Consider the following 42,624-nt stretch of genomic DNA (forward strand, 5'->3'; position numbering starts at 1 on the left):
CCGCTCCCCCACCCCCCCCGCCCGCTCCGCGCCGGGCGCGCCGCGTCTGCCGCACTGTGTGCCCCCCTCCCCCCGGCCGGCCCGCCCCCGGCCCCCCCCCGCCCCCCCCCCCCCCCCACCTGTGTTTCCGCCGGTCCATGCCTCCATGAGCTGCGCTGAGGGCTCGGGCAAGCGATGTGCACTCACTGCCGTTTGTGTGGGCTCATCCCTGCTGGGGCGGCACCAGGATCGACAACACGCACATCACAATGCCGCCGAGCAGCATGGCCAGTACGTCGAACCAGCGTCGGCGGACTTGGAGCAGGCCGGCCACCTTCGGTGGCAGCACCAGACGCAGCACCCCGGCGAACACCGCTGCAGCACCCATCAGGACCGCGCCGCGTCGCCAGTGCCCGGCACCTGCCACCACGATGCCTGCGGTGAAGATCACCAGACAGCTCAGCAGTGGCCATTCCCTCCACAACGGGCCGAGTTCGTGCCTCGCCTGCCCCGTCACAGCCGATACCGGTTCCGGGTGTCCGATCACAGGTGTGACTGCCGGTTCGGCCGGAGGCTCAGCAGAACTCCCCGGCACGGCATCACGCGGCGGCTCGATGTGGTCGAACAGGCCGTCGCGATCATTCGGCGCTGTCACTGCACCTGGTTGACGTTCTGCTCGGCCCTGTCCACCACATTGGCCAGCAGCATGGCGCGGGTCATCGGGCCCACTCCGCCGGGATTGGGTGTGACATAACTGGCGACATCCCAGACGTCCGCCGAAAAATCACCGACCGGCTTACCGTCAACCCTTGTCACACCGACATCGACGACCACTGCGCCGGGCTTGATCATGTCCGCCGTGATGAGACCCGGATGACCGGCCGCACCGATGACGACATCCGCACTGCGCGTCTTCTCGGCGAGATCGCGGGTTCCGGTGTGACACTGGGTGACCGTTGCATTGACATCGCGTCCCGACAGCAGCAGGGCCAGCGGGCGGCCCACGGTGATACCGCGGCCGACGACGCAGACATCTGCGCCCTCCAAGGAAATGTCATTTCGCCGCAGCAGCTCCACGATGCCGCGTGGGGTGCACGGCATCGGCCCTGGCTGGCCCAGCACGAGCCGGCCGAGGCTGTCGGAGGTGATGCCGTCTGCATCCTTGTCGGGGTCGATCAGCTCCAGCACCCAATGCGAGTCGATCTGCGGGGGCAGCGGAAGTTGCACGATGTATCCGGTGCACAACGCCGAGTCGTTGAAAACCCGGATGGATCGCTCAACCTGGGTGGGGGTGGCATCGGCGGGCAGATCGACGCGGAACGATTCGATGCCCACCTGCTCGCAGTCCCGGTGCTTGCCGTTGACATAGATGTGGGAGGCAGGATCGTCCCCGACCAGGATCGTGCCCAGGCCGGGCACGATCCCCTTGTCCCTGAGAGCCTCGACGCGTGTCTTGAGCTCTGCCTTGATCTGGGCCGCGGCGGCCTTGCCGTCCAGTTTCCCTGCGGTCATTGATTGCTCCTCAGCGCCGATCAGTGGAAGAAGTGCCGGTTGCCGGTGAAGTACAGCGCGACGCCGGCCTTCTTGGCGGCCTCGATGGTCTGCTCGTCGCGGATCGATCCGCCCGGTTCGACGATGGCACGAATGCCCGCATCCAGCAGCAGCTGCGGCCCGTCGGAGAAGGGGAAGAAGGCATCCGATGCGGCGACCGAACCCTTGGCACGGGCGCCAGCCCTCTCGATGGCCAGCTTGCAGGAGTCGACGCGGTTGACCTGGCCCATGCCCACGCCCACCGAGGCGCCGTCATGGGCGAGCAGAATGGCATTGGACTTGACTGAACGGCAGGCCTTCCAGGCGAACAGCAGATCGGCGATGGTGGCCTCGTCGGCAGCTTCACCGGCCATCAAGGCCCAGTTCGACGGATCATCGCCGGGCGCGTCGAGCTTGTCGGGCTCGGTGACCAGCAGGCCCCCGGAGATCTCGCGCCACTGGGAGGGCTCGAAGCGGTAGTCCTCGGCCACCAGGATGCGCAGATTCTTCTTGTGCTGCAGCAGTTCGAGGGCAGCAGGCTCGAAGCCGGGAGCGACGATCACCTCGGTGAAGATCGGCTTGACCTGTTCGGCCATCGCCAGGGTGACCGTGCGGTTGGCTGCGATGACGCCGCCGTAGGCCGACAGCGAATCACAGGCATGTGCCTTGCGGTGCGCCTCGGCGATGTCGGAGCCGATTGCGATGCCGCAGGGGTTGGCGTGCTTGATGATCGCCACGGCCGGCTCGTCGTAGTCGTAGGCCGCCCGGCGTGCCGCATCGGTGTCGGTGTAGTTGTTGTAGCTCATGGCCTTGCCATTGAGCAGCTCGGCGCCGACCAGGCCTGGGGCGCTTCCCTCGGCGGCGTAGACGGCAGCAGCCTGGTGGGAGTTCTCGCCGTAGCGCAGGTCGCTCACCTTGCGGGCGGCCAGCCCGACGAACTCGGGCATGCCCTCGTCGGTGGTCTGGGCTGCCAGCCAGCCGGCCACTGCGGCGTCGTAGGCGGCGGTGTGGGCAAAGGCCTTGGCAGCCAGGGTGCGGCGCTGGTCGAGCGTGAAACCGCCACGCCCCAGCGCGTCGTACAGTTCCCCGTACTGGTCCGCGCTGGTGATGATCGCCACCGAGGGATGATTCTTCGCAGCGGCACGCACCATGGACGGTCCGCCGATGTCGATCTGCTCGATGCACTCGTCGAAGCCGGCGCCCGAGGCGACGGTCTGGGTGAAGGGGTAGAGGTTGGAGACCACCAGGTCGAAGGGCTTGATGCCCAGTTCGTCGAGCTGATTGCGGTGGCTCTCCAGGCGGCGGTCGGCGAGCAGCCCTGCGTGCACGGCCGGGTGCAGGGTCTTGACGCGGCCGTCGAGGCACTCCGGGAATCCGGTGATCTGCTCCACCGGGGTGACCGGCACACCAGAGTCAGCGAGTTTCTTCGCTGTGGAACCGGTGGAGACGATTTCCACCCCGGCGTCCGCGAGCATGCGCCCCAGTTTTTCCAGTCCGGTCTTGTCGTACACGCTGACCAGGGCGCGCTTGATGGGATTGCGGGTGGAATCAGTCATCTGTTGCCTTTCCGTCGCTGCTTTGTGCATTTCCGGCTGCCAATGAATTGACGGTGCGCACGAGCATGTCGCGCTCTGTCACCTTGATGCGTTCGTGCAGACTCGCCTCGTCGTCACCGGGTTCGACGGGTACTGAGTGCTGGGTGATGATGGTTCCGGAATCGACGCCGTCGTCGACCCAGAAGATGGTGGCGCCGGTGCTCGTGACGCCTGCCGCCAGGGCGTCCCGGACGGCATGGGCGCCGGGGAAGGCTGGCAGCAGCGCCGGGTGGGAGTTGACGATTCGGCCCCGGAAGCGGTTCATGAATGGCTCACCGAACAGTTTCATGAACCCCGCCAGCACGATGAGATCGGGCTCGTAGGCGGCGACGGCGTCTGCGAATTCCTCGTCCCAGGCCAGCCGCTCGGCAGAGCCGCGACGCAGCAGGGTCGGCATGGGCACCGCGAAGGCGGGTACGCCGGCATCACGGGCCCGCGCCATGCCCGGGCAATCAGGAATCTCCGAACCGACAGCGACCACATCGGCGTCCAGCCGCCCGTCCCGCTCGGCATCGAGCAGGGCTTGGAGCAGGGTGCCCGCGCCGGACACGAGGACGACCACGCGGAATGTCACACAGCACAGCTTAGCCATGCCGAGGTTCAGTCCTCCGGGCGCGCTGGCGCGGATTCGTCATCGGAACCCATGTCGGGGTGCGACAGGACGGAGGTGAGATAGCCACCGATCATTGCGCCGGCGCCCAGAACGCAGGGCGCGAGGACGACCAGGTGCGGCATCGACGCACCGAGCCCGGCAAGCTGCTGTTCACCGAATCCTCCCTTGGCGAGCAATTCGGCGAAGCAGACCAGGACGGCGGTGAGGAGACCCACCACCAGGCCCAGCAGCGCTGCGCTGTCATGCCCGACCGTTCCGGGCGGAAGCCGGCGAGCCACTGCGTCACGCCGTGCCCTCACGGCCACCGCACCGCCCAACGCGCCAGCCACCGCAGCGGCGAGGAACCAAACCAATCCCAGGGCCGAGCTGTGCGCACCGGTGGGCAGTGCGCCGAGCATCGGAATGGCAGGCAGCTGGCCGGGATGGCTCGCAGTAGGGCTGAACAGTGTGCCGGCACCGGCGGTGAATCCGGCTCCGAGCAGCCAGGACATGGTCCACAGCACCTCATTGGGGATCCACATCACCTGCAGCAGGGCAAGCATGATGCCACCGAATCCGCCGGGGGCCAGCTGCTGGTGGATGCCGATGACATCACGCTGGTGAGTCAGCAGTGACCCGCCGAGGACCACAGCAGCGACGATGACGAGGGCCGCCGCGGCGGCGAGGACACCTGCCAGCACGCCCGACATCCAGCCGCCCTGGCTCAGCCCGGTGGCCCGCCAGTGGAGCGTCCGCCCTGCCGAGAGAAGACTGACGACTCCCCCGACCAGCAAACCACCCAGGATCGCTGGGCCGGTGCTCTGCGGATGCCCGAGCAGATTGGTGCACAGGCCGAGGATCACCAGATAGGGGATCGCAAACCACGCCGCCAGGCGCAGCGCGAAGGCACCGGAACTGCCCGCGAGAGCCCCACTGTCCTCATTGCTGCGGACCCCTGTGCTGGTGGCCCCACGGCTCAGGACCGCTTTCCGGGCGATGGCCGACACAGCAGAGGCAACCATGACGACGATGACTGCGCTGAGCCCCAGTGGCACCAGGCTGACTCTCACGCCGTCGAGGGACGCAGGGACGCCATTGGCCAGCAGCCAGAACTGCGTCGAGACCTCCAGTACCTGCTGGTAGCTGGTCCCGGCGTCATCGCCGAGCCAGACCAGCGAGCAGAAGGCGAGCACGATGAGCCAGCCGGCGGCAGCGACCACGACGGCAGCGAGCACGCTCGCCATCCGCCATGGCAGCGCCACGAGTCCTTGCGGCCCGCGGCCCTTGGGGTCTGGCGCGTCATCCTCGCCAGTGGCTGTGCCAGTTTCGTGCGCGCTCATCGCCATCTCCCGCCAGACCATCGCGGCCACGATACCTGTCCAGCCAGGGTCCACCGGGCCAGCGACCCGCCCCACTCGGCTTCAGTGCTGACTCGTTCGGGGTTCAGCCCGCGCGGACCAGTTCGCGCATCAGCCGGGCCGTCTCGCTGGGCGTGCGCCCAACCGTGACCCCGGCTTCCTCCAGGGCAGCCTTCTTCGCTTCGGCAGTGCCCGAACTGCCCGAGACGATGGCACCCGCGTGGCCCATGGTGCGTCCCTCGGGTGCAGTGAACCCGGCCACATAGCCGACCACCGGCTTGGTGACATGGTCAGCGATGAATGCCGCAGCACGCTCCTCCGCGTCGCCGCCGATCTCGCCGATCATCACGATCGCCTCGGTCTCGGGATCCTCCTCGAAAGCGGCCAGTGCGTCGATGTGGGTGGTGCCGATCACCGGATCACCGCCGATGCCGACGGCGGTACTCATGCCCAGATCGCCGACCTCCTTCATGAGCTGGTAGGTCAGGGTTCCCGATTTCGAGACCAGGCCGATGTGCCCGCGCCGCGCGATGCCCCCGGGGATGATCCCGGCATTGGCGATGCCGGGAGAGATGATGCCCGGGCAGTTCGGCCCGATCAATCGCACGCCGGCGTCCAGTGCGGCCTCCACGAAGCGCGAGCTGTCCTGCACCGGGACGCGCTCGGTGACGCACACGATCAGCCCGATGCCCGCCCCGACTGCTTCCATCACGGCGTCCGCAGTGCGCGCAGGGGGCACGAAGATGGCCGAGACATTGGCGCCGGTGGCATCGACGGCCTCGTGCACGGTGTCGAATACCGGTAGTTGCCTGCCGTGCGCCTCGATCGTCGAGCCGCCCTTGCCCGGAGTCACCCCGCCGAGCAGCGGCGAATCTCCGGCGACCATTCGGCGGGTGTGCTTGCTGCCCTCGGCACCGGTGATGCCCTGGACGATGATCCTGGAGCCCTCGTTCAGCCAGATCGCCATCTCAGGACCTCCCCGCATCGGCTGCAGCCGTGTCCGTCACCGCGAGTTCGGCCACCCGCCGCGCCGCCTCGTCCATCGTGTCGACGAGTGTGATCGCCGGATCTGCGAAATCCCGCAGGATTTCCCGGCCCTCTTCGACGCTGTTGCCGTCCAGGCGCACCACCACGGGGACTGGCAGCCCGCCGACCATGCCGACGGCCTGCACGATGCCATTGGCCACCTCGTCGCAGGCGGTGATCCCGCCGAAGACGTTGACGAAGATCGAGCGCACATTCGGATCGGCCAGAACGGTCTCCAGAGCCGCGGCCATCACCTCGGCCGAGGCCCCGCCCCCGATGTCCAGGAAATCCGCCGGTTTCGGGCCGCCCGGTAGATCCGCCCCCGCTGCGGCAACCACGTCGAGGGTGCTCATCACCAGCCCCGCGCCGTTGCCGATGATCCCCACCTCACCATCCAGGCGCACATAGTTCAGCCCGCGCGCCTTCGCCTGCAGCTCCAGCGGATCCTCGCCCGAGGTGTCGACGAACTGCTTGTGATCGTGGTGCCGGAAGAACGCGTTGTCGTCGAGGCTGACCTTGGCGTCGGCGGCCAGCACCTGGCCAGCACCGGTGAGGACCAGTGGATTCACCTCGACAAGGGTGGCGTCCTCGGAGACGAAGACCTCACCCAGACTCACCAGTATCTCGGCGATGCTGTCGCGCAAGGACGGATCGAAACCTGCGGCTACGACGATCTCACGGGCCTTCGCCCGGCTGATGCCCTGTGCCGGGCTCACCGCCACCCGCGCGAGCTCCGAGGGGTGCTCGCGGGCGAGGGTCTCGATGTCCATGCCGCCTTGCACCGAGCACAGCGCGAGCCAGCGCCGCTCCGCGCGGTCGATGAGCAATGAGAAGTAGTACTCGGCGGCGATGTCGACACCCTCGACCACCAGCACGGAGTGCACGACGTGGCCCTTGATGTCCATGCCGAGGATGCGCTCGGCGGCCTGCTGGGCTTCATCGCCGCCATGGCACACCTCGACCCCCCCGGCCTTGCCGCGGCCACCGGTTTTCACCTGGGCCTTGACGACGATGACGGGCATGCCGAGCTGTCGGGCGGCTTGACGAGCCTGCAACGGAGTGCGAGCCAGACGGCCCCGCGGCACCGGCACCCCGTGCGCGACCAGCAGTTCCCGTGCCTGGAATTCGTAGAGGTCCACTGCGCCTCTCCTGGGTTCGCGGCCATCAGTGGCCGGCGGGTGAAAGGTGCCGTTCGTCCTTGACCGAGCACCAGTCGGGAGCCCGGACGGGCCCCACTCCGACAATAGCCACGCCAGCGCGCCCACCCCAGACTTCGGCGGGAAAACCATGATTCACAGGCCGGGATGCCGAGAAATCAGGGGTCATTCACTCAGAGCTTCTCCAGGGGCGCGAAGCGCAGCGCGAGGCGTTTCACTCCGCCCGATCCGAAATCGATGTCTGCCTGCGCAGTGTCACCGGCACCCTTGGTGGCCACCACCGTACCCAGTCCGAAGGTGGAGTGCAGCACCCTGTCGCCGGGATCCAGGGAGGCGATCCTGCGCCCACCCGGCAGAGCGCCACGACCCGAGCCGAAGATCGGCCCGTCGGACTCCGCCGCGCGCCGCGCGCTGGTCCACCGCTCCGAGGCGGTGGACGCCCAGCCGGCGATCTGGCTGCCGGTGCGCTTCCAGTCGATCAGTTCCCCGGGGATCTCGTCCAGGAAGCGGCTCGGCGGGTTTGCCTGCGGCTTGCCCCACACCGAGCGCACCATCGTCCTGGTGAGATACAGCCTGGTGCGTGCCCGGGTGATCCCCACATAGGCCAGCCGGCGCTCCTCGGCGAGTTCTGCGGTGTCGGCGAGCGCCCGCATGTGCGGGAAGATGCCGTCCTCCATGCCGGTGAGGAAGACATTGTCGAACTCGAGTCCCTTGGCCGTGTGCAAGGTCATGAGCGTCACCACGCCGGGCGAATCCGGGTCGGCGTCAGGAATCTGATCGGCATCGGCAACCAGCGCGATCCTCTCCAGGAAGGCGCCCAGCGAATCATCCGCATCGATCATGCCGCCGATCAGCTCGTCGGCCAGCTCACCCGGGTCGCTGGCACCCTCTCCATCGGGCCGCAGTCCGGCGGAGAGATCCACGCTGTGCGCCTGGGAGACGAACTCCTGGGCCACGGCGAGGAATTCCACCAGATTCTCCACGCGCGTCTCGTCCTGGGGATCGGTGGAGGCTTTCAGCTCGTCGATCAGCCCGGAGTCCTTGAGCACGGCCGCCAGCACGTCGTCGGCCGGCGCGCCGGATCCGGCCAGTGCGCGAAGCCCGCGCATCAGTGAGCCGAAGGCCTCCACCTGGTGACGCGATCGGGTGGCCATGCCGGGCACCTCCGCGACCCGATCGATCGCCTGCGCGAAGGGAATCCGCTCGTTGGCGGCGAAGACCTCCAGGGCGGCTTCGGCGCGTGCTCCGATCCCTCGCTTGGGCACATTGAGCACGCGCCGCACCGAGACGTCGTCGGCGGGATTGGCGACCGCCCGCAGATAACCCAGCGCATCGCGGATCTCGCGACGCTCGTAGAAGCGCACGCCACCCACCACGCGGTAGGGCAATCCCAGCCGGATGAAGACCTCCTCCAGCGGGCGGGACTGGGCATTGGTGCGATAGAACACGGCGACATCGCGGTATTCGCCGATGCCCTTGTCATGCATCTGGTCGATCTGCTCGGCCACCCAGCGGGCCTCGTCCTGCTCGGAGTCCGCCGTGTAACCGACGATCTTCCTGCCGTCGCCGGAGTCGCTCCACAGCTTCTTGGCGGGGCGATCGGAATTGTTCTTGATGACGGCATTGGCCGCCGAGAGGATGGTCTGCGTGGAGCGGTAGTTCTGCTCCAGCAGAATCGTGCTGGCTCCCGGGAAGTCCTCGTCGAAATCGAGGATGTTGCGCACATCGGCGCCGCGGAAGGCGTAGATGGATTGGTCGGAGTCGCCCACCACCATCAGCTCCGGCGGGGAGATCTGGTAGCCGTTGTCGGGGCCGGGGTTCGGGCCGCACAACTCGCGGATGAGCATGTATTGGGCATGGTTGGTGTCCTGGTACTCGTCGACGAGCACATGGCGGAAACGCCGCCGGTACTCCTCGCGGATCTCCGGATGGGTCTGCAGCAGCCCGACGGTGACCATGATGAGGTCGTCGAAGTCGACGGCATTGGCCGCCACCAGCCGTCGCTGGTACTCCTCGTAGGCCCCGGCATACAGCTCGTCGTTGCCGGTGGAGGCACGTTCCTCGGTCATCGCGGGGGTGAGCAGCTCGTCCTTGGCATTGCTCACCCAGTTGACGACGGCTCGCGGCGGGAAACGCTTGACGTCGAGGTTCTGGTCGCGCAGCACCAGGCCCATCAGGCGCTTGGTGTCGGTGTCGTCGTAGATCGTGAAGCTGCGCCGCAGCCCGATCTCCGGCGCCTCGGCGAGTTCGGAGCGAAGTATCCGTACGCAGGCGGAATGGAAGGTGGACACCCACATCGCACGAGCCGCGCGACCGACCAGCGCACCGACCCGGCTGCGCATCTCAGCGGCGGCCTTGTTCGTGAAGGTGATGGCGAGGATCGAGCCCGGCGCGGCGCTGCGCCGCCCGATCAACCAGGCGATGCGGTGGGTGAGCACCCGCGTCTTGCCCGAGCCGGCACCGGCCACCACCAGCACCGGCGCACCCTCATGCAGCACCGCCTCGCACTGGGGCGGATTGAGCCCCTCCAGCAACGGATCAATGCCCTCGGCGACAGCACCCACCGGGGTCGCACCGATACCGGGTGCGGCGAGGTGGTCGAGTTGTCTGCCGAACTCGGCGAAGGGATTGGTGCTGGTGGGCTCAGTCATGGCCTCTCAAGACTAGGCGCGATGCCGCTGCAGACCGATAAGGTGACCCCATGCCATTGCGGGAACAGGCGCCTCGCGTCGTGAGAAATATCGTATTGGGCTTGTTCGGGGCGCAGTGCGCCGCAGCCGGAGCCCTGATCGCAGCCGACGCGGTGCGCAAGCGACGAGCCAATGAGCCCAGCTTCCCCATCCACGACACCATGGAAGTCGACGCCGGTCGCAACAAGGTGGCCGTCTATGGCTATGGCGAGAAGCTCTATGCAGACATGCTGAAGTCGATCGACAGTGCCCAGCGCACCATCCACTTCGAGTCATTCATCTGGAAGGCCGACGAGGTCGGGCACAAATTCAAGGACGCGCTCATCGCGGCGGCGGACCGTGGAGTCGATGTCTACATCGTCTATGACGTGTTCGCGAACCTCGTGGTGGATCCGTTCTTCTTCCGGATGCCGCCGAACATTCATGTCAAGAAGCACCCGCTCGTGCAGTCCGTGGCGTTCTGGCGCCCACGCAATATGGGACGCGATCACCGCAAGCTTCTCGTCGTGGACCACGAGGTGGCCTATGTGGGTGGCTACAACATCGGCGATGACTACGCCAAATACTGGCGCGACACACACGCCCGCGTCATCGGGCCGTCCGTGCGCGAATTGGAGAATGCCTTCGTCGCGTACTGGAATCTGCGGCCTGCGCACATGCTGCCGATCCAGGCCTCGCCGATGCGCACCTACAAGGGCGAGCTGCCGACGGTCGCCGGCCGGGCGTGGAACGGCAACATCACCGTGCAGCGCAATACGCCGCGGCTGGCCGTGTTCCCGATTCGCAACATGTACCTCGAGGCGATCGACCGGGCTGAGAAGAACATCTGGCTCACCACTGCCTACCTCATCCCGGACGAGGATTTTCGCACCGCGCTGGGCCGCGCCGCCGCCCGGGGGGTGGATGTGCGCATCCTCGTCCCGGCCAAGTCGAATCATGTCATCTCCGACTGGTTGTCCCGAACCTTCTACGACGGGATGCTGCGCGACGGTATCCGGTTATTCCTGTTCGAGAACGCCATGATCCATGCGAAGACTGCGACCATCGACGGCGAGTGGTCGACGATCGGCACCGCCAACCTTGATCGGCTCAGCCTGCTGGGCAACTACGAGGTGAACGCCGAGATCCGCAGCCCCGAAGTGGCCGAGGCCCTCGAGCAGCTCTTCCTCACCGATCTGTCGAACTCCCACGAAATGGACCTGCAGCACTGGTTGCAGCGCTCCTTGGTGGCGAAAGCCACCGAATGCCTGCTGGCGCCCTGGCGACCCTTCTTCTGACAGCCGGCCCTCTCAGGCCGGCGATGGTCCCAACTCCGGGCAGTGCGGCTGGCTAGACGAGTTTGCGGTCGGTGGCCCACTTGGTGAGTTCGTGGCGGTTGGACAGCTGGAGTTTGCGCAAGACGCTCGACACATGCGTCTCGACGGTTTTGATCGAGATGAACAATTCCCGGGCAACCTCCTTGTAGGTGTAACCGCGAGCGATGAGCTTCATCACTTCCCGCTCACGCTGGCTCAGCCGGTCCAGATCCTCGTCCACGCTCTCCACCGAGATCGAACCGCTGAACGCATCCAGCACGAAACCGGCCAGTCTGGGGCTGAACACCGCGTCGCCGGTGGCCACCTGGTCGATGGCCTCGACGAGATCCGAGGTGCTGATCGATTTGGTGACGTAGCCGCGTGCACCGGCGCGGATGACGCCGATGACATCGTCAGCGGCATCGGAGACCGACAGCGCGAGGAATGTGACATCGGGCAGTGTCTTGTGAACCTGGGTGACCACCTCAGCGCCACCGCCGCCCGGCAGGTGCACGTCAAGCAGCACCACATCAGGAGTCGTCTCGGTGATCACGGCGACCGAACTGGCGACATCCTCGCCCTCGCCCACCACATCCACCTGATCGGGCGCCGCAGCCATCAATTCGTGCTGCACCCCTGCACGGAAGATCGCATGGTCGTCGACGAGCACGATTCGCCAGGGACGCGTCCGCTCGCCCGTCTCGGCGCCGGCCTGGTCATCAGGAACGCTGTTCATCGTGACATCTCCAATCTCACCTCGGTGCCCTCGCCGGGGGCGGTTCGGATCCGGACGCTGCCACCGTGGCGCTCCATGCGCTCGATGATTGATCTTTGCACACCCATTCTGTCGACTCCGATTCCCTCGATGTCGAAGCCCCGGCCGCGATCCCGGACGAAGACCTCGACAGACTCGACGTCAACCTCGGCATAGACATCGACCTTCGCAGCACCGGAATGCTTGGCCGCATTGATCATGGCCTCCTTGGCGGCGTTGATGGTGGCCTCCAGACCGGGCGTCATGGCGGCATCGCCGACGCAGACCACTTCCACCGGCACACCCCTGGCATCCTCCACCTCTGCACCGGCGGACACCAGCGCGGCGTGGAAGGCCTTTGGCCCAGGCTGGTCGCCGTAGAGCCAGGACCGCAATTCCCGCTCCTGTCGGCGGGCCAGCTGCGCGACCATCTTCGGGTCGTCGGCCTGACGCTGGATGAGCGCCAGGGTCTGCAGCACCGAATCGTGCAGGTGCGCCGCCATGTCGGCCCTTGCGTCGGCGAGCAGCTTCTCCTCCCTGGCCTGGTTGAGATTTGTGCGCATCTGGTTGATCCACGGCGCCGCCACGATGACGAAGCCCACCAGGGTGAGCGCCGCAACGGCCATCACGGAGGGGAGATTCGGCCCACTCACCTGGGAATAGACCGCCAACCACAGGGCGGCTCCCACCAGCAGCATTCCCAGGCCCATGCGCAGCAGGTAGGCCCAGCGCGCGCTGCTCACCAGCGGTGCGAGCCAGCGAGGCAGGTCGGTCTTCTCGTCGTCGGCGTCCCCGGCCTGCCGCCAGACCAGCGCGACGCCCACCACCGCCAGCACTATCGGCCAGAAGAAGCTGTTGCCGGGCCCGAAAACGATGGCTCGGCCGAGCAGGAGCAGGCCGGCGCACAGCACAACCGCCGCCACCGTCAGACCCACAGGGGTTCCACCGCTCCTGACCTTGGGAGCACGACGCATTCCGGCGCGCCGGGCTGCGGCCAGGCCCGGGGATTCGGGTCGGGGAGACTGTTCGGGAAGCAGCATCCACAGCGCCGCGTAGAGGACCACCCCGAGATAATCGATCAGGGACAACGCGACCACGCACATCCGCACCACCCACACCGGCCAGCCGAAATGCTGTGCGATACCCGTGCACACGCCACCCAACCAGTGGCCCTCGCGGCGTCTCACCAGACCCGAACGCCCCGACGAGCGGTGCTTGTCACGCCTGGCACCCGACTCTGCCGAGTCACCCTCGAGGCCCTCATCACGCCGAATCGGCGAGGGTGCCTTCGAGACACCTGGCTCCAGCGCCGGGGCGGCAGGCAGATTCAGCGCTGCTTTGCCGCGGAACCGCCACCAGCGCGGCCTCTTGTGGTCTCGATGCACTCCTCCAGACTCGCACAGCCGGCAAGCTCACCGTGGCGGCCCACAGCACCGCGAGCTGAGAACCCCAAGTGAGGGGGAAGAACCGGGGTCGATCAGCGAATATCCGGCCCGGGCGAAGGCCAGACTGGAACCGTGCCTTCGGCCGCTCCGCGTCGAAGACCGATACAGCACGACCACAGGACCGGCCGGAACATCGCCGGCGAGAATCACGAAATGCAGAAGGGGAATCACCATGAGCGAGAAGAAACTCGTGAGGAGCAGGGACCACCGCATGATTGCCGGTGTCGCCGGAGGCATCGGTGAGTACCTGGGGGTCGACCCCAACATCGTGCGTCTGGTGTTCATCATCCTGGCGCTGATCACTTTCGGCACTGCCGTGGTGCTCTACCTCGCCGGGTGGCTGCTGCTGCCCGACCAGGACGATGGCTCCCGGGGTTTCGACTCGCTCATGCATGCGTTCAGGAACTTCAAGCGTGGCGGCAACGGTTCCGAGGACACCTTCGACCCCTACTCCGAGAAGTGAATGCTGACTTCCAGTGGTGCATCTGAATCTGCGCCCAGTTGCACCACTGGAAGGATGCCATGGCCCGAGTCGATGGACGCGCTTCGATGTGAGCGCCCTTGCTCATTGCTGCGCCTCAACAGGTGTGCGGTGGATTCCACGGAATAATATCGTTGATCGCCATCATTTCCCTGTTAGCGCAATTCCCTGTTTGCGCAATCAAGAATTCCTCGAGAACACAGTCTTCCACTGGTTCCATCGCATTGATGGCTCCATGCTTGACTTCATGTTCCCGTGAACAGGCAGATCGCATTGACGATCTGCGGGAACACGGCCATGACGACGATGGCGCGCACCACCTGCATGATGATGACGTCGGTGTTGTCCACACCGAGGTCCTCGATGATCAGCGCCATGTCGGAGGCACCAGCGGGGGATGCGATGAGCATGCCCTCCTTGCGCCCGTAGCCCAGGAGCCTGCTCTCCAGCCTCCCGGTGGCGAAGCAGTTGACGGTGTAACCCACCACCACAATGACGATGGGGACGACGAGCCGGCCCATGGACCTCAACCCGCTCACGGTCAGCAGCGTGCCCAGGTAGCTGCCGGCCACGATCTGACAGGCCTTCTTCACCCCTTTGGGCAGGTATGCGAAATCGAAGCAGAGCTTGAGGACCAACGCCGCGACGATGGCGGATGAGAACGTGAAGCCCGGTACACCGGTGGCCTTGCCGAGCAGACCAGCCGCGGTGGCCGCGACAACGGTCACGGAAAGCGCCTGCCACGACTTCTGCGTCGACCTGACACGCTGCTCCTCGCCCGTGTGCTGGTCCCCGCGGGCATCGGCGAAGCCTCGCGTCGTCCGTGACCTGTCGAAGGTCGCGATCATCAGCGGGAACAGGCCGATGCCCAGGACCTGGCGCACCAGTTGAAGCACTGCCACCACTGGTGCATCGGCGCCCATGTCCGCGGCGACGATCGGTGTGTCGTTGATGCCCCCGGGCACCACGGACATCAGCGAGGTCACCAGGTCGAGCGGAGTCGCGGCCCAGATGGCGAACCCGAGAGCGATGAACAGCACGAGGAACGAGACGAGCATGAGCCCAACGGCACCGCCGATGGTTCGCAGGCGCACGACATCGCTGCGTTCCATCGAACAGCCCACGAACGCGCCCGCGATGACCTGCACGGCCGTACCCGTGTCATGCGGGACCCATGCCCAGCCCAGGACGACATTGAGGCACGAAACCCCTGCGAAGGCACCGATCATGAAGGCGGCCGGTACCTTGAGTCGCCTGAACAGAAAGCCGCAGCCGGTGCCGACGGCCAGGGTCAGCACGAGTTTCGCTGCCAGTTCCATCTGGTGTGTCGCAGTTCCCTTCGGGGCGGAGTGGACGGAGGGATTCTATGGCCCACAATGGGTCAGGTGGAACGTGCTGTGATGGAATGGGCCGGTCTCCTACCGTTTCACACCAATTCATCACACGTCATCGGATCGACGGGAAGTTGACGGGGAGATGCGCATGCGCAACGACGACGGGCTCAGCGTGGATGAGGTGGCCGAGATCCTGCAGGTCAGCCGCAACACCGTGTACGCCCTGAAGAACAAGGGCACGCTGAACTCATACACGGTGGGTCGAAAACTCCGCTTCACCTATGCCGACGTGCAGGCCTACATTTCGTCGTCGAAGAAGGTGCACGTCCCCGAGACGACCTCGCCGTCGAACCGGGGCATGGACCGGTTCGTCATCTGCGGGCAGGACATCATCCTCGACGTGCTGTCCAACTACGTGGCACAGGCGGGCATCGATTCCCTGCGCGCCTACATCGGCAGCTACGACGCGCTCACCGCGCTGTACAAGGACTCCGTGCAGGTGGCCAGCGCCCATCTGTGGGACAGCGCATCGGATGAGTACAACGTGCCCTATGTGAAGCGGCTGCTGCCGGCGGTGCCGACCGTGGTCATCAACCTCACCTACCGCAACCAGGGCCTCTACGTGGCGAGGGGCAATCCCAAGCACCTCCAAGCATGGAGCGACCTGCTCAATCCGGGTGTGACCATGGTGAACAGGGAGAAGGGCGCCGGCTCGCGCGTCCTGCTCGACGAACACCTGGAACTCCTCGGGGCGGACCCGCATGAGATCAAGGGTTACGCGACGGAGGTCCAGTCGCACATCGCCGTCGCGAGTGCAGTGGCTCGCGGGAGGGCCGATGTCGCCGTCGGCAGTGAGAAGATCGCCCGTCAGGTCGAGGGCGTCGACTTCGTGCCACTCCAGCGCGAAAGGTACGACCTGGTCGTCAAGCAGGAGAACTTCGACACACGCCCGGTGCAGGTCATGATGGGAATCCTGGAGTCGGGCCTGCTCCGCGAGGAGTTCGCGGGGCTCGGCGGCTACGACACGAGCGAGATGGGCAGGATCGTGGCCATCGGCTAGCGGGGCCTCATCGCTGCTGCATCACTCCCACTCGATGGTCGCCGGCGGTTTGGATGTGATGTCGAGCACCACGCGGTTGATCTGACGGCACTCGTTGGTGATCCGGGTGCTGATCTTCTCCAGCACCTCATAGGGCAGCCTCGACCAGTCGGCGGTCATGGCGTCCTCGGAGCTCACCGGCCGCAGCACGATCGGCGAACCGTAGGTGCGTCCGTCACCCTGCACACCCACCGAGTTCACACCGGCCAGCAGCACCACCGGCATCTGCCAGACCTGGCGGTCCAGCCCGGCCGCGGTGAGTTCCTCGCGTGCGATGGCGTCGGCGTCGCGCAGCAGCGCCAGGCGCTCGGCTGTGACCTCGCCGATGATGCGGATGCCGAGCCCCGGGCCCGGGAAGGGCTGGCGCCAGACCATCGAGTCGGGCAGGCCGAGCTCGGTGCCGACGGCCCGCACCTCGTCCTTGAACAGGGTGCGCAGCGGCTCGATGAGGGTGAACTTCAGGTCCTCGGGCAGGCCGCCGACATTGTGGTGGCTCTTGATGGTGGCCGCGCCGTCGCCGCCGCCGGATTCCACCACGTCCGGGTAGAGAGTGCCCTGCACGAGGAAGTCGATGCCCTTGTCACCGGCGATCTGACGGGCGGCGTCCTCGAAGGATCGGATGAACTCGCGCCCGATGATCTTTCGCTTCTGCTCCGGCTCGGTGACACCCTCGAGGGCCCCGATGAAACGCTCGGATTCCTCGGCAACCACGAGGTCAACCCCGGTGACGTCGACGAAGTCGTGCTTGACCTGATCGGCCTCACCGGCTCGCAGCAGGCCGTGGTCGACGAAGACGCAGGTGAGCTGGTCGCCGATGGCGCGCTGCACCAGAGCCGCCGCGACTGCGGAGTCCACGCCGCCGGACAGCGCGCACAGCACCCTGCGGTCACCGACCTCGGCGCGGATCGCTGCGATCTGGTCGTCGACGATCGAGGAACTCGTCCAGTCGCCCTTGCAGCCGGCGATGTCGAACAGGAAGTGCTCAAGCACCTGCTGGCCGTGCTGGGTGTGCACCACCTCCGGATGCCACTGCACGCCGGCCAGTTTGTGGCCGGTGTCCTCGAAGGCGGCCACCGGCGCCCCGACGCTGCGTGCCAGCGTGGTGAAGCCCGCGGGTGCGAGCGTCACGGCGTCTCCGTGGCTCATCCACACCGACTCGGTGCCGTCCAGTCCGTCCAGCAGGACCCCGGTGCGCTCGACGACCACGCTGGTGCGCCCGAATTCTGATTCCCCGGTGCGCTCCGCGGTGCCACCGAGCGCCACAGCCATGGCCTGGAAGCCGTAGCAGATACCGAAGACCGGGATACCGACGTCGAACAGAGCCGGGTCGACCTGCGGGGCATTCTCGGCGTACACCGAGGCTGGGCCCCCGGACAGGATCACCGCGGTGGGCCGCTTGGCGGCCATCTCGCTCACCGGCATGGTGTGCGGGACGATCTCGGAATAGACATGTGCTTCGCGGACGCGCCGGGCGATGAGCTGCGCGTACTGCGCACCGTAGTCGACAACCAGCACAAGATCGTGGCTTGTGGGCATGGGGCGAGTCTATTGCTCCTGGCGCCCCGGCCCGCATCACGCCAGAGCCGTCGCGGGCCGGAGGTGGGAGGCCAGTTGCTGGTATCGCTTGTCGGTGCGGCACAATCTCGCTTTGATGAACAGGTGACAATCTCGATGCGGCATGTTCTGGCCAGACTGGACGAGGACCTCAAGGCGGCCAAGCGTGAGGACCCCGCGGCCCGCTCCAGCTTCGAGATCATGGTCTGTTACTCGGGACTGCACGCCATCTGGGCCTACCGGCTGGCCCACAGGATGTGGAATCGCTCGCTGGTGCTGCGTTTCCCCGCCCGTGTGCTCAGCCAGTTCGCGCGCTTCATGACCGGCATCGAGATTCATCCCGGTGCGACCATCGGGCGGCGCTTCTTCATCGACCATGGCATGGGCGTGGTGATCGGCGAGACGGCCGTCGTCGGCGATGACGTGCTGATGTACCACCAGGTCACCCTCGGCGGCCGGGCCCGCGGCCACTTCAAGCGTCACCCCACCATCGGCAACAGGGTACTGATTGGCGCCGGGGCCAAGGTCATCGGCGACATCGTCATCGGAGCAGACGCCAAGATCGGCGCGAATGCGCTTGTCGTGAAGGATGTCGCGCCGGGCGCGGTGGTCATCGGGGTGCCCTCCGAGGTGCGCCCGGGCGACGTGGTCGCCTGAGCCGGGGAACCCCGGCCTATTTTTTCTCCGCAATTTCCGTGTGGTGGCGGACCACTTCGGAGACGATGAAGGCCAGCAGCTTCTGGGCGAACTCGGGGTCGAGGTGAGAGTCTTCGGCCAATGTGCGCAGCCTTGCGATCTGTACCTGTTCACGGGCCGGATCCGATGGCGGCAGCCCGAGTTCGGCCTTCAACTCCCCCACCCGCTGGGTGATCTTGAAACGTTCGGCCATGATGTGGATCACAGCGGCATCGAGATTGTCGATGGAGTTGCGCAGGGTGTTCAGCTCGGGAGGAATGTTCTCCTCGGCGCCCCCGGCCTGCGAGTCATCGGTCATCATGGGCCCGCTCAGCGGATGACCAGCTCGATGCGCTGGAATTCCTTGATGTCCTGGTACCCCGAGGAGGCCATCGAGCGGCGCAGCGCGCCGACCAGATTCATCGTGCCATCGGTCACGGAGCTCGGCCCGACCACGACCTCCTCCAGGGTGCCGACCGACTCGTAGCGCACCCGGCGTCCGCGCGGCAGGGTCTCGTGCCAGGCCTCGGCGCCCCAGTGCCAGCCCTTGCCGGGAGCTTCGACAGCGCGGGCCAGCGGACCGCCGATCATGGCGGCGTCGGCACCGCAGGCGATGGCCTTGGCGATGTGACCCGACTGGCCCATCGCACCGTCGGCAATGATGTGCACATAACGGCCTCCGGACTCGTCCAGGTAGTCGCGGCGAGCCTCTGCAACATCGGCGATGGCCGAAGCCATCGGCACTTCGATGCCCAGCACCTGCCGGGTGGTCGAGGAGGCGGCGCCACCGAAGCCGACGAGCACGCCTGCGGCTCCGGTGCGCATCAGGTGCAGCGCCGTCTGGTAGCTGGCGCAGCCGCCGACGATGACCGGCACATCGAGGTCGTAGATGAATTTCTTGAGGTTGAGCGGCTCACCGGAGCGGGCCACGTGCTCGGCGGAGACCGCGGTACCCCGGATCACGAAGAAGTCGACGCCGGCAGCCTCGACGACCTTGGAGAATTCCTGGGTGCGCTGCGGGGAGAGAGCTCCGGCCACCGGCACGCCCGCATCGCGGATCTGCTTGAGGCGTGCAGTGATGAGTTCGGTCTTGATCGGCTCGGAGTAGATCTTCTGCATCCGCCGGGTGGCCTCGACGGCGTCGGGGACGGTGGCGAGTTCGTCGTACAGCGGGGAGGGATCCTCGTAGCGGGTCCACAGGCCCTCGAGGTTCAGCACACCCAGACCGCCGAGCTTGCCGAAGGCGATCGCGGTGTCCGGGCTCATCACCGAGTCCATCGGAGCAGCCATCAGCGGGAAGTCGAATTCGACGGCATCGATCTTCCAGGAGAGGTTGACCAGCTCCGGGTCACGCGTCCGCCGCGACGGGACGATGGCAACATCGTCGAGAGAGAAGGCCTTCGGAGCGCGCTTGCTGCGTCCGATGTCGTACATGGAAGTCTCCGATCAGCATCCGGGCGCACCCCGGCGCGGTTGTTCAGTCTAGTGACTGGTGATGGGCGGGCGACACCATCCCTTGAACCGGTGGGGTACGCGAGTCCCTCCCCCGATGCCGGTTCCCGCCAGTTCTGGTCGCCTACGGCACGGCCGGTGCAGTGGTGCACCAGGGCGATCCGTGCAGAATCCGGCGCGCGACGAGCCTCACGAACGATTCGGTCGTCCCATGGCGCTCGAGCGATGGATTCCGGACGGTGTGGAGCCAGGCGCTGCCACCGACCGGATCAGGCGATGCTGCTCAGTCGTTGTGCCCGGCGTAGTTGGGTGCCTCCACCGTCATCTGGATGTCGTGCGGGTGGCTCTCGCGCAGCCCGGCGGAGGTGATCCGCACGAACCGGCCATTGCGCTGCAGCTCGTCGATGGTGCGCGCCCCGGAATAGAACATCGCCTGGTGCAGGCCACCCGCCAGCTGGTAGACCACCGCGCCGAGCGGGCCACGGTAGGGCACCTGGCCCTCCACCCCCTCGGGAACGATCTTGTCGTTGGAGGCAACATCTGCCTGGAAATAGCGGTCCTTGGAGTAGCTCATGGTGCGTCCGCGGGTGGCCATCGCACCCAGCGAGCCCATGCCGCGGTACTGCTTGAACTGCTTGCCGTTGATGAAGACCAGCTCGCCCGGGCTCTCATCGCAGCCGGCGAGCAGCGAGCCGAGCATCACGGTGTCCGCCCCTGCCACCAGCGCCTTTGCGATATCGCCGGAGTACTGCAGCCCGCCGTCACCGACCACTGGCACCCCGAACGGGCGGCAGGCCCGGGCAGCCTCGTGGATGGCGGTCACCTGCGGCACGCCCACCCCGGCAACCACCCGGGTGGTGCAGATGGAACCAGGACCGACACCCACCTTCACGCCGTCGGCGCCCGCCTCGCACAACGCCTTGGCCGCCTCGTGGGTAGCCACATTTCCCCCCATGATGTCCACCTCCGCGGCGCGCGGCTCGGCCTTGAGTCGACGGATGAAGTCCATCTCGGCCTTGGAGTGGCCGTGCGCGGTGTCGACCACGATCACGTCGACACCCTCTTCCACCAGGGACATCGCGCGCTCCCAGGCATCTCCGAAGACACCGACGCCGGCCCCGACCCGCAGCCGGCCGTCGGGATCCTTGGACGCCAGCGGGAACTTGTCGGACTTGACGAAGTCCTTCAGCGTGATGAGGCCGGTGAGCTTGCCCTGGTTGTCGACCAGCGGCAGTTTCTCGATCTTGTGGGTGGCCAGCAGCTGGAGGGCGTCCTCGCGCTTGATGCCGACCGGTGCGGTGACGAGCGGCATCTTCGTCATCACCTCACGCACCAGCCGGGTGGGATCGTTCTCGAAGCGCATGTCGCGGTTGGTGATGATACCGACCAGCAGGCCGTCGGCGTCCACCACCGGGATGCCGGAGATGTGGAAGTTGCCGCACAGCTCGTCGGCGTCGGCGATGGTCTCGTCGGGGCCGATGGTGATGGGCTCGACGACCATGCCGGCCTCGGAGCGCTTCACCCGGTCGACCATCCTGGCCTGATCGGCGATCGACAGGTTGCGGTGGATGATGCCCAGCCCGCCCTCGCGCGCCATCGCGATGGCCAGCCTGGACTCGGTGACGGTGTCCATGGCAGCCGACAGCAGCGGCAGCCGGATCTTGATGCGCCTGGTCACCCGCGCGGTGGTGTCCACCTCGGAGGGGATGACATCTGATTCGCGGGGTTGGAGCAGCACATCATCGAAGGTCAGACCCAACGTGGCGAAGGGTTCGGGCACGCCTGCCGGAGACAATCCTGCATTGTTGAGATCCGACGTTTCGCCCATCTGCGAGCCCTTCCGACCAAGTGAGTGACAGTGCCGACATCCTACCCACCCGAGCGATGTGCCTGCCGACCCAGAAACGACTGTGGGCCCCGCCGAAGCGGAGCCCACAGTGTGTGATGCAACTCAGGTGACCGAGCGACGGCCCGAGAGTGGAACCGTGTTGCTAGTGAGCCTGGCTCACTTGGCAGCGTCGTCCTCGTCGTCGTCCGGCTTGTTCACCACGAGGGTCTCGGTGGTGAGCAGCAGGCTGGCGATGGAGGCGGCATTGGCCAGGGCGGAACGAGTCACCTTCACCGGGTCGATGACGCCGGCGTCGATGAGATTCCCGTACTTGCCGGTGGTCACGTTGTAGCCCTCGTTGTCACCGAGCTCGGTGATCTTGGAGACGATGACGTAACCCTGCTCGCCACCGTTCTCGGCGATCCAGCGAGCCGGCTCCACGATGGCCTTCTTGACGATCTGCACGCCGACCTTCTCGTCGCCGGACAGGCCGAGATCATCCAGACCAGAGCCTGCGTGCACGAGCGCAGCGCCACCACCGGCGACGATGCCCTCTTCGATCGCGGCGCGCGTGGCGGACACGGCGTCCTCGATGCGGTGCTTCTTCTCGTTCAGCTCCACCTCGGTGGCAGCGCCGACCTTGATCACGCAGACGCCACCGGCGAGCTTCGCGACCCGCTCGTTGAGCTTCTCGCGGTCCCACTCGGAGTCGGAGTTCTCGATCTCGGCGTGCAGCTGCTTGACGCGAGCCTGCACATCCTCGGCCTTGCCGGAACCCTCGACGATCGTCGTGCTGTCCTTGGAGACGACGACACGGCGAGCCCTGCCGAGCACCTCGAGGCCGACATCGCTGAGCTTGAGCCCGACGGTGTCGGTGACGACCTGGCCACCGGTGAGGATCGCGATGTCCTCCATGATCGCCTTGCGGCGGTCACCGAAGGCAGGGGCCTTGACGGCGGCGGAGGTGAAGGTGCCACGGATCTTGTTCACCACGAGGGTGGACAGTGCTTCACCGTCGACGTCCTCGGCGATGATCACCAGCTGACCCTTGGCGGCGATGACCTTCTCCAGCAGAGGGAGCAGGTCGTTCATGGCGGAGATCTTGCCGTCGTGGACGAGGATGTAAGGATCCTCGAGCACCGCCTCCATGCGATCCTGGTCGGTCACGAAGTAGGGGGAGATGTAGCCCTTGTCGAACTGCATGCCCTCGGTGAACTCGAGCTCGGTGCCGAAGGTCTGGGACTCCTCGACGGTGATGACGCCGTCCTTGCCCACCTTGTCGAAGGCATCGGCGATCGTCTTGCCGATCTGCTCGTCACGCGAGCTGATGGTGGCGACATTCGCCATGTCGTCGGTGGTCTGCACCTCACGGGCCACCTTGTGCAGCGACGTGGTGATGGCAGCCACGGCCTTGTCAATGCCGCGCTTGAGACCGATCGGGTTGGTGCCGGAGGCCACTGCACGCAGGCCCTCGTGAACCAGAGCCTGGGCGAGCACAGTGGCGGTGGTGGTGCCGTCGCCGGCCACATCATTGGTCTTGGTGGCGACTTCCTTGGCCAGTTGTGCGCCGAGGTTCTCATAGGGATCGGTGAGCTCGACCTCCTTGGCGACGGTGACGCCGTCGTTGGTGATGGTCGGAGCGCCGTAGCTCTTGTCGAGGACGACGTAGCGGCCCTTGGGCCCCAGCGTCACCTTGACAGTGTTGGCGAGGGTGTCGACGCCGGCCTCGAGGGACCGCCGGGCTGCCTCGTCGAACTGAAGCTGCTTAGCCATATATCTCTACCCGCCCTTGTTACTTCTCGACAACCGCGAGGATGTCGCGGGCATTCAGCAGCAGGTAGTCCTCGCCGTTGTACTTGACCTCGGTGCCGCCGTACTTGGAGAAGATGACGACGTCATCGACCTTGACGTCCATGGGGACGCGAACGCCCTTGTCATCGACGCGACCGGGGCCGGCAGCGATGACCTTGCCCTCCTGCGGCTTCTCCTTGGCGGTCTCGGGGATCACCAGGCCCGAAGCAGTGGTGGTCTCGGCTTCCAGAGGCAGAACGAGGACCCTGTCCTCGAGCGGCTTGATCGTGGTGGCCACGTCAAACCCCTTTCTTCACTAGTCAAGCGCCGGTTGTACGGCGCACTGTCAGTCTGTCGACCAGCGGGACGTCGTCGCGGTGCCATCCCCTGGACTGGCACTCTCCAGTGGGGAGCGCCAGCAGTTACGCTATACCCCTGTTAGCACTCGATCAAGCCGAGTGCCAGTCAGCTTCGAGTGATGCGGCTGGCCACCAGGGCACGGGTGCCATCGGGGGTTGGAGTGAGGATGAAAGTGGCGGCGTCCGGACCCCTGGGACGAAGGGTCTTGCGCAGCACGGCGGGGTCGATGTCGACCGCGCGCTTCTTGATCTCCAGCCGGCCGATGTGGTGTTCGGCGACCCAGCGGCGCAGCACCCTGGGGCTCGGATCGAGGACGTCGAGGATCTCGAAAGTGCTTGCCCATGGCGTGTCGATGAGCTCCTGGGAGCAGTAGTAGGCCACCTTCGGGTCCAGCCGCCACAGGCCCGGGCCGATCGCGGCAACAGCTCCTGCCCGGCTGAGGGCCGGGTCGGGTTCGTGGAGATAGCGGCCGGGAGGGCCGACAGGCAGCCTGTCGGTGGTCGGGTCGGCGTCGGCGCGGAGGCCTTGGGGTAGCAGCACTGCGCTGCGTCTGCCCTGTCTGCCAGGCAGTGCCCACAGTCCGCATTCGACGAGATCACCATGCTCGCTCACCCAGATGGCATCGGCCGATGCGGGGAGCAGCCCGCCGGGGATGCCCGGGCCCAGCTTGGCGCACAGCGGGTGACGCTCGTCGAGGAGCCCGGCGAGGAAGTCCCACGAAGGGCTGAGGTCCTCGATCCGCCAGCTGCGGCCGCGGGCGGTGCGACGTGCCGGGTCGAGGAAGACACATGTCGTGTCGTCGGCATCGCGCAACAGCTCCGGTGCGAGCTCGACGGCATCGCCGCAGATCACCTCGGCAGTGGGCAGATTGTGCGCAGCCAGGCACGCGGTGGCCGGGTCGATCTCCACCGCTGTGACCGCGAGGCCTGCGTCGAGGAAGGCCAGTGCATCGGCACCGATGCCACAGCCGAGGTCGACCACCCGTGTCATGCCCGCTTTGGCGAACAGCCCGGCGCGCCATCGGGCCACGGTGGCTCGGGTCGCCTGCTCGAGGCCATCTCGGGTCCACAGCAGTTCACCGGTGCGCTCGCCCAGCTTGGTGCGGCCCTTTCGCTGGAGTTCCACCTGCGTGAGGGCGGCCGCAGCAACTTCTGGCGGAAACTGGTTTCGCATCGCCTGGGCGGCACGCATCGAGTCGGGGTCGTGCAGGCCAGCGGCCAGCGCAATGGCCTGCCTGCCCTGCTCGGTGGTCAGCGCCTGCGCGATCTCCAGCTGCACACCCCCACGCTATGTCCTGGTCTCGTGTCCTGGCCTCTGCGGGCCAGTCATCACGCTTCGCAGGCGGAACCGGCGTCACAGCGATCACAGGGCTGGCCTGGTTGCAGCGGTGGGACGTGCCCACGCTCTGCGGCTGAAAAGCCCCTCACGCTGCTGCAGCATTTCCGCACAGCACGGCGGTGATCCGCCCTGTTCCCCGGTTCGACAGTTCGGGGCGCCCACGGGAAGGGGCCGAACCGGGTGTCCGTATTTCGAACACTCGTCTGGTTCTGGGCCGGAAATCACAGAGGTCCTCGCCCGGGGGTGAATTGTGCATTCCGGGCCGCTTGACAAGTGTGGTTCATGCTGCCCTGGCTGTGAATTCGGTTGTCGCCTCAGTGGGATCGTGCATCCCACTGAGGCAGGAAGCCATGCGCCGGTGGCGATGTGGCCTGCTCCTGTTCCTGTCAGCGGGTGAAGCCCTGGCGCTGGTTCTGCGAGTGGCCCGAGGCGACGATCTGCTTGCCGAACGGGAAGACGCTGACCGGGATCATCTTGATACTCACCACGGCATTGGCGACACCGATGATCGTGATGCTCTGGACAATGGCCACGACGACGTGCATCACGGCGAGCAGCCAGCCCACCACGATGAACCAGATGACATTCATCAGCGTCGAGCCGGTGCCTGCGCCGGGCTTGCGCGTCACCGTCCTGCCGAAGGGCCACACGACATAGCGGGCCATCCGGAAGGATGCGATCCCAGCGGGAATGGTGATGATGAGCAGGCAGGCGATGATCCCGGCGAGTACATAGGCGAGGGCGAGTTCGATGCCGCCGAAGACGAGCCACAGCACATTGAGGATGGTTGACAGGGGTTTGGGCATGGTGAGTGCTTCCTTTCCTGGGGTTCTGCCTCTTGCTGATGAGCCTATGGCCGGAAGTGGAACCACATCGCTGATGGACGTCACTCGTGACGTGTACACGCACCAACTTTGCCGTCCATCGCGACATTGCGCTGTTTCCCGCCCGGTAAGCTGGGGCATCGTGTCTCAGGTCTTGAACCCCCCGGCCGACCCTCGTTCCGGGGATCGCCGCGGGATCGTCTCGTTCGTACGGCGAAGCCCGCGGATGAACGCCTCGCAGCACCACGCCATGGATACCCTGGCCGGGCACTATCTGCTCGAGGTACCTCGCGATGAACTGACCACCTCGGTGCGGCGCGGTTGCCACCTCGATCTCGAGCAGGCATTCGGACGCAGGGCGCCGTTGGCCATCGAGATCGGCTCCGGGGTGGGCGACTCCCTGACGGCCATGTCAGTGGTGCGTCCCGAATTCAACGTGCTGGCCTTCGAGGTCTACGCCCCGGCGATCGCGTCCACCATGGGCAAGCTCGACCGAGCCGGTGCGCGCAACGTCCGGCTGATCTCCGCAGACGGCGCCGAGGGGCTGCGCGAGCTGATCGCACCCGGTACCCTCGCGGAGCTGTGGACCTTCTTCCCAGACCCGTGGCCGAAGAAGCGGCACCACAAGCGCCGCCTGGTGCAGCCTGAATTCGCCGCACTGGTGGCGTCCCGGCTTGTCGAGGGCGGGGCCTGGCGGATGGCCACCGACTGGGCGAGCTATGCCGAGCAGATGCACCGGGTGTGCGATGGGACGCCTGGTCTGGTCAACGCCTACGCAGACCATCCGGGCGGTTGGGCGCCGAGGCCTGATCGTCCGGTCACACGCTTCGAACGACGCGGCCTGGATGCCGGGCGCACCGTGCGTGATCTGGTCTATCGCAGGGCAGCCAGCCGATGAGCGGCCCGACCACATGCACCGGAACGGGGATCCGCCGTCTGCGCCTCGACATCGGCTATGACGGCACCGACTTCCATGGCTGGGCCATCCAACCGGGGATGCGCACGGTGGAAGGCGTCATCACCGAGTGGATGAACCGGATTCTGCCGGGCGCGGGCGGCACGCGGTTGATCGTGGCCGGACGCACGGACGCCGGGGTGCATGCGCGGGGGCAGGTGGCCCATGTGGATCTGCCGTGCACGATCGACCCTGGTGAGCTGTCTGCGCGACTGGCCAAGGTGCTTCCGCCCGACATCGTGGTATCACGGGTGAGTCGTGCGCCGGAGGGCTTCGACGCGCGCTTCGCCGCAGTCTGGCGGCGCTATGTCTACCGGCTGTGGGACGCCGCCTCACTGCCGGACCCGCTGCTGCGGCGCGAGGTGGTCACGGTTCCGGGCGCTCTCGACATCGAACGGATGGTCCGGGCCGGCCAGGAACTGCTCGGGCTGCACAATTTTGTGGCCTTCGCCAAGCGCCGCGAGCACGCCACCACGGTGCGCACCCTGCTCGAGTGCCACGTCCGGCGCAACACCGACCGGGCGGGCACCATCGAGCTGACCGTGCGGGCGGATGCCTTCTGCCGCTCCATGGTGCGCTCCCTGGCCGGTGCTCTGGTGGCGATCGGACTGAGCCGGCAACGACCGGAGTGGATCGGCCAGCTGCTCAGCCGAACCCGACGCGACGGGGCCATCACCGTGATGCCGGCTGCCGGGCTGTGCCTGGAGGAGGTCGGCTATCCCCCAGACGGCCAGCTGGCCCTGCGCGCATCCCAATCCCGAGCAACCCGCACCCTGGACCGCGTGGCGGAAGCCACAACACTCCCCATGGAAGTCCTCGACCAGACAGGCCAGTCATGAGCCACTACTTCATCACCCCTCAGGGCCCAGCCGAACTGCATCCGGTGCGCACCAGACTGTGGGGACGAGAGGTCGAGCTGGATTCCGCGCCCGGGGTGTTCAGCCAGCATCGCCTCGACCTGGGCACCTCGGTATTGCTACGCACGGTTGACCCGCCCCAGGATCGCCCCTGCCGTCTGCTCGACCTCGGCTGCGGTTTCGGACCGATCGCGGTAGGCCTGGCGCTTGCCTGTCCCCAGGCCACCGTGGATGCCGTGGACGTCAACCTGCGTGCCGTCGAGCTCACCGCGCACAACGCCGAGAAACTCGGACTGACCGGGCGGCTGCACGCCATGACGCCCGAGCAGTCCGACCCGGACGCGCGCTATGACGAGATCTGGTCCAACCCGCCGATCCGGGTCGGCAAGCAGGCCCTCCACGAGCTGCTGGAACTGTGGCTCGCCAGACTCGCTCCCGACGGCGCTGCACACCTGGTGGCGGGCAAGAACCTCGGCGCCGATTCACTGCTCAGCTGGTTGACCGAGCAGGGCTGGGACGCCACCCGCGTCGGCTCTGCCAAGGGTTTCCGGGTGCTGCGGGTGCGGCGTGGCACGGCCGCAGAAAGCAACTGAGAAGCCAGAACGCTGCAGGAATGTCGCCACAGCATCCCTTACCAGCCTGAAGAAGTGCTGAGTCTTCACCAACAATCAGCGGATTGCCTCGTCGGGGATGGCGTCAACGCCGTTCCGGATGGTGCGATTGGCATGCCTGGCCGCACCGGCCGGCCAGGGGCAGGAAGGGATGCGGACGATGACGCACATCTCAACCCTGCGGTTCGCAGTATCCGGACTCCCCCTCGCAGTCCTGGTCGCAACAGCTGCGGTGCTTCCGGCTGCCGCCTCCGCCGAGACGACCCCGGGATACCCAGTCGGCGTATTCGGTGCGACGCTGGGCACCGGTCGGATCGGGGACCAGGCCTCGCAGAATCCCGATGCGACCGGTCCCGTGATGCACGCATCGATCACTGGCAGCTATGACCGGGCGGCAACCCGCACCGCGACCCTCGACGCGACCCGCGCAACCCGGCAGGCCGCCTACGACGAGGACATCCCGGTCCAGGTGAACGGCGCTCCCCCGCAGGGTGTCAAGGAGTACCTGGCCTCCGTCGGCCGATCGGAGTCCAGCTATGTGAACATCGTGTGGTCCGACTCGATGGAGGCGATCGCACAGCAGCGTGCGGCAGAAGCATCGGTATTCACCACGCACCTGCGGCCGGACTGGTCATTCGCCCTTCCGTCGAACCCGGACGATCCGGGCGGGGTGCAGGCTCCCAGCGGGCGGAGATCGAACGGGGAGGTGCTGGGCTTCGGCCACTCCGACCCCGCTGCAACCATCACGCAGGGGTACAACGCGGAGAAACCGGCTTATCTGGCGGCCAACGGAGAGTTCAACCAGGCTGACGGGCACTACTACCTCATCGTGACCCCGGAGAACAGCTCCGTCGGCATGGCACGCATCACCTTGTCGGACGGCTACGCGGTGGATGTCGGAGAGCTCGGCGACGACACCTCCGACCCGTCGGACGGGACGGGTCCATCCGGCACCGTGGCGGTTCCGTTCTTGGCGGCACCCGGCCTCATCACCGTCGATTCGGCAACGCTACCGGTTCCGCATCTGCAGTCAGGTTCAGGTGAACGGATGCAGGTGCTGTGGGTCTCTGACAGCCAGTTCCGCAAGGAGACGTTCACCGTGGATCCGGCGGATGTGGCAGCTGACGGGACGTTCACTTCGTCCGACCCTGGCGTGGCGAGGGTTTCACCCGACGGCACCGTCACCGGGATGCGTCCGGGAACGGCAACCATCACCTACACGGAGAGGGGTGACCACTCGGGAACTCCGGTCTCCGGTCAGAGCTCCGGTTCGGCACTGGTGACGGTACTGGGCCATCCGGTAGTCGTGCCACCGTTGGTGGAAGAGCCGACATGCACTGTGCACGACACCGTCATGGACTGGCTGGCGCGACACGGCATCTTCGCGGGGCCGGGCACGGCTCACGAAATCAAGCACTGCCGATCCTCGGGGAACATGCACCGTGCCGCCATGGAGACCTTGCTCCGCCGGCTCATGCACCTCGGCTGAAAGGGCCGGTTGGGGCCGGTACCGGGTGCCACTGAGGATAAGCTGTGACGCACACGATCGCCCCGGGGGAATCCGGTGAGAAGCCGGAACTGACCCGCAACCGTGATCCGTCAACAGACGGGAGTCGGAATGCCCAGGGCTGATGGTGACTGCTCCGCTAACCGTCGAGGCCGCGGTGGGAGCGACGTTCCTGCCCGGGGCGCTGCAACCCGACGCCTCGTGAAAGGAAGAACGATGAAGACCGCCCCCAGGATTGCCGCCGCCGCTCTCGGGCTGTGTGCAGCCGTGAGCCTCGTCGGATGTGCGTCGTCGAATTCAGCAAGCTCAACGTCCAGCCCCTCGTCGACTGCAAGTGCCCTGTCGCAGAGCCAGTGCACGGATGCAGGCAAGGTGTGGCTGGTGGTCTCCACCGATACCAGCAAGGTGCTGGCCAATGAATGCGTCGACAATCCGGCCACGGGCACCGCAGCACTCCAAGCTGCCAACCTGAACATCACCCGGGACCCGAAGGGGCAGTTCATCTGCACCATCGGCGACTATCCCGAAACCTGCCCGACGACCTACGACAAGTTCTGGCACTACTACCACGCCACCCCCGGTGGTACCTGGCAGTTCTACCAGGTCGGCTCGGACAGCTCCAAGCCTGAGGCCGGTTCCGTCGAGGGTTGGTGCTACGGCTCGGACTGCACACCCCAGGGCGCACAGGGCATCTCGGCTCCGGCCAGCAGCGCCGCCAGTGACTCGTCCAGTGAGAGCGCCTCGGCGAGCGCATCCCAGACCGCCTCCGCCGCCGCCTGAACAATCCCAACTGTGAGCAGACTCCTCGCCCGCCCGACCAACCCGGTCGTTGCGGCGCCTCCGGTGATCACCGCCACACGCAGGGCGACCCATCCCTGGGCGTGGTGGTGCTGGGCCATCGGCGCCGCAGCGGCGGTGAGTCTCACCCACAATCTCGCCCTCATCGTGCTGGTCTGTGCGGCAGTCACCGTCGTCGTCGTCAGTCGCCGCAGCGACGCACCATGGGCCCGGGCAATGGGCCTCTACCTGTGGTTGGCGGGCATCATCGTGCTCACCCGGCTGGCCTTCCAGATCACCATCGGCGGGATCCGCTACGGCACAGTGTTGTTCACACTGCCCCGGATTGCGCTTCCGGCGTGGGCCGCCGGCATCCAGATCGGCGGACCTGTGACCTTGGAAGGCATTGTGTTCACCCTTTCGGATGCCGGGCGACTGGCCGCCATGATCATCTGCCTCGGCTCCGCGAATGCACTGGCCAACCCCAAGCGGGCGCTGCGTTCGGTGCCCTCGGCCCTCTATGAGGTCTCCACAGCGCTGGTCATCGCGATGTCGGTGGCCCCCCAGCTCATCGAGTCCGCACAACGGGTGCGCCGGGCGCGCCGACTGCGCGGCGCCGGGGCGAAGGGCTTCCGCGCAGCGTGCGCCCTCATCGTCCCGGTCCTGCAGGACGCGGTGGAACGTTCGATGAGCCTGGCAGCGGGCATGGAGTCGCGCGGCTACGGCTCGACCCGCAACCATGCCCGCGTCGGACGGGGAGCGGGGCTGGCGATGCTCGCCTCGCTCGCGCTGCTCGGTTTCGGAACCTTCGCGCTGTTGTCCTTGTCCGACGGTGCGCCGCTGGCGCTGACCAGTCTTTCCGCAGGGCTGGTCGCCGCGGTGGCGGCGCTGCGCATCTCGGGGCGCCAACTGGCCGTCACCAGATATCGTCCAGAACCCTGGCAGGCCCGCGAGCACGTCACGGCTCTCGCCGGCCTGGGAACACTGATGGCGACAATCGCGCTCACCAGGACAGCGCCCTCGGTGGCGACGCCGACGAACAGCCCGGTGGGCTGGCCGCCACTGCACCCACTCATGCTCGTCATCGTGGCGCTGGTCCTGGTGCCGATCGCCGTCACGACGACTCCACCGGCGGGTGAGGCATGATCACCTTCGACCACGTGAGCTACTCCTACGGCGTCAGCGCGCCGAAGGTCCTCGACGACGTCAGCTTCCACGTGCAGGACGGCGACCTGTGTCTGCTCGTCGGACGCACCGGTACCGGCAAGTCAACGCTGCTCAATGCCATCAACGGCCTGGTTCCCTGGTTCGCGGGCGGGCGTCTGACCGGCACGGTGACGGTCGACGGGCATTCCACCCGCACCCACCGGCCCCGGGACCTGGCGAGCGTGGTGGGCAGCGTCGGTCAGAACCCGCTCGCCAGTTTCGTCACCGACCGGGTCGAGGACGAGATTGCCTACGGCATGGAACAGCTCGGTCTGGCACCCGCAACCATGCGCAAACGAGTCGAGGAGACCCTCGACCTGATGGGTATCGCCGACCTGCGCCGCCGGCCTCTGCTCGACCTGTCCGGCGGCCAGCAACAGCGCGTCGCCATCGCGGCAGTGCTCGCCGCCCAGCCGCGGATCCTGGTACTCGACGAGCCCACCAGCGCGCTGGACCCGACGGCCGCCCAGGACGTGCTCGCCTCGATCACGACGCTGGTCCACGAGGTCGGGTTGACTGTCGTGCTTGCCGAGCACCGGCTGGAAAGGGTGATGGAATTCGCCGACACCGTCGCCTGGCTGCCCGGCGACGGCTCGGTCCACCTCGGACCGGCGGACAAGGTGCTGGCCAGGACCGATGTCCGTCCACCACTGGTGAGCCTGGCGCAGGCCCTGGGCTGGCCCAGTGTGCCGCTCACGGTTCGCGATGCCCGCCGGCGCGTCAAACAGCTGGGGATCCATGTCACCGATCCGCCGGTCAGGTGCACGTCGGCGGGCGAGACCGTGCTCAGCGTCGAGGATCTCGGTGTGCGCTACGGGGAACTCGTGGCGGTCAACGGGTTGAGCGCACGTTTCCGGGCCGGGGAGATCACCGCCGTCATGGGACGCAACGGCGCAGGGAAGAGCTCCTTGCTGTGGGCCATGCAGGGCGCGGTGGAGAGTTCCGGGGGCGTCGAGGTGCACGGTGAGGACCCCCGAACAGCGAGCGCGACGAAGGCCCGGCGACTGGTCACCCTCGTCCCCCAGACCGCAGCCGATCTGCTCTACCTGCCCACTGGCGCCGCCGAGTGCGAACAGGCTGACAAGGAGAGCGAGCAGCCACCGGGCACCACACTGGCACTGCTGCGAGAGCTCGATGTCGAGCTCCCGCTGCAACACGACCCGCACGATCTGTCCGAAGGTCAACGACTGGCTCTCGTGCTGGCGATCCAACTCGCCAGCCGTCCGCAGGTGATCCTGCTCGACGAACCGACAAGGGGCCTCGACTACGCGACCAAGGCTCGTCTGGCGAGCACGGTGCAGGAACTGGCAGCCAACGGAACCTGCGTCATCATTTCGACCCATGATGTCGAGTTCGCCGCCGCAAGCACCGAACGGACTGTCGTCATGGCCGACGGCGAGATCATCGCCGACGGCCCCACGCGAACCACGTGCACCAGCTCACCGAGCTTCTCCCCCCAGCTCGCCAAGGTCTTCTGGCCCCACCCGATCCTCACCGTGTCCGACGCACTGGCCGGGAGCAACAGATCATGAGCACAGCCCTGAGGGCCCCGACGATCACCTCACCGTCCACCGAGTCGGAACTGAGCCGGCCGCTGCCCGAGATCCGCCCCCGGCTGTCCGGTCGAGCCGCAGTCATGTTGGCACTTGCCTCGGTCACCGGGGCGGTCGCCTTCCTCTGGCCACTGTTCCTGCGTCCGGGTGCCCTGCTCGGATCCGACTCCTCGGGGCGCACTGCGACGCCCTTCGTCATGGCTGCGATCATGGCGGTCGTCCTCGCACTGCTGATCAGCGAGTTGTCGAACAACGACCTGGACGTGAAGGCGCTCGCCATGCTCGGGGTGCTCACCGCAATCGGGGCGGTTGTACGTCCGCTCAGCGCGGGCACCGCCGGCATCGAGACCGTCTTCTTCCTCATGATCCTCGCCGGGCGGGTGTTCGGACCGAGCTTCGGCTTCATGCTGGGCACTCTCACGATGTTCGCATCTGCACTGATGACGGGGGGCGTGGGCACCTGGCTGCCCTACCAGATGCTCGCCGCCGGGTTCGTCGGACTCCTCCCGGGCCTGCTGCCACGACGTCACCCCCGGCCTGGCTCGCCGGGAGAGATCGTGATGCTCGGCGGCTACGGATTCCTTTCCGCCTTCCTCTACGGCTATCTGATGGACTTCGCCTTCTGGCCGTTCGCCGCCGGACTGGGAAATGGCACTCAGGGCGGGTTCGACCCGCAGGCCACGCCCTGGCACAACATCCACACATTCCTCGTGGTCAACACGGTGACATCGATGGGTTGGAATCTGGGGAGGGCCATTACCAATGTCGTACTCATCGCGATACTGGGTCATCCCCTGTTGCGCATCTTGCGCCGCACGGCGCGCCAGGGCAGCTTCACGCTGAATCCCGCCCTGCCGAAGGGGGAATAACTACCGCGCCGGGCCCGGTTGTACGCGATGACCGGCGCAGCGGGGCCTTTCCGCAAGCATCACCCCCGTGGTCACGAAGGTCAGACACAACAACACATCACATACGGAACGAGGAGACATGGCTGTTTACACTCTGCCGGATTTGCCTTACGACTACTCCGCCCTCGAGCCCTTCATCTCGGGCGAGATCATGCAGCTGCACCATGACAAGCACCACAAGACCTATGTGGACGGTGCGAACACCGCCCTGGACAAGCTCGCTGAGGCCCGTGACAAGGGTGACTTCGGGGTCATCAACAAGCTTGAGAAGGACCTGGCCTTCAATCTCGCAGGCCATGTGAATCACTCGGTGTTCTGGAAGAACATGGGGCCCAAGGGCAGTGTTCCCGAGGCACCGACCGGTGAGCTGGCCGACGCCGTCAAGGAATTCTTCGGCAGCTTCGACTCCCTCAAGGCGCAGTTCGGCGCCGCAGCCCTCGGTATCCAGGGCTCCGGTTGGGCCTCGCTGGCATGGGACCCGCTGGGCAAGCAGCTGATCACCCTGCAGTTCTTCGACCACCAGAACAATCTGCCGGCCGGCGCCGTGCCGCTGCTGCAGCTGGACATGTGGGAGCACGCCTTCTACCTGCAGTACAAGAACGTCAAGGCTGACTACGTGAAGAACTGGTGGAATGTCGTCAACTGGGCCGACGTCGCTGAGCGCTTCGCCACTGCCAAGGCCGCCTGACCGCCACACGCTGAACTCTTTCGATGCCCCCGCGCCGAGCGCGGGGGCATCGTTGCGTCGTGGGCAGGCAAGGCGTGCGGAAAGCATCACGCGATTCCTCACGGACCCCACCTGGGCCTCAGGCCATCGAGGGACGGATTTCGCACGGTCTCGACGCCATGCACCCCGACTGATTCAGCGCAGTCGTCGCCCTTCTCCAATTCCTGAGAGCAAGACCCTCTTCTCTTTGCCTTCTCTTTGCAGATTCTCAGCAATGCCTTAAGCTTGGGTTCACCCTCGGTACATTCCCCGTGCCATCAGTGACGAACGAATCTGCGGGAGCACCACGTGAAGAAATCTCTCACCACTGCGCTGGCTGTTGGTGTCGGCATCCTCAGCCTGACTGCAGGTGGTGTGGGTTATGCCGCTGCTGACACGAATGTGAACCTCAGTGTCGACGGCCAGCAGCGCCAGGTGCACCATCTCAGCGGCACCGTCGGGGATGTGCTGAGAGCCCAGAACATCCAACTCAGCGAGCACGACCAGGTGACCCCGAGTATCAGCACCGCCTTGCGCGACGACCAGAATGTCGAGGTCAAGTACGGCCGCCTGGTCACCATCACCGTCAACGGCACCGTCCATACGCTGTGGACAACCTCCCCGTCATTGACCGCTGTGCTGGCCCAGCTCGGCCTCAATCCCGACAAGACGCAGCTGTCCGTGCCGAAGGACACCGCTGTTCCCCGCGGCGGCATCACACTCTCGGCCGACACGGCCAAGCAGGTCACGGTGCAGGTCGACGGCAAGACGATCGTCATCGACACCACCGCGGCAACTCTGAAGGACATGCTTGCACAGCACGGCATCACCATGGGCCCCCAGGACGCTGCGAGTACCGACCTCGACGCCGCCCCCGCCGACAACTCCACGATCAGCATCTCGCGAGTCAATGCTCAGCAGCAGACGACCACCGAGGACATCCCCTTCCAGGTGAAGAAGACCAACGACGACACCCTGGCCAAGGGCACCACGAAGGTGAAGACCCAGGGTGTGAACGGCAAGAAGACGGTCACATGGTCTGTCACCGCCGTGGACGGCAAGGAGCGGAGTCGCGAGCGCGTGTCCGAGTCCGTGACCACTCAGCCGGTTGACGAGGTCGACCTGGTGGGCACGAAGGACACCAGCACGGCCAGCACTTCGAGCACTTCGAGCAATTCCAGCAGCTCAAGCAGTTCCAGTTCCGCCAGCGCATCTGCATCGCAGTCGGAATCCTCCAGTGACGGTCTCAACACCGCCAATTCCGAAATGTGGGATCGCATCGCCCAGTGCGAGTCCTCTGGCAACTGGAGCATCTCCACCGGCAACGGCTACTCCGGCGGCCTCCAGTTCGACTCCGGCACCTGGCTCAGCGCTGGGGGCGGGAAGTACGCCCCCACGGCCAGCCAGGCCACACGCGAACAGCAGATCACGGTAGCCAACACCATCTACGCATCCCGCGGGCTGTCGCCCTGGGGCTGCGCCGGTGCCGCCTGAGGCAGATCGACCACCTCACGGCGCCGACCCGGCTCGTCAGCCCCGCAGACCCGCCAGCTCGGCCACTTCGGCGTGAATCGCAATCATCGCGTCGACTGTTGCCTGCCAGGTGTACCCCTCGGCTCGGTGCCGAGCTGCACGCCTTTGGCCGTCCCCCAGCCGTGAGGCCAGGCGCATCACCGCATCGGCCAGGCTTGCCGGATCGGGGGGACCCGCCTCACCGCTCCCGACATCGACCAGCTCGTGGGCGCCACCCTCGTCGGCGGTGACCACCGGGGTTCCGCAGGCCAGCGCCTCCAGAACGGCCAGCCCGAAGGTCTCGGTGGGGCAGACCGAAAGGGAGATGTCGCAGCTGGCGATACGACCGGCCAGTTCTGCCCTGTCGGCAACGAAGCCATGAAAGTACACCGGCGCATCCTGCACCAGCTCGCGCAGTTCACCCTCGTCGGGGCCTCCCCCGAAGACATGCAGTTCCACCGGGACCCCTCGCCGGTGCAGTTCCACGGCGGTCGCCACTGCCAGGTCGGGGCTCTTCTCATGGGAGAGGCGTCCCACCAGGCATAGCCGAAGGGGCCGCCCGGTGACGGGAATGCCGCCCGGGACCCGGCCCGCCCCGGGGCAGAAGGTCTCCAGATCGACGCCGAGCGGCACCCGCCGCAGAGATGCCTCGGTGTTGGCGAACTCGCCGGCTGAATAGCGCGAGGTCACCACGACCCGGTCGAAGAGTTTGGCGAGATGACGGTCGAGCACCCCCACCATCGGGCTTATGTCCACCCGATGGCGCATCCAGCCGGCCACCATGTCGTCGAGCCGCTCATGGCTGAACAGCACCGAGCCCACCCCGGTGCGCGCGGCCCATCGCGCAGCTGAAGCCAGGGTCATCTTGTCCGAACACTCGATGCTGGTGGGAGCGAATTCTTCCAGCGCCCTCTGCGCCTGCCACGGGCGGGCGACCATCCGGTAGGCACTCGACACCCTCGGCGAGCGAATGGTGACGATCAGACCTTGACCGGTCTCCTGGCAGCTGTCCTCCGGCCCGGGGATGACCAGCATCCGCTCGTGCCCGGCAGCGACATATCCCTCACCCATCGCCTCAATGGCGACGCGCATGCCCCCCGATGAGGGGCCCACGAAGTTGGCGAGCTGTGCGATTCGCATCACGCGCACACCGGCTCCGGAGAGCACACGAAACGATGCCGCCAGGCGCTGAGCGCCGTGGTCGAGAAGCGGGCGCTGAGCGCCGTGGTCGAGAAGCGGGCGCCGGGCACCGGCGAACACCTGTCACTCAGGATGACTGCAGGACACCCTCGCACCTGACGGTCGCTGTGTGTCACTCGGCTGTGGCAGGCTCCGCGTCGGCAGCCTTGTCAGAAACCTCAGCGGCCCCAGGCTCCTCAGCTGTGGTCTCGGCAGCCTCGGGCTCGGCCTCGGTGACGACGGGAGCAGCGGCCTGGGAATCAGTGCCAGCAGCGACAGGCTCGGTGATCAGCGCAATGACGGCCATCGGGGCATTGTCACCCTTGCGGGAACCGATCTTGGTGATCCGGGTGTAGCCGCCCTCGCGGCCTTCCATGGCGGGTGCGATCTCATCGAACAGCCGGCTCAGCACGAACTTGTCGCGAATGGTCTTGGCAGCCAGCCGACGGGCGTGGAGGTCACCGCGCTTCGCCTTGGTCACCAGCGTCTCGGCCAGCGGCTGGACGCGGCGGGCACGAGTCTGGGTCGTGGTGATCTGGCCGTGCTCGAACAGCTGCGTGGCCAGATTCGCCATGATGATCCGCTCGTGGGACGGACTGCCGCCGATGCGAGGACCCTTGGTGGGCTTGGGCATTTCTCACTCCATTGTTCGGCCAGCACCGTGTGGCACTGGTTGTTGTTCATTGACGCCGCAGGCCCAGGTGGTGAATCATCCACGCCCACGGCGTCATTTGGCTGTCCACGCCCTGGGGCGTGATGCATCTGTCAGTACTGCTCGGTCTCGGCGAAGTCCCCGCCGTCGTCTTCTTCGTCCTGGTAATTGTCGGCCGCAGCGAGCGGGTCGAAGCCAGGAGCGCTGTCCTTGAGGGCCAGTCCGAGCTCGGTGAGCTTGGCCTTGACCTCGTCGATCGACTTGGAACCGAAGTTGCGGATGTCGAGGAGGTCCTGCTCGGAGCGGCTGACCAGCTCGCCCACGGTGTGGATGCCCTCGCGCTTGAGGCAGTTGTAGGACCGAACGGTGAGATTGAGGTCCTCCACCGGCAGCGCCAGGTCTGCGGCGAGTTGCTCGTCGACGGGGCTCGGGCCCATCTCGACGCCCTCGGCCTCGGTGTTGAGCTCACGGAACAGCCCGAACAGCTCGACCAGGGTTTTGCCGGCCGAGGCCACCGCGTCGCGGGGATGGATCGAGGGCTTGGTCTCGACGTCGATGATGAGGCGGTCGAAGTCGGTGCGGGTCTCCACACGGGTGGCCTCCACCTTGTAGCTCACCTTCAGCACCGGGGAGTAGATGGAATCCACCGGAATACGGCCGATCTCGGCGTCAGGATTGTTGTTCTGGGCGTTCGAGACATAGCCACGGCCGCGTTCCACGACCAGCTCCATCTCGATGGAGCCCTCCTCGCCGAGGGTGGCGATGTGCATCTCGGGGTTGTAGATCTCCACGCCGGCAGGGGTGGCGATGTCCCCGGCGGTGACCTCACCGGCGCCGGACTTACGCAGGTACATCGGCACCGGTTCGTCCTCCTCGCTGGACAGCACCAGCGACTTGAGGTTGAGGATGATCTCGGTGACGTCCTCGACCACACCGGGCAGGGTGCTGAACTCGTGCTGATTGCCCTCGATCTTGATGGAGGTGATCGAGGCACCGGGGATCGAGCTGAGCAGGGTACGGCGCAGTGAGTTGCCGAGCGTGTAGCCGAAGCCAGGCTCGAGGGGTTCGATGACGAATCGCGAGCGAAGGTCGTTGAGAACCTCTTCCGACAGGGTCGGACGCTGGGCGATGAGCATTCTTGTTCCTTTCCGCCCCGACCGCTATATGAGGGGGCGATGGGGATCGGCGCCGGGACCACCCCGGGCGCCGGGACAGGCGACGAGCGGCACCGGCGTTGCCACCGGGGCCGCCTGCCTGCGGTTACTTCGAGTAGAGCTCGACGATTGCCTGTTCGTTGACGTCCACGGTGATCTGGTCACGGCTGGGCAGCTGGTGCACGAGGATGCGCATCCGGTTGGGCTTGACTGTGAGCCAGGCCGGGACCTCGCGCTCGCCGAAGGTCTCCCGGGCGATCACGAAGGGTGTCATCTCCAGGCTCTTCGGGCGCACGTCGACGATGTCGAGCGGGGCGACGCGGAAGCTGGGGATGTTCACCTTCTTGCCGTTGACCAGGATGTGGCCGTGGCTGACCATCTGACGTGCCTGGCGACGGGTGTTCGCAAAACCGGCGCGGTAGACCACGTTGTCGAGACGGGACTCCAGGATCTGCAGCAGCAGATCACCGGTCTTGCCCGGACGGCGCGAGGCCTCTTCGTAGTAGTGGCTGAACTGCTTCTCGAGCACGCCGTAGGCGTAACGCGCCTTCTGCTTCTCCTTGAGCTGCAGGGAGTACTCGGAATCCTTCGTGCGGCCGCGGCCGTGCACGCCAGGTGCATAGGGGCGACGCTCGAAGGCCTTGTCATTTCCGACCAGGTCCGTCCCGTAACGGCGGGACTTCTTGGTCATGGGACCGGTGTAACGGGCCATTGTTCTTCAGTCCTTATCTTCTGTTTCGGGTCAGACGCGACGACGCTTGGGCGGACGGCATCCGTTGTGCGGGACGGGGGTGACATCGGAGATGGTGCCCACCTCCAGGCCGACCGAACCGAGCGAACGGATGGCGGTCTCACGGCCGGAGCCGGGACCCTTGACGAAGACGTCGACGCGCTTCATGCCATGGTCCATGGCCCGCCTGCCGGCGGCCTCAGCTGCCATCTGCGCGGCGAACGGCGTGGACTTGCGGGAGCCCTTGAAACCGACGGTCCCGGCCGAGGCCCATGCGATGACCGCACCGGAGGGATCGGTGATCGCGATGATCGTGTTGTTGAACGTGCTCTTGATGTGGGCCTCACCCGAGACCACATTCTTCTTTTCCTTGCGCCGCACCTTGGCCTTCGCCGTGGTGGGCTTGCGGGCTGCTGTAGCCATAAGTCAGTTCTCCTGGAATCCTGGTTCCGCTGTCACCCGGAGGCTCAGCGGACCTTCTTCTTGCCGGCGACGGCCTTCTTGCGGCCCTTGCGGGTACGCGCATTGGTGCGGGTGCGCTGACCGCGCACCGGGAGCCCTGCGCGATGACGACGGCCCTGGTAGGTGCCGATTTCGATCTTGCGTCGAATGTCGGCGGCCACCGTGCGGCGAAGATCGCCCTCGGTCTCGTAGTTGGCGTCGATGAAGTCACGGAGCGCGACGAGCTGATCGTCGGTGAGGTCCTTGACGCGGATGTCCGGGCTGATCCCGGTTGCTTCCAGGATCTTGGCGGCACGGGTCTTGCCGATGCCGAAGATGTAGGTCAGTGCGATCTCAAGGCGCTTTTCGCGCGGGAGGTCAACACCTTGGAGGCGTGCCATCAGGCGGTACCTTTCTCGGTCTGCCAGCCCTTGCGGGCTGCGAAGGTGTGTGGCGTGAGGCGTTCCCGTTGGCCTCCCGGGTTGTTTTCCCCGGCAGCGGGCCCCGGCCTTCGTCCGGGGGTGAGACCGGCATCAGCCGATCGTGCGCTCACGTTGTGCGTTGATGGTGGGCAAACCACCATCGGTGGTGCTGTTCAGTTGTCCTTGAAGGTCTGCGCTGTTCAGCCCTGACGCTGCTTGTGGCGCGGGTTGGTGCAGATGACCCGCACGACACCATGACGGCGGATCACCTTGCAGTTCTCGCAGATCTTCTTGACGCTCGGCTGAACCTTCATCGAGCTTCTCCTCTGGTAGGCCACAGGACGCGATGCACCGCGGCTGTGGGTGTTTCCTTAGTCACTTGTGCCGGTAGACGATCCGGCCGCGCGTGAGGTCGTAGGGGGAAAGCTCCACGACAACCCGGTCTTGAGGAAGGATACGGATGTAGTGCTGCCGCATCTTTCCGCTGATCGTTGAAAGCACCTTGTGGCCATTGTCCAGCTCGACGCGGAACATCGCATTGGGCAGGGCTTCGACGACGGTGCCCTCAAGTTCGAGGGATCCCTCTTTCTTCGCCATCAACTCTCAATCTCTTGATCGTGGACAATCTGTTGATCATGAAGCTGCGCGTCTGCTCTTCCGTGCACGAATGGCGATCTCACGTCTCCAGGGCACGCGGAAAGAGCGGACACAACTGACCGACCGCCAATCATACGCACTGCTCAGCCCGCAACCAAACTCGCCCTCACCACCCGGCGATGAAGCTGGCAAGATGACAGCACGACCTGCTCATCCGAACTGACTCTTCCTGGAGGAAAAATGGCGTTCTTCGCAGTGCTGTACACCTACGATCCCGCGAAGGACGCCGACGCAGTGCGCCCGCGGCATCGCGCCTACCTCGCCACGCTGTATGACAACGGGCTCCTCCGCGCATCAGGACCGCTCACGAACACCGACCCGGTGGAGGCGCTGCTCATCTTCAAGGCCGACGACATCGATGCCGCCACAGAGCTGTCGGATTCGGACCCCATGGTGACCGAAGGAATCGTCTCCTCGCGCCGCGTTCTCGCCTGGAACCCGGTCGTCGGCATCTTCGCGGCCGCGGCCACGAGGGACCAGAAGCCGGCCACGTCCTGATGAACCCCGCGGGCGCTTGCCGCCCGCGGCCCGGAGAACCCCCGCGGGCGCGGTGCCCCCCGCGCCCCGGCGCCACCCCCCCACGGCGGACGAAACTGCCCCCCCAGGCCGCCCCCAGCGATCCCATACACAACAAAGCCCC

At 66.3% G+C, this 42,624-nt stretch carries 42 protein-coding genes, 1 pseudogene and 1 riboswitch; of the genes and pseudogenes, 15 read left to right on the top strand and 28 right to left on the bottom strand.

Features of this window, described 5'->3' with window-relative positions; all coding sequences use genetic code 11:
• Positions 1-202: 202 nt before the first annotated feature.
• From ABF648_RS04920 to ABF648_RS04955, 8 genes are all read right to left on the bottom strand, one after another.
• Positions 203-634: a DUF3017 domain-containing protein gene (locus tag ABF648_RS04920; protein WP_415631179.1), complete on the bottom strand. Its 432-nt coding sequence runs from the start codon at positions 632-634 to the stop codon at positions 203-205.
• Positions 631-1,491 (bottom strand): bifunctional methylenetetrahydrofolate dehydrogenase/methenyltetrahydrofolate cyclohydrolase, encoded by an 861-nt coding sequence (locus ABF648_RS04925; RefSeq protein ID WP_415631180.1) that lies wholly within the window; start codon positions 1,489-1,491, stop codon positions 631-633. The genes ABF648_RS04920 and ABF648_RS04925 overlap by 4 nt, the downstream gene beginning before the upstream one ends.
• A gap of 20 nt (positions 1,492-1,511) precedes the next feature.
• Complete coding sequence (purH, locus tag ABF648_RS04930) at positions 1,512-3,065, bottom strand: bifunctional phosphoribosylaminoimidazolecarboxamide formyltransferase/IMP cyclohydrolase (RefSeq protein ID WP_415631181.1); 1,554 nt, start codon at positions 3,063-3,065, stop codon at positions 1,512-1,514.
• Positions 3,058-3,678, bottom strand: a complete 621-nt coding sequence (purN, locus tag ABF648_RS04935; protein ID WP_415631182.1) for a phosphoribosylglycinamide formyltransferase — start codon at positions 3,676-3,678, stop codon at positions 3,058-3,060. Before purN ends, purH begins: the two co-directional genes overlap by 8 nt.
• A gap of 26 nt (positions 3,679-3,704) precedes the next feature.
• Complete coding sequence (locus ABF648_RS04940; protein ID WP_415631183.1) at positions 3,705-5,036, bottom strand: DUF6350 family protein; 1,332 nt, start codon at positions 5,034-5,036, stop codon at positions 3,705-3,707.
• Between the two features lie 103 nt (positions 5,037-5,139).
• Positions 5,140-6,021, bottom strand: coding sequence for a succinate--CoA ligase subunit alpha (gene sucD, locus ABF648_RS04945; protein ID WP_415631184.1), 882 nt, complete (start codon positions 6,019-6,021; stop codon positions 5,140-5,142).
• A 1-nt stretch (position 6,022) separates the two neighbouring features.
• Positions 6,023-7,219, bottom strand: coding sequence for an ADP-forming succinate--CoA ligase subunit beta (gene sucC, locus ABF648_RS04950; protein ID WP_415631185.1), 1,197 nt, complete (start codon positions 7,217-7,219; stop codon positions 6,023-6,025).
• A 191-nt stretch (positions 7,220-7,410) separates the two neighbouring features.
• Positions 7,411-9,888 (bottom strand): UvrD-helicase domain-containing protein, encoded by a 2,478-nt coding sequence (locus ABF648_RS04955; RefSeq protein WP_415631186.1) that lies wholly within the window; start codon positions 9,886-9,888, stop codon positions 7,411-7,413.
• 50 nt (positions 9,889-9,938) lie between these two features.
• Between ABF648_RS04955 and ABF648_RS04960 the strand changes: the two genes are divergently transcribed.
• Positions 9,939-11,204 carry a phospholipase D-like domain-containing protein gene (locus ABF648_RS04960; protein ID WP_415631187.1) on the top strand — a complete coding sequence of 422 codons (1,266 nt, stop codon included), beginning with the start codon at positions 9,939-9,941 and terminating at the stop codon, positions 11,202-11,204.
• 52 nt (positions 11,205-11,256) lie between these two features.
• Here the strand turns inward: ABF648_RS04960 and ABF648_RS04965 are convergent, their stop codons facing one another.
• Positions 11,257-11,958, bottom strand: a complete 702-nt coding sequence (locus ABF648_RS04965) for a LuxR C-terminal-related transcriptional regulator (RefSeq protein WP_415631188.1) — start codon at positions 11,956-11,958, stop codon at positions 11,257-11,259.
• Positions 11,955-13,361 (bottom strand): PspC domain-containing protein, encoded by a 1,407-nt coding sequence (locus ABF648_RS04970; protein ID WP_415631189.1) that lies wholly within the window; start codon positions 13,359-13,361, stop codon positions 11,955-11,957. The genes ABF648_RS04965 and ABF648_RS04970 overlap by 4 nt, the downstream gene beginning before the upstream one ends.
• 232 nt (positions 13,362-13,593) lie before the next feature.
• Between ABF648_RS04970 and ABF648_RS04975 the strand changes: the two genes are divergently transcribed.
• Entirely contained in the window at positions 13,594-13,884 is a 291-nt protein-coding gene (locus tag ABF648_RS04975; RefSeq protein ID WP_415631190.1) for a PspC domain-containing protein, read from the top strand.
• Positions 13,885-14,147: 263 nt separating this feature from the next.
• Here ABF648_RS04975 and ABF648_RS04980 read toward each other — a convergent pair whose 3' ends face one another.
• Entirely contained in the window at positions 14,148-14,750 is a 603-nt protein-coding gene (locus ABF648_RS04980; protein WP_415631215.1) for an AbrB family transcriptional regulator, read from the bottom strand.
• A 3-nt stretch (positions 14,751-14,753) separates the two neighbouring features.
• Positions 14,754-15,224, bottom strand: a pseudogene (locus ABF648_RS04985) (AbrB family transcriptional regulator); the annotation flags it as partial.
• Between the two features lie 160 nt (positions 15,225-15,384).
• Between ABF648_RS04985 and ABF648_RS04990 the strand changes: the two are divergent.
• The gene (locus tag ABF648_RS04990) at positions 15,385-16,296 is read left to right on the top strand and encodes a substrate-binding domain-containing protein (protein WP_415631191.1); all 912 of its coding nucleotides are present in this window, start codon (positions 15,385-15,387) and stop codon (positions 16,294-16,296) included.
• Positions 16,297-16,317: 21 nt separating this feature from the next.
• On the opposite strand, the gene guaA is transcribed toward ABF648_RS04990, so the two are convergent.
• On the bottom strand, positions 16,318-17,871 hold the full coding sequence (gene guaA / locus ABF648_RS04995; protein WP_415631192.1) for a glutamine-hydrolyzing GMP synthase: 1,554 nt from the start codon (positions 17,869-17,871) through the stop codon (positions 16,318-16,320).
• A gap of 135 nt (positions 17,872-18,006) precedes the next feature.
• On the opposite strand from guaA, the gene cysE reads away from it, so the two are divergent.
• Complete coding sequence (gene cysE / locus ABF648_RS05000) at positions 18,007-18,546, top strand: serine O-acetyltransferase (protein WP_415631193.1); 540 nt, start codon at positions 18,007-18,009, stop codon at positions 18,544-18,546.
• Between the two features lie 16 nt (positions 18,547-18,562).
• On the opposite strand, the gene ABF648_RS05005 is transcribed toward cysE, so the two are convergent.
• The 7 genes from ABF648_RS05005 to ABF648_RS05035 all read right to left on the bottom strand — a co-directional run bounded on the left by ABF648_RS05005 (position 18,563) and on the right by ABF648_RS05035 (position 26,139).
• Positions 18,563-18,883 carry a chorismate mutase gene (locus tag ABF648_RS05005; protein ID WP_415631216.1) on the bottom strand — a complete coding sequence of 107 codons (321 nt, stop codon included), beginning with the start codon at positions 18,881-18,883 and terminating at the stop codon, positions 18,563-18,565.
• Positions 18,884-18,894: 11 nt separating this feature from the next.
• Positions 18,895-19,998: a GuaB3 family IMP dehydrogenase-related protein gene (locus tag ABF648_RS05010; RefSeq protein WP_415631194.1), complete on the bottom strand. Its 1,104-nt coding sequence runs from the start codon at positions 19,996-19,998 to the stop codon at positions 18,895-18,897.
• Between the two features lie 301 nt (positions 19,999-20,299).
• Positions 20,300-21,844 carry an IMP dehydrogenase gene (gene guaB / locus ABF648_RS05015; RefSeq protein WP_415631195.1) on the bottom strand — a complete coding sequence of 515 codons (1,545 nt, stop codon included), beginning with the start codon at positions 21,842-21,844 and terminating at the stop codon, positions 20,300-20,302.
• A 177-nt stretch (positions 21,845-22,021) separates the two neighbouring features.
• Complete coding sequence (gene groL, locus ABF648_RS05020; protein WP_415631196.1) at positions 22,022-23,617, bottom strand: chaperonin GroEL; 1,596 nt, start codon at positions 23,615-23,617, stop codon at positions 22,022-22,024.
• 19 nt (positions 23,618-23,636) lie between these two features.
• Positions 23,637-23,933 (bottom strand): co-chaperone GroES, encoded by a 297-nt coding sequence (gene groES, locus ABF648_RS05025; protein ID WP_415631197.1) that lies wholly within the window; start codon positions 23,931-23,933, stop codon positions 23,637-23,639.
• A 167-nt stretch (positions 23,934-24,100) separates the two neighbouring features.
• The gene (locus ABF648_RS05030; protein WP_415631198.1) at positions 24,101-25,273 is read right to left on the bottom strand and encodes a THUMP-like domain-containing protein; all 1,173 of its coding nucleotides are present in this window, start codon (positions 25,271-25,273) and stop codon (positions 24,101-24,103) included.
• 446 nt (positions 25,274-25,719) lie between these two features.
• On the bottom strand, positions 25,720-26,139 hold the full coding sequence (locus tag ABF648_RS05035; RefSeq protein ID WP_415631199.1) for a YccF domain-containing protein: 420 nt from the start codon (positions 26,137-26,139) through the stop codon (positions 25,720-25,722).
• Positions 26,140-26,383: 244 nt separating this feature from the next.
• Here ABF648_RS05035 and trmB point away from each other — a divergent pair, with 244 nt between their 5' ends.
• The 10 genes from trmB to ABF648_RS05085 all read left to right on the top strand — a co-directional run bounded on the left by trmB (position 26,384) and on the right by ABF648_RS05085 (position 36,731).
• Positions 26,384-27,055: a tRNA (guanosine(46)-N7)-methyltransferase TrmB gene (trmB, locus tag ABF648_RS05040; protein WP_415631200.1), complete on the top strand. Its 672-nt coding sequence runs from the start codon at positions 26,384-26,386 to the stop codon at positions 27,053-27,055.
• 29 nt (positions 27,056-27,084) lie between these two features.
• Positions 27,085-27,951 carry a tRNA pseudouridine(38-40) synthase TruA gene (truA, locus tag ABF648_RS05045; protein WP_415631217.1) on the top strand — a complete coding sequence of 289 codons (867 nt, stop codon included), beginning with the start codon at positions 27,085-27,087 and terminating at the stop codon, positions 27,949-27,951.
• Positions 27,948-28,562, top strand: a complete 615-nt coding sequence (locus ABF648_RS05050) for a class I SAM-dependent methyltransferase (RefSeq protein ID WP_415631201.1) — start codon at positions 27,948-27,950, stop codon at positions 28,560-28,562. Before truA ends, ABF648_RS05050 begins: the two co-directional genes overlap by 4 nt.
• Before the next feature lie 178 nt (positions 28,563-28,740).
• Positions 28,741-30,069 carry an Ig-like domain-containing protein gene (locus tag ABF648_RS05055; protein ID WP_415631202.1) on the top strand — a complete coding sequence of 443 codons (1,329 nt, stop codon included), beginning with the start codon at positions 28,741-28,743 and terminating at the stop codon, positions 30,067-30,069.
• Between the two features lie 65 nt (positions 30,070-30,134).
• Positions 30,135-30,204, top strand: a riboswitch (cobalamin riboswitch).
• Positions 30,205-30,303: 99 nt separating this feature from the next.
• Entirely contained in the window at positions 30,304-30,867 is a 564-nt protein-coding gene (locus tag ABF648_RS05060) for a hypothetical protein (protein WP_415631203.1), read from the top strand.
• Positions 30,868-30,879: 12 nt separating this feature from the next.
• Positions 30,880-32,010: a CbiQ family ECF transporter T component gene (locus ABF648_RS05065; RefSeq protein WP_415631204.1), complete on the top strand. Its 1,131-nt coding sequence runs from the start codon at positions 30,880-30,882 to the stop codon at positions 32,008-32,010.
• Positions 32,007-33,602: an ABC transporter ATP-binding protein gene (locus tag ABF648_RS05070; protein WP_415631205.1), complete on the top strand. Its 1,596-nt coding sequence runs from the start codon at positions 32,007-32,009 to the stop codon at positions 33,600-33,602. Before ABF648_RS05065 ends, ABF648_RS05070 begins: the two co-directional genes overlap by 4 nt.
• A 104-nt stretch (positions 33,603-33,706) precedes the next feature.
• On the top strand, positions 33,707-34,492 hold the full coding sequence (locus ABF648_RS05075; protein ID WP_415631218.1) for an ECF transporter S component: 786 nt from the start codon (positions 33,707-33,709) through the stop codon (positions 34,490-34,492).
• A 118-nt stretch (positions 34,493-34,610) separates the two neighbouring features.
• Positions 34,611-35,219 (top strand): superoxide dismutase, encoded by a 609-nt coding sequence (locus tag ABF648_RS05080; RefSeq protein WP_415631206.1) that lies wholly within the window; start codon positions 34,611-34,613, stop codon positions 35,217-35,219.
• A 327-nt stretch (positions 35,220-35,546) separates the two neighbouring features.
• The gene (locus ABF648_RS05085; protein ID WP_415631207.1) at positions 35,547-36,731 is read left to right on the top strand and encodes a ubiquitin-like domain-containing protein; all 1,185 of its coding nucleotides are present in this window, start codon (positions 35,547-35,549) and stop codon (positions 36,729-36,731) included.
• A gap of 36 nt (positions 36,732-36,767) precedes the next feature.
• Here ABF648_RS05085 and ABF648_RS05090 read toward each other — a convergent pair whose 3' ends face one another.
• From ABF648_RS05090 to infA, 8 genes are all read right to left on the bottom strand, one after another.
• Positions 36,768-37,898: a glycosyltransferase gene (locus ABF648_RS05090; protein ID WP_415631219.1), complete on the bottom strand. Its 1,131-nt coding sequence runs from the start codon at positions 37,896-37,898 to the stop codon at positions 36,768-36,770.
• Positions 37,899-38,061: 163 nt separating this feature from the next.
• On the bottom strand, positions 38,062-38,562 hold the full coding sequence (rplQ, locus tag ABF648_RS05095; protein ID WP_415631208.1) for a 50S ribosomal protein L17: 501 nt from the start codon (positions 38,560-38,562) through the stop codon (positions 38,062-38,064).
• A 131-nt stretch (positions 38,563-38,693) separates the two neighbouring features.
• On the bottom strand, positions 38,694-39,716 hold the full coding sequence (locus ABF648_RS05100) for a DNA-directed RNA polymerase subunit alpha (protein ID WP_415631209.1): 1,023 nt from the start codon (positions 39,714-39,716) through the stop codon (positions 38,694-38,696).
• 124 nt (positions 39,717-39,840) lie between these two features.
• Complete coding sequence (gene rpsD / locus ABF648_RS05105) at positions 39,841-40,446, bottom strand: 30S ribosomal protein S4 (protein WP_415631210.1); 606 nt, start codon at positions 40,444-40,446, stop codon at positions 39,841-39,843.
• A 30-nt stretch (positions 40,447-40,476) separates the two neighbouring features.
• Positions 40,477-40,887, bottom strand: a complete 411-nt coding sequence (gene rpsK, locus ABF648_RS05110; RefSeq protein WP_415631211.1) for a 30S ribosomal protein S11 — start codon at positions 40,885-40,887, stop codon at positions 40,477-40,479.
• Between the two features lie 44 nt (positions 40,888-40,931).
• Complete coding sequence (gene rpsM, locus ABF648_RS05115) at positions 40,932-41,306, bottom strand: 30S ribosomal protein S13 (RefSeq protein WP_415631212.1); 375 nt, start codon at positions 41,304-41,306, stop codon at positions 40,932-40,934.
• A 221-nt stretch (positions 41,307-41,527) separates the two neighbouring features.
• Positions 41,528-41,641: a 50S ribosomal protein L36 gene (rpmJ, locus tag ABF648_RS05120; RefSeq protein WP_415631213.1), complete on the bottom strand. Its 114-nt coding sequence runs from the start codon at positions 41,639-41,641 to the stop codon at positions 41,528-41,530.
• A gap of 61 nt (positions 41,642-41,702) precedes the next feature.
• The gene (gene infA, locus ABF648_RS05125) at positions 41,703-41,924 is read right to left on the bottom strand and encodes a translation initiation factor IF-1 (RefSeq protein ID WP_091969323.1); all 222 of its coding nucleotides are present in this window, start codon (positions 41,922-41,924) and stop codon (positions 41,703-41,705) included.
• Positions 41,925-42,164: 240 nt separating this feature from the next.
• Between infA and ABF648_RS05130 the strand changes: the two genes are divergently transcribed.
• Positions 42,165-42,482: a YciI family protein gene (locus ABF648_RS05130; RefSeq protein ID WP_415631214.1), complete on the top strand. Its 318-nt coding sequence runs from the start codon at positions 42,165-42,167 to the stop codon at positions 42,480-42,482.
• The last annotated feature ends 142 nt before the right edge of the window (positions 42,483-42,624 follow it).

The sequence above is a fragment of the Propionibacterium sp. genome, assembly GCF_047719395.1.
In the GTDB taxonomy this organism is placed as follows: domain Bacteria; phylum Actinomycetota; class Actinomycetes; order Propionibacteriales; family Propionibacteriaceae; genus Propionibacterium.

Coding starts and splice junctions, on each gene's coding strand:
- ABF648_RS04960 (WP_415631187.1), top strand. CDS start 9,939: ATGCCATTGCGGGAACAGGCGCCTCGCGTCGTGAGAAATATCGTATTG.
- ABF648_RS05060 (WP_415631203.1), top strand. CDS start 30,304: ATGAAGACCGCCCCCAGGATTGCCGCCGCCGCTCTCGGGCTGTGTGCA.
- ABF648_RS05080 (WP_415631206.1), top strand. CDS start 34,611: ATGGCTGTTTACACTCTGCCGGATTTGCCTTACGACTACTCCGCCCTC.
- rplQ (WP_415631208.1), bottom strand. CDS start 38,562: ATGCCCAAGCCCACCAAGGGTCCTCGCATCGGCGGCAGTCCGTCCCAC.
- guaA (WP_415631192.1), bottom strand. CDS start 17,871: ATGCCCACAAGCCACGATCTTGTGCTGGTTGTCGACTACGGTGCGCAG.
- purH (WP_415631181.1), bottom strand. CDS start 3,065: ATGACTGATTCCACCCGCAATCCCATCAAGCGCGCCCTGGTCAGCGTG.
- infA (WP_091969323.1), bottom strand. CDS start 41,924: ATGGCGAAGAAAGAGGGATCCCTCGAACTTGAGGGCACCGTCGTCGAA.
- ABF648_RS05005 (WP_415631216.1), bottom strand. CDS start 18,883: ATGACCGATGACTCGCAGGCCGGGGGCGCCGAGGAGAACATTCCTCCC.
- ABF648_RS05100 (WP_415631209.1), bottom strand. CDS start 39,716: ATGCTCATCGCCCAGCGTCCGACCCTGTCGGAAGAGGTTCTCAACGAC.
- ABF648_RS04955 (WP_415631186.1), bottom strand. CDS start 9,888: ATGACTGAGCCCACCAGCACCAATCCCTTCGCCGAGTTCGGCAGACAA.
- rpsM (WP_415631212.1), bottom strand. CDS start 41,306: ATGGCACGCCTCCAAGGTGTTGACCTCCCGCGCGAAAAGCGCCTTGAG.
- rpmJ (WP_415631213.1), bottom strand. CDS start 41,641: ATGAAGGTTCAGCCGAGCGTCAAGAAGATCTGCGAGAACTGCAAGGTG.
- ABF648_RS04940 (WP_415631183.1), bottom strand. CDS start 5,036: ATGAGCGCGCACGAAACTGGCACAGCCACTGGCGAGGATGACGCGCCA.
- groL (WP_415631196.1), bottom strand. CDS start 23,617: ATGGCTAAGCAGCTTCAGTTCGACGAGGCAGCCCGGCGGTCCCTCGAG.
- ABF648_RS05070 (WP_415631205.1), top strand. CDS start 32,007: ATGATCACCTTCGACCACGTGAGCTACTCCTACGGCGTCAGCGCGCCG.
- trmB (WP_415631200.1), top strand. CDS start 26,384: ATGAACGCCTCGCAGCACCACGCCATGGATACCCTGGCCGGGCACTAT.
- ABF648_RS05055 (WP_415631202.1), top strand. CDS start 28,741: ATGACGCACATCTCAACCCTGCGGTTCGCAGTATCCGGACTCCCCCTC.
- cysE (WP_415631193.1), top strand. CDS start 18,007: ATGCGGCATGTTCTGGCCAGACTGGACGAGGACCTCAAGGCGGCCAAG.
- ABF648_RS04925 (WP_415631180.1), bottom strand. CDS start 1,491: ATGACCGCAGGGAAACTGGACGGCAAGGCCGCCGCGGCCCAGATCAAG.
- ABF648_RS04965 (WP_415631188.1), bottom strand. CDS start 11,958: ATGAACAGCGTTCCTGATGACCAGGCCGGCGCCGAGACGGGCGAGCGG.
- ABF648_RS04990 (WP_415631191.1), top strand. CDS start 15,385: ATGCGCAACGACGACGGGCTCAGCGTGGATGAGGTGGCCGAGATCCTG.
- sucD (WP_415631184.1), bottom strand. CDS start 6,021: ATGGCGATCTGGCTGAACGAGGGCTCCAGGATCATCGTCCAGGGCATC.
- ABF648_RS04975 (WP_415631190.1), top strand. CDS start 13,594: ATGAGCGAGAAGAAACTCGTGAGGAGCAGGGACCACCGCATGATTGCC.
- ABF648_RS05010 (WP_415631194.1), bottom strand. CDS start 19,998: ATGTACGACATCGGACGCAGCAAGCGCGCTCCGAAGGCCTTCTCTCTC.
- guaB (WP_415631195.1), bottom strand. CDS start 21,844: ATGGGCGAAACGTCGGATCTCAACAATGCAGGATTGTCTCCGGCAGGC.
- rpsK (WP_415631211.1), bottom strand. CDS start 40,887: ATGGCTACAGCAGCCCGCAAGCCCACCACGGCGAAGGCCAAGGTGCGG.
- rpsD (WP_415631210.1), bottom strand. CDS start 40,446: ATGGCCCGTTACACCGGTCCCATGACCAAGAAGTCCCGCCGTTACGGG.
- ABF648_RS05075 (WP_415631218.1), top strand. CDS start 33,707: ATGTTGGCACTTGCCTCGGTCACCGGGGCGGTCGCCTTCCTCTGGCCA.
- ABF648_RS05050 (WP_415631201.1), top strand. CDS start 27,948: ATGAGCCACTACTTCATCACCCCTCAGGGCCCAGCCGAACTGCATCCG.
- ABF648_RS05035 (WP_415631199.1), bottom strand. CDS start 26,139: ATGCCCAAACCCCTGTCAACCATCCTCAATGTGCTGTGGCTCGTCTTC.
- ABF648_RS04980 (WP_415631215.1), bottom strand. CDS start 14,750: ATGATCGCGACCTTCGACAGGTCACGGACGACGCGAGGCTTCGCCGAT.
- ABF648_RS05130 (WP_415631214.1), top strand. CDS start 42,165: ATGGCGTTCTTCGCAGTGCTGTACACCTACGATCCCGCGAAGGACGCC.